The sequence below is a fragment of the Streptosporangium sp. G11 genome (genome assembly GCF_051192615.1).
In the GTDB taxonomy this organism is placed as follows: Bacteria; Actinomycetota; Actinomycetes; order Streptosporangiales; family Streptosporangiaceae; genus Streptosporangium.
The window spans coordinates 1-57671 of sequence record NZ_JBPJUQ010000054.1; the positions used below are offsets into that span (position 1 = coordinate 1).

The window sequence follows — 57671 nt, forward strand, 5'->3', positions numbered from 1 at the left end:
GGCCTGCCGTAGCGCCGTCCCGATGATTCGCCGGATCCGGTCCCGGGCCGGCGGCTCGATCCGCTCTTCCCGCAGATACGCCAGCAGCTCGGCGCGAACCCGGTCGACCTGCCGCTCCTTCTCACACACCTCCGCGGCAAGCCACGCCGCGGCCTTGTCGGAATCGGTGAGCGAGCATTCCCGGAACCCGAAGTACTTCCGGATGTCCTTACGGTGATCCTTGATCGTCCGGCCATCCCCCTCATACAGCCCCAACTCTGCAGCGGGCACGTCCACCAGCCGGGCGACGTAGGCAACGGCCTGATCAGGGAACTCCGCCCGGCCCGTCGGGAACCGGCCGTTCAGCGCGTAGAACCGCAGAAGCAGCGCGAACCCGAGCTTCGTCGCGCCCCGCCGGCCCGACAGCTGATCCAGCTCGTCCCCGACCGGCGTCCAGTTCCCAACGAGCTCGTTCTCGTCCAGCACACGCGCCACGCGGCATCCGGCTCTCTCGCGAAGCGGTCAGCCAAGCCGCCGCATACCCCACGAATCCTGGCCGCAGCCGATCATCTACGTCGGGCGATCCCAGAAAGATCCCGTAACGGTCCGTCAATGGCATCGCTGACCTGGGCGAACTTAATCGCGCGTACCTGGCTGCACGAGTGGTCTCGTCCTGGGTGAAGTGGCCCAGATGGGTGCCGGGCAGCGCCTCGTACAGATCGATCTCGGTCTGCACCGGCCAGCGCTCGACACCGCGGTCGAGCAGGTAGGTCTCCAGCGTGCCGCCGTCCGACCATGGCACGCAGCGGGCCAGTTGCCGGCTGACCGGTACCAGGAAGGTGCGGGTGTACCGTCGGAACCGGAAGCGTGGCCGGGCCGCCCTGGGCATCAGCACCCAGACACCACCCTCCCCGGCGGTCTCCCGCTCCGGAAGGTCGGGGCGCAGCAGCTGGTCGGGCAGGTAGGCTGCGGCCGCCTCCGCGAACGCCTCCTGTAGTGCGGCGTCGAGTTGCAGCTCGTCTTCGAACGCACTGGGCGGCAGCTCCAGCAGCCGCAGGACCGTGCTTTCGACCGTCGAGGCGAGCGCTTCGCCGGCGAGCGCACGTTCTTGGTCGGCCGGCACCTCGAAGCCGAGCGTGCGCAGCCCGACGTCGACGATCGGCCGTGAGATCGTCCGTGCCGCGTCCGCCCCAACGAGGCCTTTAATGAGCCTGGCGATGCGGTTGGCGATGAAGCGGACGATCTTGTCCCGGCCGATCAGTGAGATGCCGAGCTTGATCAGCGGGCGTGCGGCCAGCGCGGCGGGGATGAACTGCTCGATCTCGGTGGCAGGCGGGGTACCGGTCGGCAGGTCGGTGAGCTGCTGCACCAGGCGCGCGGGCATCGTCGAGATTGGCGAGCCGATCGGGGCCCTCGCCGTCGGTCCCAGCCTCCATCTCGGCCGCCTCGAAGACCTCATCGAGCGTGTCCGGGGCGAGCAGCAGCGTGGCCATCTCCAGATCGAACTCCGCAGACAGGCCGGAGACCGGTTCGGTGCCGACCTGTGCCTCGCCCCCTCGTCCAGGCCCAGCTTCGCGGCCAGCGTCCTGGCTATCGGGCGGGTCACGGGCGGCAGCTTGTTCAGCGCCGCTGTGAGCACGCGTCGCAGCAGCGGCCGTACCAGGGCCTTGAGCTTGTTCAGCAGGAGTCCAACCGGCAGCACCCGACCGACAGCGGCGGCGCCCTTGCGGGCCACGGCGACCGCGCCTTTGATCAGCTTCTTCGCCTTCCTGGCAAGGCCACCGAGGAACTCGTCGAACCCTTCAGAGCCGAGCAGTGGAGCCTCCCCCGCCGAGGCCAGGAACGTTTCAAGATCGGAGTTGGTCATCGCGTGGAGGTCGACAGCCGAAAGGCTCTCCGAGAGCCCGTCGATAGCCCGCTCGGACGCGGCGGCGAGGGGAGCGAGCCACTCTTCGAGGGCGGCCCGGGAGTCCGCTTCAGCCGGCGCGGCCGACCAGGCTCCCTGCTCGACGAGGTGCCGCGCGGCCACCTCGTCGACGAGGTGTTCGAGCGCGTCGGCGAAGTCCTCGTCCTGCAGTGTGTCGAGCAGCTCCGCCGCCGCCTCCTCCGCCCGGTCGAGCGGCTCGCCCGTCAATCCGGTGCCGAAGGGCGACTCGAGCAAGCCGACGCCGACCGGTGCCACCTCGGTGTGGTTCACCTCCGGCACGTACATGCCCGCGAACGGCGAGTAATGTCCCACCGCGTCGGCGCTCTCCCCGGCGTACCCGCCGAATAGCCCGGTCATCCCGCTCCCCTGATTGCCTCGGATGGGGCGAGTCTGATGGGCGCGTGTATGCCTTGGCGTCAACGGTGCATATGCGTCGCCGTTTCGGCACCCTTCTCCCGAATGTGGCCCCAGCCGTCAACTAGCGACGCGGTCCTGTCCGCAGAGGTGCCGAGCTGGGGTTTTGCCTCTCAGCCGTGCGTGTCCTCAAAAGTCGTAACCGTCTCCACTTCCGAGAACACGATCCTCTCCGAAGCCAGGTGACCTACGCAGATCGGCTTACTTTGGGGCTAGGGACACGTTCGGGAGGAGGCCGTTTCGCGGTGAAGGTCCCGGTATGATCTCGCACGATCTCCATCGTCGAGGCGCGATCGTGGCCGGGCGTATAAGGTCCGGAGCGTGGAACCCCTCGTCGCCGCGCTGGTGGTCGCCGTCCTGGTCGGCGTGCCCGCCCTGGTGCTGTGGCGGGTGCTGCGCGGGCGCAGGGAGCTGGGCAGCAGTCCCGCGGAGCGGGCCACGTTCGAGACCCTGCACACCGCCTCCCTGGCCGCGCCGCCGCTGCGGGCGGGGCTGACCGAGGCGGGGGCGCAGAAGGCGTCGCGGCACCTGCGGGAGCTGCTGGGCTCCCCGGCGCTGGCGATCACCGACGAGGAGCGGTTGCTGGTCTACGACGGCGAGGGCGACCACCACGCCCGCGAGGTGTTCGCGCACGCCGCCAAGACGCTCGCCGGGGGCCGGACCCGCGTCCTGGGCCCCGAGGTCGTCTCGTGCGACCTTCCCGAGTGCCCGATCAGGTTCGCCGTGGTGGTGCCGCTCACCACCGACGGCAGGGTGGTGGGCTCCCTCGCCGCGTACGGCGGGCACGCCTCCGCGGGTCTGGTCAGGGCGGCCCACGAGGTCGCCAACTGGGTCGACTCGCAGCTGGAGCTGGCCGAGCTCGACCGGTCGAGGACGCGCCTGATGGAGGCGGAGGTCCGGGCGCTGCGCGCGCAGATCTCCCCGCACTTCATCTACAACTCGTTGACGACCATCGCCAGCTTCGTCCGTTCCGACCCCGACCGCTCGCGCGAGCTGCTGCTGGAGTTCGCCGACTTCACCCGCTACTCCTTCCGGCGGCACGGGGAGTTCACCACCCTGGCCGAGGAGCTGCGTTCCATCGACCGCTACCTCACCCTGGAACGGGCCCGCTTCGGCGAGCAGCTCCAGGTGACGCTGCGCATCGCCCCGGAGGTGCTCGCGGTCGCGGTGCCGTTCCTGTGCCTGCAGCCCCTGGTGGAGAACGCGGTCCAGCACGGGCTGGAGAGCAAGCCCGGGGTCGGGCGCATCTCGATCATCGCCGAGGACGCCGGGGCCGAGTGCCGGATCAGCGTGGAGGACGACGGCGTCGGCATGGAGCCCGACCGCCTGCGCCGCATCCTGGCCGGTGACGCCGACGAGCGCTCGGGGGCGGGGGGAGTGGGCCTGGTCAACGTGGACGAGCGGTTGCGCCAGGTCTACGGTGACGAGTACGGCCTGGTGGCGGAGACGGCCAAGGGGGCTGGAACGAAGGTCAGCGTCCGCCTGCCCAAGTACCATCCGGGTGTTTCCGCCCGTTGAGCCCGTGCCCGGTCCGCACCTTCCCCCATACCAAAAAGTTGACAGGCGATGTCTGATTCATCACCCTCTAGAAATTCCCTCGTGAACGACCTGGAGGAGTGACCGTGACCGGCCTGCGCGTCCTTGCGGTGGACGATGAGCTTCCCGCGCTGGAGGACCTGGCCTACCTGCTCCGCGACGATCCCCGTATCGGAGAGGTCTCCCTGGCCAGGGACGGGGCCGCCGCGCTGCGCGTTCTGGACCGGGCGATCGCCGACGGGCGGCCGATCGACGCGGTCTTCCTCGACATCCGGATGCGCGGCCTGGACGGGGTGGTGCTCGGCCGCCTGCTCTCGCAGTTCGCCAACCCGCCCCGGGTGGTCTTCGTGACGGCCTACGAGGAGCACGCGGTCGACGCCTTCGAGATCAAGGCCGAGGACTACCTGCTCAAGCCGGTACGGCCGGAGCGGCTGGCCGAGGCGATCCGCAGGGTGTTCGTCTCCGCGGAGCTGCCGGAGATCGAGGGCTCCGGCCGCGCCGACCCCGACACCATCCCGGTGGAGCTCGGCGGTGTCACCCGGTTCGTGGCCAGCACCGAGGTCCGGTACGTGGAGGCGCAGGGCGACTACGCCCGCCTGCACACCGCGGGCGGCAGCCACCTCGTGCGCATCTCGCTGGCCACGCTGGAGGAGCGCTGGTCCTCCGCGGGGTTCGTCCGGGTGCATCGCAGCCACCTGGTCGCGGTCAAGCACATCGACGAGCTGCACATCGACTCGGGGCGGTGCGTGGTCCGCATCGGCGAGACCGAGATCCCGGTCAGCCGCCGCCACACCCGCGAGCTGCGCGATCTCCTGGTCCGCAGGGCGCGCAGGGGCAGGTCCGAATGAGCCGTGACCCCGGGCCGGGGGAGGGGACCGAGCCGCGCCGGTGGATCGGTGACCGGTCGCGCGGGGAATCGGAGCGGCCGCGCAAGGACGCCGACCGGCCCCGTAAAGACGAGCGGCCGCGTAAGGACGACCGGTCGCGCAAGGACGCCGAGCGGCCGCGCAGGGACGAGCGCCCGCGGCGCGAGGTGGTGACCAGTCCCCGCACCATGGCCCCCCGCCACCCCCGTTACCCGGTCACCCGCGAGATCGACGAGCAGACCCGCCTGGGCGAGGTCTACATGCGCTCGCTGGTCCGTACCCAGTTCCGCCTGGCCCTGTTCGTCTGCACGGTGCTGGGGTGCGTGGTGGTGGGACTGCCCCTGATGTTCCTGCTGATGCCGGAGCTGCGCGCGGTCCACCTGGTGGGGATCCCGCTGCCCTGGGCGGTGCTGGGCGGCCTGATCTACCCGGCGTTCGTGATCGGGGCCTGGCTCTACGTCCGGCAGGCGGAACGGAACGAGCGCCATTTCGCCGAGCTGGTGGACAGGGCCCGTTGACCAGGCGACGGATCGTCCCGGGACCGGAGCGCGAGATCCCCAGGTCTTCGCGCCGGGAGACGGCATGAGAGATGTCATGGAAGGCGTCATGGGAGGCGTCGGATGAGCACCGCGTACGGTGTGACGGCGGTCGTGCTGGTGGTGCTGGCGGCGGTGCTGATCGGCGCGTTCGGGATCAGGCTGTCGCGGACCACCTCCGACTTCTACGTCGCCTCCCGCACGGTCTCCCCGCTGTGGAACGCCTCCGCCATCGGCGGGGAGTACCTGTCGGCGGCGAGCTTCCTGGGCATCGCCGGGCTGATCCTCACCTACGGCGCCGACATGCTGTGGCTGCCGGTCGGCTGGACGGGCGGCTATCTGGTGCTGCTCGTGCTGGTCTCCGCGCCGCTGCGCCGCTCGGGCGCGTACACGCTGCCCGACTTCGCCGAGGCGCGGCTGGAGTCGATGGCCGTGCGGCGGATGGCCGGGGTGCTGGTCGTGCTGATCGGCTGGCTGTATCTGATGCCGCAGTTCCAGAGCGCGGGCCTGGTCCTGCGGGCCATCACCGGAGCCCCCGAGTGGGCGGGGGGCCTGCTGGTGGCGGCCGTGGTCGCGGTGAACGTCATGTCCGGCGGCATGCGGTCGATCACGTTCGTGCAGGCCTTCCAGTACTGGCTGAAGCTCACCGCCCTGGCCGTGCCGCTGGTGTTCCTGCTGCTGGCGTGGCGCAGCGGCGGCTCGCCGGGGCTGAGCGCGCAGGACGCGGCCACGTGGGCGCTGCCGCTGTCGACCGGCAGGGAGTACGGCCTCTACTCGACCTACTCGCTGATCCTGGCCACGTTCCTGGGCACCATGGGGTTGCCGCACGTGCTGGTCCGCTTCTACACCAACCCCGACGGCCGGGCGGCGCGCCGTACGACGCTGGTGGTCCTGTCACTGCTCGGCGCCTTCTACCTGCTTCCGGCGGTGTACGGCGCGCTGGGCCGGATCTACGTCCCGGAGCTGGAGGGCAGTGACACGGTGGTGCTGTCGCTGCCAGGACGGCTGATCGGCGGCGTGGCCGGGGACCTGCTGACGGCGCTGGTGACGGCCGGGGCGTTCGCGGCGTTCCTGTCGACCTCCTCGGGGCTGACGGTCTCGGTCGCCGGGGTCATCGGGCAGGACATCCTCAAGGGAGGGGTGCGGTCGTTCCGGGCGGCGGCGGTGCTGGCCGTGATCGTCCCGCTGGGCCTGGCGGCCTTCGCCCGCTCGCTGCCGGTGGCCGACGTCGTCGGCCTGGCGTTCGCGGTGGCGGCCTCCTCCTTCTGCCCGCTGCTGGTGCTGGGCATCTGGTGGCGGCGGCTGACCCCCGCGGGCGCGATGGCCGGGCTGCTCGCCGGTGGCGGCCTGGCCTGCGGCGCGGTCCTGATGACGATCGGCGGGGGGCCGCACACCGGCCTGGTCGGTGCCCTGCTGGCCCAGCCCGCCGCGTGGACGGTGCCGATCGCCTTTCTCGTCATGGTGGTGGTCTCGCTGCTGACGCCGGGGCGCATCCCGCCGAACGTGGCCCGCACGATGGTGCGCCTGCACACCCCCGAGATCCTCAACCTCGACCGGGGTGACTGGCGGCCCCGGTCCTCTTGACGGCTCCGGCGAGCTGTGACGGAATGACGGCTATGGGCCGATATTTCGGTTGTTCTGATTAGATTTGGTACTTGCCGGCTCCGGTGATGAGGCGGTCGCCGAGGTCGGCGACGCCACTGCCGCGCTACCCGGGAGCCGGGCGGCACACCGGCCCGCCGGTCAGTGGTGATGCCGGAGGTCCTGCGCCGGTCCCGGTTCCGGCTCGTCTACTTCGGGATGGCCGTCAGCCTGCTGGGCGACGCCTCGCTGCTCCTGGTGCCCGGCATCCTGGCCAAGAGCCTCACCGGCTCCGACGCCGCCGCCGGTCTGACCCTGTTCTTCTTCACCCTGCCGCTGTGCCTCTCGCCCTTCTTCGGTTACCTGATCGACCGGGTGGATCGCAGGAGGCTCCTGGTCGTCACCTGCGTGCTGTCGGGAATCTCGCTCGCCCCGCTGATCGCGGTCACCGGGCAGGACACGGTCTGGCTGATCTACCCGGTGTCCGCGGCCATGGGCTGCTCGTACGCGGTGATCTTCTCCGCGCTCGGCGGGCTGCTCAAGGCCATCCTGCCCGAGCACCTGCTGGCCGAGGCCAACGGCGCCCTGCACACCACCCGGCAGGGGCTGCGCCTGTTCGGGCCGCTGCTGGGCGTGGCCGTCTACACCGGCTTCGGGATCGGCGCGCTCGTGCTGTTCGACATGATCACCTTCCTGGTCGCCGCGGGGGTCTTCGCGATGCTCCCCGCGCCGGGGCCCCTTCCGCCCGTCTCGCCGGCCCCCTCGGGGCGCCGGCGCGAGGAGTTCTGGGCCGGGGCCCGCCACCTCGCCGCCGACCCGCCGCTGCGGCGCGCGGCCGTGGCGCTCTGCCTGATGTTCGCGCTGGCCGGGGCCACCGAATCGCTGATCTTCGCGGTGATCGAGCACGGTCTCGCCAGGTCGCCGGAGTTCACCGCGTTCACCTCGACCGCCATGGGCCTCGGAGCGGTGGCCGGGGGGCTGCGGAGTTCCACGGTGATCGCGCGCCGGGGCGAGCTGTTCGCGATCGGCACGGGCATCTGCCTGTACGGCGTGGCGGTCATCTGCTGGATGGTCCCCGTGGAGACGATCGTGCTGGGGGCGATGGCGGTGGCGGGCGCCGGGCTGACCCTGGAGGGGGTGGCCAGGACGACCCTGCTGCAGCGCCGCAGCCCGGGCCACCTCGTCGGCCGGGTCTCCACCGCCTTCGAGTCCCTGGCCGGGTTCGCCCAGCTGCTGTCACTGCTCGCGGGCGCCGTGCTGGTGTCGCTCGTCGACTATCGCCTTCTGCTGGCGGTGGTCGGCCTGGTGGTCTGCTGCGCCGGGGTGTACGCCCTCAGGGGCGGGCCGTGGTCGGTCCCCGCGGGGAACCGTTCGTCGTGCGAGACAGACCTTTCACCGCAAGCCCGACCCAACTGAACGCGACTCGGCGGCGCCTCGGCGAAGAGTCCGCGTATGGGTCTCCTCCGAGGGTAGCGTCCACCCCTACGTTGTCCGTGATCCAGATCACATTTTGGGAGGTCCCGTGACCGCCAGGCAACATGATTCATCGGTCTACGAAGAAATTCAGGCCAACGACCAGTTCCAGGAGTTGAAGAGGCGTTTCCGGGCCTGGGCGTTCCCGATGACCGCGGCGTTCCTCGCGTGGTACCTGCTGTACGTCGTCCTGTCGGGCTGGGCGCGCGACTTCATGGGCACGAAGGTTTTTGGCAACATCAACGTGGCGCTGATCTTCGGTCTGCTCCAGTTCGTGTCGACGTTCGGCATCGCCTGGGCCTACTCCCGTTTCGCCGAGAAGAAGCTCGATCCGCTGGCTGACGAGATCCGCCACGGAGTCGAGGGGAAGACCGAATGAGCCACCAGACCCTCTCCACGATCCTGTTCCTGCTCTTCGTCGCGGGAACGCTGGGCATCACCTTCTGGGCCAGTCGCAACACCAAGGACGCCACCGACTACTACGCCGGTGGCCGGTCCTTCAGCGGTGTGCAGAACGGCCTCGCCATCGGCGGCGACTACATGTCGGCCGCGAGCTTCCTGGGCATCGCCGGAATCATCGCCCTGTCGGGCTACGACGGCTTCCTGTACTCCATCGGCTTCCTGGTCGCCTGGCTGGTGGCGCTGCTGCTGGTCGCCGAGCTGATGCGTAACTCCGGCAAGTTCACCATGGCCGACGTGCTGGCCTTCCGGATGAGCCCCCGCCCGGTCCGTACGGCGGCGGGCGTCTCCACCATCACGGTGTCGATCTTCTATCTGCTGGCCCAGATGGTCGGCGCGGGCGCGCTGGTCGGCCTGCTGCTCGGCGTCACCTCGCCGACGGGCAAGGCCCTCACGATCGTCGGCGTCGGCATCCTGATGATCGTCTACGTGGTCGTCGGCGGCATGAAGGGCACCACCTGGGTGCAGATCGTCAAGGCCGTGCTGCTCATGAGCGGCGCGACCCTGGTCACCCTGCTGGTGCTCGGCCACTACGGCTTCAACCTGTCCGGCCTGCTCGGCGACGCCGCCACCCAGAGCGGCAAGGGCGCGGCCTTCCTGGAGCCGGGCCTGAAGTACGGCACCGAGGCGCAGGGCCTCGCGGGCAAGATCGACCTGATCAGCCTGGGCCTGGCGCTCGTCCTGGGCACCGCCGGCCTGCCGCACATCCTGATCCGCTTCTACACGGTCCCCACCGCGAGGGAGGCCCGCAAGTCGGTCCTGTGGGGCATCGGCATCATCGGCACCTTCTACCTGCTCACCCTCGTGCTCGGCTTCGGCGCGGCGGCGCTGGTCGGCGGCAAGGCGATCCTGGCGCAGGACAAGGCGGGCAACACGGCGGCGCCGATGCTCGCGGAGGCGGTCGGCAAGGCCATCTTCGGCGACGTGGGCGGCACCATCCTGCTCGCCATCATCGCGGCGGTCGCCTTCGCCACGATCCTGGCGGTCGTCGCCGGTCTGACGCTGGCGTCGAGCTCCTCCTTCGCCCACGACCTGTACGCGCACGTGTTCAAGCGCGGCAACGTCACCGACAAGGAGGAGATCCTGGTCGCCAGGATCTCGGCGTTCGTCATCGGCGCGGTCGCCATCGGGCTCGGCATCCTCGCCCAGGGCCAGAACGTGGCCTTCCTGGTCGCGCTCGCCTTCGCCGTGGCGGCCTCGGGCAACCTGCCCGCGATCCTCTACAGCCTGTTCTGGAAGAAGTTCAACACGGCGGGCGCGGTCTCGGCCATCTACGGCGGCCTGGTCTCGGCGCTGCTCCTGGTGGTCTTCTCGCCGGTCGTCTCCGGCAGCGCCACCGCGCTGTTCCCCGACGCGAACTTCGCCTGGTTCCCGCTGAGCAACCCCGGCATCGTCTCGATCCCGATCGGCTTCCTGGCCGGGTTCATCGGTGCCCGCCTCAGCAAGGAGTACAGCGCCGAGAAGTACGCGGAGATCGAGGTCCGCTCGCTCACCGGCATCGGTGCCGAGAAGTCCACCCCGCACTAAAGCCCGTACCGACCCCCCGTACACCTCGTACGGAAGTACGGGAATCCGGGGCCCGGCCGCGTCGCGGCCGGGCCCCGTCGTCATGCGCGTCCGGCGGGCCCCGGGTCACCCCTCGGCCCGCCGGACGTCCCTAGCGGGACGCCTCGTCCAGCAGGGCCAGCTCGTCCTGCGACAGCGTCAGGTCGGCGACCGCGAGCAGCGGCCGGAGCTGCTCGACGTTGCGGGCGCTGGCGATCGGCGCGGCCACCGTGGGCTGGGCGGCCAGCCAGGCGAGCGCGACGGTGGCCGGGACGGCGTCGTGGGCGGCGGCCACCTTGTCCAGGGCGTCGAGCACCCGCGGGCCGCGCTCCGAGGTCAGGTATTCCGCCGCCTTGCCCGCGCGCGGGCTGTCCACCGTGACCCCCGGCCGGTACTTGCCGGTCAGGAAACCGCGGGCGAGGCCGAAGTAGGGGGTGCTGGTCAGCCCCGCCTCGGCCACCACGTCGCGCAGCGCGCCCTCGTAGTCGCGCTCGATGAGGTTGTAGTGCTGCTGCAGCACCCCGTACCGCGCCAGACCGGCCCCTTCGGAGATCGCCAGCGCCTCCGCGAGCCGCTTGGCGCTGTAGTTCGAGGCGCCGATGTTGCGGACCTTGCCCTCGGCGACCAGCTCGTCGAACGCGCCGAGGGTCTCCTCCAGAGGGGTGGCCGCGTCGTCGATGTGGGCCCAGTACAGGTCGATGTAGTCCGTACGGAGCCGCCGGAGCGAGTCCTCGGCCGCCGCGCGGATGTTGGTCGCCGACAGCCCGGTGCGGCCGCTCAGAGCGCCCACCTTGGTCGCCACCACGATCCGGTCGCGGTTGCGGCGCGAGGCCATCCACTCGCCGATCACGGTCTCCGACTCCCCGCCGGCGTGCCCGGGAGCCCACGCGGAGTAGGAGTCCGCGGTGTCGATGAGGTTTCCGCCCGCCTCCGCGTAGGCGTCCAGGACGGCGAAGGAGTCGTCCCGATCGGCTGTCCAGCCGAATACGTTGCCGCCGAGACAGAGAGGGAACAGGTTCAGCTCAGAAAAGCTCATGGGTCAACTCTATTTCTTGACCATTGAGGCGCCTCCCGCGGCCAAGGCCGGGATTCCGGCGGACCCGAGGGGCGCCGTCGCGGCGGTCCGCGCCGCCGTCGCCCGGCGGCCGGCCTTTTCCGCGCCGGGGGGTGATCGTCGGTATCCCGTGGGCCCGGATCTCCTTATATCGCCCTGACCAGGGCGGATACCTGATGGAAGGGGGCATAAGGGGAAGAGGGGAAGGCCGTCCGGGCGCTGTGCCGTCCGGCGGCGACGTTTCCCCAGGAGGTGGCGGCGGCGATTCTCCGGGAGGACCGATGGCGATCGCGACGATCAACCCGGCCACGGGCGAGACCCTCAGGACTTTCGAACCGATCGGCGACGGCGAGGTGGATCGGCGGGTGGCCCTCGCAGCCTCGGCGTTCCGTGACTACCGGACGGTCGACTTCAAGCAGAGGGCGGCCTGGATGCACGCCGCCGCAGGCCTGCTGCGGGCCGAGCGGGACCGGGTGACGCGGCTGGTGACCACGGAGATGGGCAAGACGCTGGCGGCCGCCCGCTGCGAGGTGGACATGTGCGTGCGGGAGATGCGTTTCTTCGCCGACCACTCCGAGGAGTTCCTGGCGGACGCGTCGGTGGACGGGCCCGCCGTGGGCGCGCGGCAGGCGTACGCGCGCTACCAGCCGCTGGGCCCGGTCCTCGGGGTCATGCCGTGGAACTTCCCCCTCTGGCAGGTGATCCGGTTCGCCGCGCCCGCGTTGATGGCCGGCAACGTCTGCCTGCTCAAGCACGCGCCGAACGTGCCCCAGACGGCGCTGCACCTGGACGGCCTGTTCGCCAGGGCCGGGTTCCCCGGCGGGTGCGTGCAGGTCCTGCTGATCGAGCCCGAGCAGGTCGAGCCGCTGCTGCGCGACCGGCGCGTGGTGGCCGCCACCCTCACCGGATCCGAGGCGGCGGGCCGTTCGATCGCCGCGGTCGCGGGCTGGGAGATCAAGAAGACCGTCCTGGAACTGGGCGGCTCCGACCCCTACGTCGTCATGCCCTCCGCCGACCTGGGCGAGGCCGCCGCCGTCGGGGTCACCTCGCGGGTGCAGAACAACGGCCAGTCCTGCTTCGCGGCCAAGCGGTTCATCGTGCACGACGAGGTCTACGACGACTTCGCCGGGCTGTTCGTGGCGCTCATGGAGTCGCTGCGGCTGGGCGACCCCGCCGACGAGGCGACCGACGTGGGACCGCTCGCCACCCGGCGGGGCCGTGACCACGTCGAGTCGCAGGTCGCCAACGCCGCGGGGTGCGGCGCTCGGGTGCTCTGCGGGGGAGTGAGCCCGGACATGCCCGGCTGGTTCTACGAACCGACCGTGATCACCGGCGTCACCCCCGAGATGCGCGTGTTCCACGAGGAGGTCTTCGGGCCGGTGGCCGCGCTGTACCGGGTCGCCGACATCGACGAGGCGATCGCCCTGGCCAACGCGACCCCCTTCGGCCTCGGCGCCGCCGCCTGGACCGACGACGTGGCGGAGCGGGAACGTCTCGTCTCCGAGATCGAGGCCGGGATGGTGTACGTCAACGGGATGGTCTCCGCCTACCCGCAGCTGCCGTTCGGCGGTGTCAAGAACTCCGGGTACGGGCGGGAGCTGTCGGCGTACGGCATCCGGGAGTTCTGTAACGCCAAGACCGTCTGGATCGGCTGACCGCCGCCCCGCCGCCGCGCCCGTTTCCAGGCCTTCCGCGCCCGATCTCGGATCGGCACCGTCCCCGCGCCCCCTCGCCTCCCGCGCCGCCCTCAGGCGGACACCATCTCCCTGACCGGCAGGGGCCTCGCCACCGGGTCGAGCCGCCCGGACGGCCCGGAAGGCTCGACCTGCTCCAGCAGCTCGTCCATGGCCTCCCGCAGGTGGCCCATGAGCCGCCACACGTCTGCCACCCGGTCCGCGCAGGACAGGATGCCGAAGTCGAGCGAGCCGTCGTAGGAGAAGCAGGTGATGTTGACCCCGCCGCTCACGTCGGTCAGCACCGACATGGGGTGGTAGGCCAGCACCCTGGCCCCGCACAGGTACAGCGGGAGCTGCGGCCCCGGCACGTTCGAGACGATCAGGTTGATCGGCGGCAGCACGATCGAGGCCAGCCGGAACACCGCGGAGGTCGCCAGCGTGGTGACGGCCGAGGGCAGCATCGACGACAGCTCGCCCAGCCAGGCCGCGGGGGCGCCGGCGAAGCGCCGCTTGGCGGTGAGCATCGTCCCCGCCATGACGCGCAGGCGCTCGCGGGGGCAGGCCAGGTCGGTGGGGATCGGGGTGACCATGACGGAGATCTGGTTGCCGACCACGTCCCGCGCGCTCGCGGTGCGGACCGCGACCGGGACCGCGGCGATCAGCGGCCGGTCGGGCAGCGCGTCGCGCTCGCGCAGCCACGCGCGCAGCGCCGAGGCGCACAGCGTCATGACCACGTCGTTGACGCTGGCCCCCGCGCTCCTGGCCACCCGCTTGACGTCCGCGAGCGGGATCGACCCGTAGGAGAAGCGCCGCTCGGCGCCGATCGGGCCGTTGAACGGCGTGCGCGGCGCGGTCAGCATGGGCGGCTCGGACGGTTCCGGCGCCCTTCCCGCGATCATCCGGGTGGCGGCGGCCACCTGCCGGGCCCCGGGCAGGGCCGAGGTCAGCGGCATCGTGTCGAGCTCGGTCGCCATGCGGCCCAGTGAGTACAGGGTCCTGGCGGGCTGGAGCACCGTCCTGGCCACGGCCCCGGCGAGCATGCCGGCCAGGCCGGGGGCGGTGGTCCGCGGCTCGGACTCGGGCCGCTCGACGGAACGGGGTTCGGGCGTGAGGTCCAGCAGCGCCGCGAGCAGCTCCGCCCCCGACACCCCGTCGATGGCGCAGTGGTGGACCTTGGCGTACAGGGCGACCCTGCCGCCGGTCAGGCCGTGGATGAGGTGCATCTCCCACAGCGGGCGGGTCCGGTCGAGATGCCGCTCGTGGAGCCTGGCCACCTTCTCGGCGAGCTGGGCGTCGTCTCCGGGGCCCGCGAGGGTCACCTCGTGGATGTGGCCGGCGACGTCGAGATCGGGGACCTCCGTCCAGTACGGCCGGTCGAGGCCGAACGGCACCGTCGCCAGGCGCAGCCTCAGCGCCGGGGCCAGGTGCAGCCGCTCGCGGAGCAGCCCGACCAGGCGCTCGCGGGTGACGGCTCCGGGGCTGGAGCAGGCGGGGTCGAGGATGGCCAGCCCCGCGACATGGGCCGCCGTGGTCGCCGATTCGGCATGAAGGAACTGCGCGTCGAGCGCGGTCAGCTGGCGCATCGGTCGGGCCTCCTGGCGGAAAGTGGGAGAACACGTATTGCCATCATCACGTCGGCACGTTTCCCTCTCGTTTCCTCCGTAGGACCTCCGGCGTTTCTCGGATGTCTCCCCAGACGAGGCTACGGAGACCCGGTGATCATCGCTCTCCGTAACCTTCCCGTTTCACACGGTAGGTACGCCTTCCAGGTGGGGGCGTCCGGGTGATCCTTTCCAAAGGTGATACTCGCCCATGACGTCCGGAGCCGTCCCCTTCTGTGTATATTTCCTATCGGAAAAATAGGTAATACGCGAGAGGCGACACGCCTCCACCTCGCCCGGCCGTCATCTCAACGGCCGAGGAAGGCCAGCAGCCGCTTCAGGGGCCAGGTGTTGATCACGTCGTCGCCGGTGAGCCAGCCGCGCTGGGCGACGCCGATGCCGAACCGCTGGTTGTCGAGGTGCGGGACCGCGTGGGCGTCGCTGTCGACGGAGAACTTCACACCGTGGTGGTGGGCCAGCCGCACCAGGTCGGCGGGGAGGTCGGAGCGGTCGGGGAAGGAGTCGATCTCCATGGCGGTGCCGGTGCGGGCCGCCGCGCGGAACACCTCCTCCCAGTCGGCGTCCACCGGCGGGCGGATGCCGATCCTGCGGGTGGTCGGGTGGCCGATGATGTGCACGTTGGGGTTTTCGCACGCGGTGACGAACCGCCGGGTCATCTCCGCGCGCGACTGGTTGAAGTGCGAGTGGACGCTGGCCACGCACACGTCGAAGCCCTCCAGCACCTCGGCCGGCCAGTCGACCGAGCCGTCGGGGGCGATGTTCAGCTCGCTGCCGTGCAGCAGCCGCATCTTCGGATATTTTTTCTGCAGCTCGCGGACGCGCTCGCGCTGCTCCAGGGCCTTTTCCAGCTTCATCCGGTGCATCGCCAGGTCGGGCGCGTGGTCGGTCACCGCGTAGTAGGAGTAACCGCGGGCCGCGGCGGCGGCGACCATGTCCTCCAGGGAGGCGATCCCGTCGGTCAGGTCGGTGTGGGTGTGCAGATCACCCTTGAGGTCCTCGACGGTGACCAGTTTGGGCAGCTCGTGCTTGAGCGCGGCGGCGATCTCGCCGCCGTCCTCGCGCAGGGTCGGCGGGATCCACTCCATGCCGACCGCCTCGAAGACCTCCTCCTCGGTCGCGGCCGCGATCACCCGGTCGCCGTCGAACAGGCCGTATTCGGACAGCTTCCAGCCCTTCTTCACGATGATCTCCCGCAGGTGCACGGTGTGCTCCTTGGAACCCGTGAAATACATCATCGCGGCGCCCCACGACTCGGCGGGGACCAGGCGCAGGTCGACCTGGACGCCCTGGGCGGTGCGGATCGAGGTCTTCTTCTCACCGGAGGCGACGACCTCCGCGACGTAGGGCTGCGCCTTGAAGTCGTCCATCAGCGACTCGGGGCCGACCACGAGGACGTCGATGTCGCCGACGGTGTCCTTCATCCGGCGCAGCGACCCGGCGTAGGCGATCCGCTCGGCGCCCGGCAGCGAGGCGATGACCCGCTCCGCCAGGTCCATGGCCGTGCCGGTGTGCATCCTGGCGCTGTGCTCGGCCAGGTGCTCGACACCTTTGAGGAGGTTTTCCACCGTCTTGGCGCCGAAGCCCTTGACGCCGTCGAGGCGCCCCTCCTCGATGGCCTTCACCAGGGCCTCGGGGGAGTCGATGCCCAGCTCCTGGAACAGGAAGACGGCCTTCTTCGGCCCGAGCGAGGACACCCGGGTCAGCCGCCGCACCCCCTGGGGGACCTTCTCCCGCAGGTCGTCGAGCTGCCGGAAGCTGCCCCGCTCCAGGTATTCCTCGACCTTCTTGGCGATCGCCTCGCCCACCCCCGACACGCTCCGCACGGGCACGGCCGTGATGTCGTCGGGGAACCCCGCGATCGCCCTGGCGGCCTTCTGGTAACTGCGGACCCGGAACGCGTCGCCGCCGCTCATCGCGAACAGCTCGGCGTACTCCTCCAGAGCGGCGGCGACGTCGTCGTTAGCTCGTGCCATGCACCCAGCCTAGAAGATCGCACCGACATTTCCAGGGCCGGCCGCCGGGAGAACCGGGCGGCGCGCGCCGCCGCGCCGCCCGGCCGTCCATCTCCTCACGGACCTCGGTCCCGGTCGTGGCCGGCGAGGCCCGGGGAAGCCTCCGGGCACGGGTGTCGCCTGACGTAGGCCTCCAGCCGGGGACGGTCCCACGCGCCGGTGGCCACGACCATCCGGTAGCTCAGGCGCAGCGTCGCGCGGGGTGGCAGGACCAGCTCGCGGTGGAACGCGATGGACGGGTTGACGGCCGCGAACGGCGTCGTGCGGACGAACCAGACGGCGGGCGAGGCGCTCTGGAACAGCAGGGTGGAGGAGCGGTCCACCTCGTCGTGCCGGCCGGTGTAGGCCAGCCAGGCCAACTCCCTGCCCATCATCTCCGGCCCCTCGCCGCTTTCCGCGATCACCCGCCCGTGCTCGAAGGAGCGGGGCCCGCGCCAGAACAGGCCGCAGTACCCGGCCATCGGGCGGCCGTTGGTGGTGGGGCTGCCGAACACCAGGTCCTGCCCGCGCACGTTGGTGATCGCGGTGGACAGCTCCAGCGCCCACGACTCCTCTTGCACGTCCCGTATCCCGAAGGTCCTCACCTCGTCCACCCAGTGCTCGCCGCCCTGGGTGTGCCAGGTCAGGCGCTCCACGCCGGGGGCGAGGAACTCCTCGTGCCGCATGGTCCCGTTGTTGGGCAGGTCCACGTACCCGGCGGCCTCGCGGACGTAGCTGCCGCCCCCCCAGAAGTTCTCCCCCGACAGGTCCGAGACGGTCAGCTGCAGGCCCCGGTGCCAGCGGTGGTCGTGCGGGCGGTAGGCGCTGACCACGTCTCCGGCCAGGGTCCTGATCGGGTGGAAGTACGGCTTGGGCGACTCGAAGACCGGCGTCTCCGGCCGGTGGACGTAGCGCAGGATCTCGACGCCGCGCTCGGCGAAGGTCAGCTCCATGCGCGCCCGCCCGGCCGGATCACCGCGGTCCTCGCGCGGTGGGGGCCCCGGCGGGCGGCCCTTCGGCCTCCGGCCGCCGGGAGGGACGTGACCGGCCGCGTCACCGTACGACGACGGTCGTCAGGGAACGCGGGGCGAGGGTGAGGGTCCTGTCGGGCCGCAGCCCGGGGAGCGGGGTGGCGGCGAGCGAGTGGTCGCCGTCGGTCAGGTAGGCGGTGGCCCGGCCCGGCCGGGTGGTGATCTCGGTGGTGACGGGGACGGTGGCGGTGTTGAGGATCTCGACGACCTCCGAGCCCCCGGCGTTGCGGAAGGCGGTGACCTTCAGCGCCGGGTCGGCCGAGGCGACGGAGAACCGGACCGCGCCGGGGCGGACGAAGCGGCTGTAGGCGGCCAGCGCCCACAGGCGCTTGGAGACGCGGTAGGTCGCGGTGGCCTCGTCGATCTGGATCAGCCCCCGGGTGGCGCCGCGCGAGGCGCCGAACCAGAAGACGTAGCCGTTCGCCCCGCCCAGGGTGAGCGAGTCGTGGATCTGCTGGGCGACCGCGAAGCCGTCGTAGCCGCTGCCGTCGTCCCACGCCTCGTTCCAGGTGGTCCCGTTGGGCGACCACTCCGACATCCACACGGGCCGGTCGGTGGGCAGCGGGCCGTCCACCGGGCTGACGTACGGATGCCCGGCGTGCGTGGCGACCCACCGCCGGGCGACGGGGTCGGCCTCGATGGCGGCGGTGTACTCGCGCTGCTGGGACCAGCCGGCGGCGTCGCAGCAGATCACCCTGAGCCCGGTGCGGGCCGCGGTGGGGCCGAGGACCTTGACGAACTCGGCGGCCTCCTTGGGGGTGAACCGCATCGAGGCGTACGAGACGGTGAGGTCGGGCTCGTTGGTGAACCCGATGTCGGTGATCCTGATGCCCTCCCCGGCGTAGAACTTCGCGTACTGGACCAGGTAGTTCGCGTACGCCTGCCGCCACTCGGGGAGCAGTGTCCCGCCGTTGCTGTCGGAGCCGTTGTCCTTCATGTAGCCGGGGGCGCTCCAGGCGTCGGCGTAGAAGCGGGTCACGCCGTAGCGCCTGGCCTCCTTGGCCAGCCAGACCTGGCCGCCGTCCTCGCCGTCCCAGACGTACCTGGGGGGCGCGGTCGGCCCGCCGGGGTCCTCGGGCTGGATGGAGGCCATCAGGTCGTACGGGCTGCCGGCGGGGGAGGAGCCGATGCCCAGGCGCAGGATGCTGAGCCCGGCTCCCTTCTCGGGGCTGAGCCACAGATCGAGGATCTCCCGCTGTTTGGCGGCGGGCAGCGCGCGGACCAGCTCGTTTCGCCGGAACGCCTGCGAGAAGCCGAAACCGTCGATCCTCTGGAGAGAGGTGTGGTGGTCCACCCTGATTTGGGAAGCGTTTTCCATAGCGACCGGGCCGAATCCGAGGAGGGGGAGCGTGAGGACCGGTACCAGCAGTGCCCTGTGACGTCGAGACATGCGGAAACCCGCTTTCCGAAAGTTTCACAAGATTGCCGAGACATTTCGTGTCAAGTACCGTAAATGTTTCGAGAGCGGCCGTCAACAGCCGTAACGGCGTGGACGGACGAGGAGTTCGCCGCCGGTGCGGGAGGGCCGGCGGCCGGATCCCGGGCCCGAAAGCCGGGGGCCGGGGCACGGGAGCCGGGCGCCCGGGGAGAGGGCGCGAGGGTGCGGGGCGGCGGGTCGTCGCGGTGAGCGCCGCCGGGCACGGCCGGGGGGAGGCCGCCCGGCGGGGTCAGGCGGCCGGCGGGGCGGTGCTGTCACGGACGAGGAGGTCGGTGGCCAGCTCCACCCGCCGGGGCTCGTGCCCGCCCCGGTCGAGGCCGAGCACCATCCGGGTGGCCAGCTCCGCCATCTCCTGCAGCGGCTGGCGCACGGTGGTCAGCGGCGGCCACGCGGAACGTGCCAGCGGCAGGTCGTCGAAGCCCACCACGGACAGGTCGTCGGGGACCCGCAGGCCGCGCTGCCTGGCCGCCTCGAAGACGCCGAACGCCTGCATGTCGCTGCCGGCGAAGATCGCGGTCGGCGGCTCGTCCAGGGACAGCAGGGAGTGGCCGTGGTCGCGGCCCGAGCCGACCAGGAAGTCGCCGTACCTGATGAGCACCGGGTCCACCGCGATCCCCGCGGTCTCCAGCGCCGCCCGGTAGCCGTCGACGCGGGCCCGGCTGCACAGCATGTCGGCGGGGCCGCCGATCATCCCGATCCTGCGGTGGCCCAACTCCAGCAGGTGGCGGGTGGCGGCCAGGCCGCCGTTCCAGTTGGTGGCGCCGACCGAGGCGACCCCGGGCGGCGGCTCGCCCTCCGGGTCCACCACCACGAACGGGATGGACCTGGCGGCCAGCTGGCCGTGCTGGTCGGCGCTGATCCGGGAGCCGACCAGGATGGCCCCGTCGGTGCGCCGGGCGGCGATCCGCTCCACCCAGTCTCTGCCGGGTCCCGCGTGGGTGTGCAGGACCGAGACGACCACCCCGGCGTTGACCTCGCGGGCCGCGGTCTCCACGCCGCGCACCAGCTCCATCGCCCACGGGCTCTCGATCTCGGTGAACACCAGGTCGACCAGGCCGACGGGGGCGTCGCCCTGGCCGGTCCTGCGCCGGTAGCCGTGTTTGTGCAGCAGGCGTTCGATCCGCTGCCTGGTCTCGGACGCGACCTCGGGCCGCCCGTTGATGACTTTCGAGACCGTGGGTGCGGAGACCCCGGCCTCCTCGGCGATCAGGGCGATCGTCACGCGCGGCTTGGTTGGCATGTGGCGAATACTAACTGAAACCTTTCGGAGGCCTTCCAGGGGTGGTGGTCGTCGCTGTTCGGGATCACTACCACGGGGCTATTGACGTGTAACCGCGAGTTTACCTATTCTCCGGATCACGAAATATTCGGGGAATATGGGAAACTTTCTAGTTTAACTCCCGAAAGGGGATATCCATGCTGAGTCGGCGAGGCGTGGTGGCTCTGGCGACATCCGCGCTGCTTCTCGGAGCCTGCAGTACGAGCGGGGACGGCGGCGCCGCCCAACCCGGCGCGAGCGCCGGCTCGGAGAAGGTCACCTTCGAGTTCTGGAACCTGGCGACGGCGGACCCCCTCAAGACGTTCTGGGCCAACCTCATCAAGGACTACCAAGCGGCCCATCCGAATGTGACGATCAAAAACATCGCCATCGAGAACGACTCCTACAAGCCGAAGCTCGCCACGCTCACCCAGTCGGGCAAGGCGCCCGACCTCTACTCCACCTGGGGCGGCGGGGTCCTGAAGCAGCACATCGAGGCGGGCCTGGTGAAGGACCTGTCGTCCGAGGCCGGTGACGTCATCGGCGGCCTGACCCCGGCGGCCCTGGCCGCCTACCAGTTCGACGGCAAGACCTACGGGCTGCCCACCGACATCGGCATGGTCGGCTTCTGGTACAACAAGGCGCTGTTCAAGAAGGCCGGCATCACCACCCCGCCCGCCACCTGGACCGAGTACCTGGACGCGGTCAAGAAGCTGAAGGCGAGCGGGACCACCCCGATCGCCCTCGCGGGCAAGGCCAAGTGGCCCGGCCACTACTACTGGGCCTACCTGGCCATGCGGGTGGCCGGCCTGGACGCGCTCAAGCAGGCCGGCAGCACCAACGACTTCACCGGGCCCGACTTCGTGACCGCCGGACAGAAGCTCAAGGAGCTCGTCGACCTCCAGCCGTTCCAGAAGGGCTTCCTGGGCGCCGACTACTCCACCCCCGACGGCCAGGCCGCGAACGTGTCGAACGGCAAGGCCGCCATGGAGCTGATGGGCCAGTGGGCCCCGGCCGTGCAGAACGACTCCGGCAAGGGCCTCGGCGACGACCTCGGCTTCTTCCCCTTCCCCGCGGTGGAGGGCGGCAAGGGCGCCGCGGGCGACGCGTTCGGCGGCGGGGGCGGCCTCGCCCTGAGCGTCAACGCCCCGCCCGCCGCGCTGGACTTCCTGAAGTTCGCGCTCAAGCCGGAGAACCACAGCAAGGCCGTCAAGGCCGGAGCGGTCCTGCCCGTGCTCAAGACGGGTGAGGAGGCGGCCGTCACCGACCCCCACATCAAGACGGTCTCCGAGACCCTGTCGGCCGCGAGCGGCTTCCAGCTCTACCTCGACCAGGAGTACCCGCCGGCCGTCGGCCAGGAGGTCAACGACGTCGTGGCCGAGCTGATCGGGGGCACGAAGACGCCGGAGGAGGTCGTCCAGGCCATCACCGAGACGGCCAAGGCGGAGTCGGAGTAGCCGCCCGGATGAAGACGATGACAGGGCCGGACGCGCGTCCGGCCCCTCGGTCCGAGAGACCCGCCGCGAGGCGGGGGCGGGGCGGCCTTCGCCGAGGTCGCGGCTGGGTCACCGCGATCCTGTTCGTGCTCCCCGCGCTCATCCTGTTCGCCCTCCTGGTGTTGTTGCCGATCCTGGTGGCCGGCTACACCAGCCTCTACAAGTGGAACGGCATCGGCCCGCCGAGCAACTTCGTCGGCCTGGACAACTTCACCCGGCTGTTCCAGAGCGACATCTTCGCCGGCGACCTGCGCAACGGCGCCATCCTGATCGTGCTGGGCCTGGCGGTGCAGCTGCCGCTCTCGCTGGGCCTGGCGGTGATGCTGAACCAGCGGATCCGCGGGCGGGCCTTCTACCGGCTGCTGTTCTTCGCGCCGTACATGCTCTCCGAGGCGATCACCGGCGTGCTGTTCTCGCTGATCCTGTCGCCCGAGTCGGGCCTGGCCAACCGGCTGCTGACCTCCTGGGGGCTGGAGCCCTGGACCTGGCTGTCCGAACCGGACACCGTGATGTTCTCGCTGTTCCTGGTGATCACCTGGAAGTACTTCGGGTTCCACATGATCATCTATCTGGCCGGCCTGCAGGGCATCCCCAAGGAGCTGAGCGAGGCGGCCAGGATCGACGGCGCCGGAAGCTGGGACGTGTTCCGCCACATCACCCTGCCGCTGCTCGGCCCCACCATCCGGGTCAGCGCGTTCCTGTCCGTCATCGGCACGATCCAGCTCTTCGACCTGGTCTGGATCCTCACCGGCGGCGGCCCGTCGCACGCCTCGGAGACCATGGCCGTCAGCATGTTCGAGTACGGCTTCAAACGGTCCCAGATCGGCTACTCCAGCGCGATCAGCGTCGTCATGTTCCTGATCAGTCTCGTCTTCGCCCTCGGCTACCAGCGGTTCGTCCTGCGCCGGGACCTGGAAGGGGCCAGCACCACCATGGGAGGCCGCCGATGATCACCCGGCTCCGCACGTACCCGATCCACGTGGTCATCTGGATGGCGGCCGTCTTCATCGTCGTCCCCTTCCTGTACGGGCTGCTCGGCGGTTTCAAGACCTCCGACCAGCTCTCCGTCAACCCGCTGGGTCTGCCCTCCCCGTGGGTCACCGACAACTACACCGACGTGATCGTCTCCGGAGCGTTCTGGCGCCAGCTCCTCAACAGCCTGTTCATCGCGGTCGCGACCACCGTGCTGGTCGTGGGGCTGTCGGCGATGGCCGCCTTCGCCTTCGCCCGGTTCGCCTTCCGGGGCAGGGAGTTCCTGTTCACGCTCTTCGCCATCGGGCTGATGTTCCCGTTCGCGGTGGCGATCCTGCCGCTGTTCGTCCTGCTACGCACGTTCGGCCTGCTGGACAACCCGCTCGGGGTGATCCTGCCGCAGGCCGCGTTCGGCCTCCCGCTGACCGTGATCATCCTGCGGACGTTCTTCCGGTCCATCCCCAGGGAGATCGAGGAGGCCGCCATCATCGACGGCTGCACCCCCTTCGGCTTCTTCTGGCGGGTGCTGCTGCCGATAGCCAAACCCGCCCTGGCCACCGTCTCGGTGCTGGCGATCGTGGCCAGCTGGAACAACTTCTTCCTCCCGCTGGTGGTCTTCAACGACCCCAGCCTGTGGACCCTGCCGCTCGGCGTACAGCAGTTCCAGGGGGAGTACATGACGGACACCGCCAAGGTCCTGGCGTACGTCATCGTCGCGATGGTTCCCGCCCTGGCCTTCTACGCGGTCGCCGAGCGTCAGCTGATCAGCGGCCTCACCGCGGGAGCCACCAAGGGCTGACCGGAATTCCATCGCTGTAGAGAGATCGCTGTAGCAGATCGTCATGTAGACAGATCGTCATGTAGAGAGTGAGACACCATGACCCTGAGTGTCGCCGGATCCCGTCTCGTCGATTCGGCCGGCACCCCGGTACGGCTGCGTGGAGTGGGCCTCGGGGGCTGGCTGAACATGGAGAACTTCATCACCGGCTACCCGGCCAACGAGTCCGCGATGCGCGCGGCGGTCCGGGAGGTGCTGGGGGAGGACCGGGCCGAGCTGTTCTTCGACCGCCTGCTCACCTCGTTCTTCGGCCCCGACGACGCCGCGCTGCTGGCCGGCCTCGGCATCAACTGCGTGCGCATCCCGGTCAACTACCACCACCTGGAGTCCGACGACCGCCCCTTCGAGATCATCGAGCACGGCTTCCGTCACCTGGACCGGGTCATCGGCCTGCTCGCCGGGTACGGCATCTACAGCGTCATCGACCTGCACGCCCTGCCCGGCGCGCAGAACCAGCACTGGCACTCCGACAACCCCACCCACATCGCCGCGTTCTGGCAGCACCGGCACTTCCAGGACCGCGCCGTCCACCTGTGGGAGGTCATGGCCGACCGCTACAGGGACAACCCCTGGGTGGCCGGATACAACCCGATCAACGAGCCGGGCGATTCGAGCGGGCGGGTCGTCGGCCCCTTCTACGACCGCCTGGTCAAGGCCGTCCGCGCCGTCGACCCGAAACACGTGCTGTTCCTGGACGGCAACACCTACTCCACCGACTTCTCGATCTTCCGCGAGGTGTACGAGAACACGGTCTTCGTCTGCCACGACTACGCCCTGGCCGGATTCGCGCACGGCGGCCCCTACCCCGGCCACACCCGTGGCGAGTGGGTGGACCGGGCCCAGCTGGAGCGCTCGTTCGAGCGGCGGACCGCCTTCCAGCGCGAGACCGGCACCCCCATCTGGGTCGGCGAGTTCGGCCCCGTCTACACCGGCGTTCCGGAGGTCGACCAACAGCGCTACCGGATCCTCCGCGACCAGCTGGAGATCTTCGACTCGTACGAGGCCGGCTGGTCGCTGTGGACGTACAAGGACGTCGGGCTGCAGGGGCTGGTCAGCGCGGGCGAGCCGTACATGAGCCGGTTCGGTGACTTCATCGTCAAGAAGGGACGGCTGGGCGCCGACCGGTGGGGCTCGACGATGGAGGAGTCGGCGACCGAGCTGGCCCCCCTGCACCGCCTGATGGAGACCGAGTTCCCCTCCTGGGACCCCTACCCGTGGGGCGCCCGCTACCAGATCGACGACCTGATCCGGCACGTCCTCATCGCGCAGGCGCTGCTTCCCGAGTACGCCGAGCTGCTGCGGGGCTGCTCCGACGAGGACCTGATCGCCCTGGCCGACTCCTTCGCCCTGGCCCGCTGCGTCCGGCGCGAGCCGCTGCTCGACCTGCTCGCCGGGAACCTGCTCGCGGAGAACCCGCGCGGTGAGGACTCGCACGCTGAGGACCCGCACGGGCAGAACCCGCGCGGCGACGCCTGACACACGCCTGCTCCCACCTGCCCTCACCTGCCCTCACCTGCTCCCACCTGCCCCTCCTACCTGACCGAGGAGCCCAGGAAAGATGCGCACCCCCCGGCCACCCGTGAAAATACCGCGACCAGCGGTCCTCGCCCTGCTGTCCCTCGCGCTGTCCCTGGTAGCGGGCGCCCTGGCGGTGGTGCCGACGACCGCCGCCACGGCGGCCACGATCGCCGCCTACGACTTCGAGTCCGGGACCCAGGGCTGGGGGCCGCGAGGTTCCGGGGTGTCGGTGGCCACGACCACGGACTCCGCGCACGGCGGCACCCGGTCCCTGCTCACCACCGGCCGTACCGCCACCTGGCACGGCACGGCCCTCACCCCGCCGTTCGAGAAGGGCGTCACCCACGAGGTGACCGCGTGGGCGCGAGCCGCCGCCGGCAGCCCGTCCTCGACGATCGCGCTCACCGTGCAGCGCACCCCGGCCGGAGGCGCGACCGTCTACGAGCGGGTCGCGGCGGCCGTCGTCACCGACGCCGCGTGGGTCCCGCTGTCCGGAAGCTACGCCTACACGGCCGACTCGGAACTGTCGCTGTACGCCGAGAGCTCCGTCGAGACCGTCGAGTTCCTGCTCGACGACATCGTCGTCACCGCCGACACCGACCCCACCCGGTCCGGCCTGACCAGCGACTTCGAGACCGGCACCGCGCAGGAGTGGACCGCGCGCGGCGGCTCCGCCCTCACCCCGGGCGCCGCCTCCGCGCGCACCGGCGCGTACGGGCTGGGCGTCACGAACCGGCAGGCCTCCTGGGACGGCCCGTCGCGGACCGTCCTCGGCAGGATGGCCAAGGGGGCGAAGTACACGCTGTCGGTGTGGGTGCGCACCGCCGACGCCCAGAGCCTCGGCCTGTCGGTCGAGCGGCGGCTGGACGGCACCCCCGCCTACGAGCGGGTGGCCGCGCCCAGGGCCCTGGCCGCGGGGGAGTGGACCGAACTCGCGGGTACCTACACCCTGGCCCACGACGTGGACTTCCTGAGCGTCTACGTCGAGTCGGCCGAAGGGACGGCGCCCTTCGACGTCGACGACTTCCGGATGACCTACGTCGAGCCCAGGCCCATCCAGACGGACATCCCCCCGCTGAAGGACGAGCTGCCGTTCACGATCGGCGCGGCCTTCTACCGGGGCGCCACCCTGGGCGAGCACGCCAAACTCATCACCCGGCACTACGAGAGCGTCACCCTCGGCAACAGCCTCAAATGGGACGCCACCGAGCCGGTCGAGGGCGAGTTCACCTTCGCCGACGGCGACTACCTGGTCGACTGGGCGACCGCCAACGGCCTGGAGTTCCGCGGCCACACCCTCGTCTGGCACAGCCAGACCCCCGCCTGGGTGTTCGAGGGCGCCACCAAGGAGATCCTGCTCCGGCGGCTGGAGAACCACATCCGCGCCGTGATGGGCCGCTACAAGGGGAGGATCGGCACCTGGGACGTGGTCAACGAGGTCGTCGACGAGAACCGGCCCGACGGCCTGCGCCGCTCCCCGTGGTTCGAGATCGCCGGACTCGACTACATCAGGACCGCCTTCCGGGTGGCCCGAGAGGTGGACCCGGACGCGACGCTCGTCATCAACGACTACAACACCGAGTTCCCGCGCAAGCGGCAGGCCCTCTACGACCTGGTGCGGAAGCTGCGCGCCGAGGGCGTGCCGATCGACGCGGTCGGCCACCAGTTGCACGTCAACGTCGAGCAGCCGCCCGCCTCGTACATCGAGGACACGATCGAGGGGTTCGCCGGGCTGGGCGTCGACCAGCAGGTCACCGAGCTGGACGTGAGCGTCTACACCGACTTCACGACCTCCTACGACACGGTGCCCGCCGAGGTCCTGGCCCTGCAGGGCCACCGGTACCGGGAGATCTTCGACGTCTTCCGGCGCCAGGCCCGTCACCTGTCGTCGGTGACGATCTGGGGCGTCGCCGACGACGCGACCTGGCTGTCGTCCTTCCCGATCACCCGTCTCAACCCGCCGCTGCCGTTCGACGACGAGCTCCAGGCCAAGCCCGCGTACTGGGGCATCGCCGACCCGGACAGGCTGCCCCCGCTCATCCGGAGCCTGAACGCGCCCGCGGGCACGGTCACGGTGGACGGCAAGCGGGACGACCAGTGGAACCTGCTGCCCGACGCGCCCATCGCCCGGAGCGGCGACCTGTCGGCGACCTGGCAGGCACGCACCACCCCCGCCGGGCTGTACGTGCTGGCCGAGGTCACCGACGCCACGGACGACAGGACCGACACCGTCACGTTCACCGCGGGCGGCACCCCGTACCGGATCCAGCGGGGTGGCACGCACGCCCACGGCTTCAAGGCGCACACCAAGAGGACCGCCACCGGCTACCGGGTCGAGGCACTGCTCCCGTCCGGCGCGGCGACCGGCGTCCGGGTCGCCGTGGCGGACGCGGGCGGGCGGGAGACCACCTGGACGGGTGAGCTGGTGCCGATCCCGGCGATCAGGACGACCTCCGCGCCGAAGGGCGTCCCCGTGGTGGACGGCACCGTGGACGCCGCCTGGAGCAGGGTCCCGGAGGTCACCACCGGCACCCGGATCCAGGGCACCTCGGGGGCGACCGCCGCGGTGCGGGCCATGTGGAGGGCGGGCACCCTCTACGTCCTGGCCCGCGTCACCGACCCCACCCTCAGCGAGGAGTCGCCGAACGCCTGGGAACAGGACTCCGTCGAGATCTTCGTGGACCCGGAGAACAACAAGACCAAGGGCTACGACGATGACGACGGTCAGTACCGGATCAGCTTCACCGGCAGGAAGACCGTCGGCGGCACCTTCGACGCCTTCGCCGTCAAGGACAACCTGACGGGCGCGGCCACCCGCGTCGCCGGAGGCTACGTGGTCGAGGCGGCGATCGCGCTGCCCACCGTGACGCTGGCGCGAAACGCCCTGCTCGGCTTCGACGTCCAGGTCAACGACGCCACGGGCACCACCCGCACGGCCGCCGCGACCTGGAACGACCCGACCGGGCGGAGCTACGTCGACACGTCGAGGTGGGGGGTGCTCCGGCTCGCCAAGTAGGCGAGACCGTCAGACCGCCGGGTCCGTCCTCCCCCAGGGGGGAGGACCCGGTTGCGGGGAGTGCCGGGCCGGGCCTTCAGGGGGGTGGGCCCGGCACTTCCTCGCGGGGATCCATGTCCGGAGGGTCACCCGTCCCGGGGAACCAGGACGGATCCCTGACCCGCCCGCCCGCCCGCGCCGATCCGGCCCCGGGTCACGGGGCCTGGCACGCCCGTGCCGACCCGGTCCTCAGTCACAGGGCCTCACACGCCTGTGCCGACCCGGCCCTCAGTCACGGGGCCTGACACGCCCGCCCGCGTCGACCCGGCCCCGGGTCACAGGGACCCTCGAAGGAAGACCCGGACACACCAAGGGAGTCTCGTGTACACCAACCCCGTCATCCCCGGCTTCCACCCCGACCCCTCGGTGTGCCGGGTGGGCGCGGACTACTATCTCGTCACCTCGTCCTTCGAATGGTTCCCCGGGGTCCCGATCTTCCACAGCCGCGACCTCGTGCACTGGCGGCAGCTCGGCCACGTCCTGGACCGGCCGTCCCAGCTCGACCTGGACGGCGTACGGCCGTCCGGCGGCATCTACGCCCCCACCATCCGGTATCACGAGGGCGTCTTCTACATGATCACCACGTTGATGGACGAACCGGGAAACTTCCTGGTCACCGCCACCGACCCGGCCGGGCCGTGGAGCGACCCGGTCTGGTTGCCCGGTACGCGCGGCTTCGACCCCTCACTGTTCTTCGACGACGACGGCCGCGCCTGGATGACCGGCACCCGGCAAAGGGCCGCCGGGCGCTACGACGGCGACAGCGAGATCTGGCTGCGCGAGTTCGACCCGGCCACGCTCAAGCCGCTCGGTGAGGAGCACGTGATCTGGGAGGCGGCGCAGCGTGGCGGCGTCTGGTGCGAGGGCCCGCACATCTACCGGGTCGGCGCCCACTACTACCTGCTCACCTCGGAGGGCGGCACCGCCGAGGACCACGCCGTCATGGTCGCCAGGGCCGAGCGGATCACCGGCCCCTACCGGGGCAACCCGCGCAACCCCGTTCTCACCCACCGCCACCTCGGGCTGCTCCACCCCGTCACCAGCGTCGGCCACCCCGACCTGGTCCGGACCGCGGAGGGCGAGTGGTGGTCGGTCCTCCTCGCCACCCGCCCCTACGGAGCCTTCACCGCTCCCGCCGGCGGCCGCCCCCCTGGTGAGTCCACAGGTTCCCCTGACGGCCCCTCCCACGTGGCCTCCTCCGTCATCGACCTCCATGGCGGATCCGCGGGTCTCCTCGCCACCCGCTCCCACACCGGATCGACCGACTCCCACGGTGAGTCCGTCGGCGACCAGCCCACGACGGCCGCCGTCCGCGCCTCCAGGGGCTACAACCTGGGCCGCGAGACCTTCCTCACCCGCGTCCGCTGGGAGGACGGCTGGCCGGTCTTCGACCAGGTGGAACCGTACGCGCAGGCCCCCTCGACCCCCGCGCGCCGCTGGCCCGCCACCCCCGCCTGCGACCACTTCGACGCCCCGCGCCTCGCACCGGTCTGGAACCACCTGCGCACGCCCCGCGAACCGTACTGGAGCCTGGCCGACAGCCGGCTCACCCTGCATCTGCGACCGCAGACCCTGAGCGAGCGGGCCGCGCCCAGCCTGGTCGCCCGGCGGCAGCAGCACATCGCCTTCGCGGCCCACACGGTAATGGAGTTCCGCCCCCAGGGGAAGGAGTGCGCCGGGCTCGTCCTGTTCCAGAACGACGACTTCCACATCACGCTCGTCCTCACCGCGCACGGCCTGGAACTCACCCGCCGGTCCGGCGGCACGGACACCCTCCTGGCCCGCGCGGACGTCGTCCCGTCCGGCTCGCTGTGGCTGGGCGTGGAGGCCCACGGCCAGGACTACCAGGCCCGCTACGCGCTGCGCCCCGGCGAGTGGACCGACCTCGGGGCCCCGATGGACGGTCGCGTCCTCGGCTCCACCGTGGCCGGAGGCTTCACCGGCGCCATGATCGGCCTCTACGCCTCCTCCAACGGCCACCCGAGCACCAACACGGCCGCCTTCGACTGGTTCGAATACCTGCCGCTTTCGGTGTGACCGCGCATTGGCGGAGGGACGTGCTGCTGGTCGGCTAGCCGTTGAGGAATCCCTCGATCGCCTCGGCGAAGGTTTTCGGAGCGGTGACCCAGGGGTAGTGAGCCCCGGGCAGCACGATGCTGGTCCCGCGCGGGAAGATCGCGGCCAGCTCGGCCGCGTGCGCGGGCAATGGTCCTGGATCCTGCTCTCCCGCGATCACCAAGACCGGCGTGGTGACCTTCGCCAGGCTCGCCCGGGTCTTCTCGGCATCGGGCATGGTGGTGTGGAAGCGCTTCGCCGCCTCGACCGAGCGTTCGGCGAACCGTGTGGCGTGCGCTTCGGCGGTCTCGTTCCAAGGACTGTAGAAGAACGGCTGCGCCCTCAGGCGCCGGCTCTCATCGCCCGCGTCCCACGCCTTGAGGTCTGGCAGTCTGCTCTCGTACCAGCTCTCATCGGCTCGGCGCTCGATCTGGGCGTACCACTGCTCATCGGTTATCTCGATCCCCACCGGGTGCACGCTCGGTGTGACCAACACCAGGTGCCCTATCCGTTCGGGATACCGGGCCGCATACAGTAACGCCAGCCCTCCAGCCGCCGAATGCCCGAGCAAGTCCATCCGCTCGAACCCCAGACGCACACGCAGCGCCTCGACATCCGCGACCATGCGGTCCATCGCATACGTGTCTGGATCAAGTGGCGCCGCGGATTCGCCGGTTCCTCGATTGTCCAGCAAGAAGAGCCGACGTTGAGCCGCTAGACCACCGAGATCTCCCAAGTATCGCGAGGACCGCCCCGGCCCGCCCGGCAAGCAGACCAGCGCCGGCCCTTCTCCCCGCTCATGACAGACGAGCACGGTCCCGTCATATGAAGTAAAACTGACCATCCCTCCATCCTCGCATCGCAGCCCCAAGAGCCGTCAGGCCACGATCTCGATCTCCAGCCCGGAGCCGGCCGGACAACCGCCTGCGCGCCTCGCCACTATCGCGCACCAACTCGTAAGCATCGACAGATGCCATACCTTGATCATCTCGTGTATGTCCCGCACCTGGAGGTTATCGGGAGGGGCAGCCCTGGCTTTGTGCCGCACGCGCAGCAGCCACTCGAAACGGGATACCTTCTTCACAATGAGTGCCCAGTACGTATGGTCTGAACGCTTCCCCGCAAGGCATCCGGTGACCGAGGGTTCTGGTCACCCGGCGGTCAGTCCACTCGGCGATCTGTATCCTCCGGCTACCGAAGCAGAGGTCCGCCGACTTGAAGAGCGGCTGGGTGTGGAGCTGCCGCCGAGTTACCGGCAGTTTCTCCTGTTCGCCAAAGGGTGGGGCAGCGACGATGACTGCCGCCTGCTGCGTGTCGAGGAAATCGGCTGGCTCCGTGATGTCGACCCCTCGGTCGCCGAGAGCTGGTCAGAACCCAAGCCCGAGAACTCATGGAGCGTGCCCGACGAGCTCTACTTCGTCTACGGACACGAGCAAGTCTCCGGCGACATGAGAGGGGAGTATGTATCCGACACCCTTCTGGCCGGGTATTGGGACGATGGAGTCGTTCTCCTCAACCCCTACGTCAAAACTCCTGAAGGTGAGTGGGAAGCCTGGTATCTCGCGCCATGGCTGGCCGGTGCCAAGCGTTACAGGTCCTTCTGGGACCTCGCAATGGACGAGCTGCGAATGCGATACGCACATTGATGTCCTTTCGTCGTTGAGCTTCGCCTTCAAGGTCCACGTCGGCCCCGGCACGGCACGGCCCGGCCGAATGCGCACCTCAACGGGCTGACCGCTCCGGTGCTCGCCGATACGGTCACCGACCACGTGTACCTCTACAACCCCGACCAGATCATGGAGGACCTGTACTCCTGCATCGCCTCGTGACCCGATGACTGACGAGCGTCGGTCGATCGCGGCCATCACCGATCGACCGGCGCTGCTCGTGGGCGTCGTCGGCGATATCGCCTCTCAGCCCCGAGCGGCAGCGCAATCACCGTGACAACCGGTCTCCATTTCCGGAACAGGCGGCGCGTTCTCCAGAAAATCCCTGGTCGATGTGATGTAGGCGGAGCAGAGAAGCCTGCCGAGGCGCGCCGCTTTACCGTCGCCCAATCGCCGGGTAGGAACGCCCATCGCGTTCACGCTGCGCTCCAGGGCCACGCCCGAAACCGCTACCACCGCTTCGCCGTGCTGATCGACCCAGCGGAACGCCCCCCAGAGCAGCGCACGGGCGAGGGGGCCGAGACCCGCCGCCACGGTACGAGACCTGCCCCGGCCGGTGGCCAGGCGGCTCAGCTCCCAGACGGCCGGATCACGAGGAGCGGCGCCACCGCGCAACGTCTCGGAAAAGACCTCGGGGAGCATGTAACGGCCGTCGGTGGGCAGCAGCCGGCAGCACCCCGTGACCTCCTGGCAGTCCACCCGATAGGTGATCACGTAGACCGGATCGCAGTCATCGTAGAAATCGCGTTCCATGCCGTGAACGCTGTCGACGTCCCAGCGCAGGCGCTCGTAGAACACTTCGTGACGCAGGCGGAACATACCATCGAGTAGCCACGCCGGCAGTTCGCCCGTGCGGCCGACAACGATTCGCTGGGCGCACAATTTCGGTGGCGGATCGTCCACGAGAACCCCTGGAGAATGACCGGCTTTCCCGCCGATGGCTTTTCTCCTTGTTCGTGGCATCCCGCTGTTCGGATTGGCCGGGCTGTCGCTCGCCGGTCTCGCCCGGTGCCGTCGCACGATGGAAGCCGGAAGCGGATGGAGCCGGACGACACCGCGATCATGTCCCCGCGGGTGCCCGGCAGCGCGCCGGTACCCCGTCCTCGCGCCTCGGCGTCAGGTGTCCCGGCCCGCGATCACCGGGGGCGGTGGTGGAGATCCCGGGTGAACAGGTGGCCGAACCGGTCAGGATTCGAGAAGCGCCGGTCACCGAGCCGCGGATAACGTGACGGCCATGGACATCACCATTCACACGAGCTCCCTCCCGCATGACGACCCGGACGCCTCCCTGGCCTTCTACCGCGACACCCTCGGCTTCGAGGTGCGCAGCGACGTCGGGAACGGCAAGATGCGCTGGATCACGGTCGGCCCCGTCGGCCAGCCCGGCACGTCCATCCTCCTGGCGCCGCCGGCCGTCGACCCCGGCATCACCGAGGACGAGCGCCGCACCATCGCCGAGATGATGGCCAAGGGCACCTACGGCTGGATCCTGCTGGCCACCCGGGACCTCGACGGCGTCTTCGAGAAGCTGCAGGCCGGCGACGCCGAGGTCGTCCAGGAGCCGACGGAGCAGCCGTACGGCATCCGCGACTGCGCCTTCCGCGATCCCGCGGGCAACCTGATCCGCATTCAGGAGCTTCGCTGAGCCGTCCGGCGACCGAGGTGGCCATGATGGGCGCCACCGGGCGGTCATGGCTCACGGGGACCGGATCATCGACCTCGGTCCCGGCTTCGGCCACGACGGCGGCCGGGTCGTCTTCGAGGGCGTCCACCGGCTCCACCCTCACCGGCGAGCACCTGGTGTGGCTCAGGTGATCGCGGACATCGATGAAAGGAGTTCTCTCATGTGTCATCCCGCATGGGGGCGCGCACTTGCCGAGGCACAGCGCCTGAACGACCTGGCGCGGCTGCGCCGCGTCCGCGACCGGATCGACCGGGAGTACGAGCAGCCGCTGGACGTCGAGGCGCTCGCCCGTGGCGCGCACATGTCGGCCGGGCACCTCAGCCGTCAGTTCCGGCTCGCCTACGGCGAGTCGCCGTACTCCTACCTGATGACGCGGCGCATCGAGCGCGCGATGGCGCTGCTGCGCCGTGGCGATCTCAGCGTCACCGAGGTCTGTTTCGCGGTCGGCTGCTCGTCGCTGGGCACCTTCAGCAGTCGCTTCACCGAGCTGGTCGGTATGCCGCCCAGCGCCTACCGGCGCCAGGCGGCGCGCACGACGGCGGGGATGCCGTCGTGCGTGGCGAAGCAGGTGACGAGACCGGTCAGGAATCGAGAAGCGCCGGTCACCGAGCCGCGAATAGCGTGATGGCCATGACTTCCATCGCATCCATCACCCTCGAGGTGGCCGACACCGCGGCCGCCGACCGCTTCTACACCGCCTTCGGTCTGGGCGCTCAGGTGCGCCTGCGAGCCTCGGAGGCGCCGACGACCGGCTTCCGTGGCTTCGCGCTGTCGCTCACGGTGTCCCAGCCGGCCAACGTCGACAGCTTCATCGGCGCCGCCCTCGACGCCGGTGCCACGACGCTGAAGCCTGCCGCGAAGTCGTTCTGGGGCTACGGCGGCGTCGTACAGGCCCCGGACGGGACGATCTGGAAGGTCGCGACGTCGGCGAAGAAGGACACCGGGCCGGCCGGCCGGCGGTTCGACGAGATCGTGCTCCTGCTGGGAGCCGCGGACGTGGCCGCGAGCAAGCGGTTCTACGTTGACCGCGGCCTCGTCGTGGCGAGGAGCTTCGGCCGCAAGTACGTCGAGTTCGCCACCGCGTCGAGTCCGGTCAAGCTGGCGCTGTACGGGCGGCGTGCCCTTGCCAAGGATGTCGGCGTTCCTGTGGACGGCACCGGATCGCACCGGCTCATGCTCGGCGGCGACGCCGGGTCTTTCACCGACCCGGACGGGTTCGCGTGGGAGGCCGTATCGCCGGCGATCACGCCCTGACGTGCCACCGCAGCCTGCCCGGCGACGCGCCGGTGCCCCGGCCCCGCGCGTCGGCGTCAGGTGTCCCGGTCCTCGTTGAGGAGGCGGGTCACCCACTCCAGCGAGCCCGTGCCGAGCGCCTCGTCCGCCAGACGTTTGGCGGACGGCGTCTTCAGCGCCGCGAGCGAGCTGTCGATCCACGGCTGCATGTTCTGGTGTCCCTGCTCGCGGTACTCGAGGGCCTGGATCAGGCACTCCAGCTTGTCCGCGTCACGGGCGCAGACGGCCTCGAGGCTGGCCTTCCGCTCATACTCGCCGACCGCGCCGCTCACCATCTCCGCCACCGGCCGGGGGACTCCGCGTACCTGGTCGGCGGTGACCTCCTCGTTGGAGGCCGCGGTGAGGTAGCGCCTGGCGAGGTGGTGGATGTCGGTGATCCGGGTCTCCTGGGTGTCGTGGAACAGGCTCATGAACGCCGCCCGTTCCGGGTTTCCGCCCTCCAGCGCGGTGATCACGCTCGCGATGATCGCCGTCCGGAACGAGTGGTCGGCGACGCTCTCGGGGTCCCGTACTCCCGCGACCAGCCAGCCCGTGCGCTTGTAGCGCTTGAGCAGGCCGATCTCGTACAGCAGGCCCGTCAGCCTCGACAGCTCCTCCGCCACGGAAGTCCCCTCTCACCCTCGGTGGATCATGCGCAGAGCGTAGAGGATCGCCGCCGGCTCACGCCGGGACCGCGGTGACACGGCGGCCTCGTCCAGCGGACGAGGCCACCACGTCCGGCCCGAACCGGGCGGCCGGAACGGCTAGCCGATGACGACCACCCGTGCCCATTCGGGCGGCGCGTCCGGCACGTAATCGGGATCGTCCTCGTCCCACGATCGGGGCCCCCTCCTCCGGGGGAACAGTCCCACCACTGTCCGGCACGGTGGCCGCGTGTCCGGCCAGGGGGTTTGACCGTCGGTCAGGATCACGATGACGTCCGGCCGCGGCGTCGCCCGCAGCGCCTTGGCGAAGCCCGTACGCAGATCCGTCCCGCCACCGCCCACCAGCGGGATTCCCTCGGCGCGGCACAGCGGGTGCACGACCCGGGCCGCCACATCGCACGACAGCACGCTGACCAGGTCGCGCCGGCCGCCCACGACACGGACGATCGCGGCGAGCTCCAGAAGCGCGCTACCCAGTTCGGCGTCGCTGACCGACCCGGAGGTGTCGATGACCACGGAGATCCGAGGCGGCCTGCGTCGCAGGCTCGGCAGGACGACGCCGGGCAGGCCGGCGGACCGCCGCGACGGCCGGCCGTAGGTGTAGTCCTCACCCGCACCCGGGCCGGAGGCCGCCGAGCGGACCGCCGCGCCGAGGAGTTCCCGCCACGGCTGCGGCGGGTGAAACGCCTCCTCCGCCCACCGCCCCCACCCCTTCGGGACGTTCCCGGGGCGGGCGGTGATGCCTTCCGCGACCCGGAACCGGACCGCGTCTCGTTCCTGTGGGCTGAGCCCGTTCGCACCGTCCGGTCCGAGGTCCCACTCCCGGTCCAGCCCGTCGGCGCCACTGCCGCAGTCCAGCCAGACCAGGCTTTGCGTGTACGGCCCGAGCCGGAACCGGCGCAGGTAGTCCTCCATGAGTTCCCCCTCGGGCAGCCCGAGGGTCCCCGGTTCGACGGCGCCCTCGGGCCGGGCCAGCCCGTCCCCGAACACGTCGTCGTTGATCTCGCAGTCCGCGGCGATGTTCATCCGCAGCCGGTCCCCCGGTCCGGTCAGTCCCCGCTCCAAGGCGACCCGGTCGCTACGCCCGTGATGGTCGCGCAGCAGGTGGGAGACCTCGTGTACCCACACCCCTGCCAGCTCCTCCACAGGGGTCCGGTCAACGAACGCCGGTGAGACGTAGCATCGCCAGTCTCGGTCCACGGCCATCGTCGGCACGAGTCGCGACTCCACCGGGTGCAGCGCGAACAGCGCCGTCGCCAGGTAGGGCCGAGCCCGGGTGGCGAGCAGCCGGGCGGCGAAGAGCTTCTCGAGGTTCAGGGTCCTCTCCACGCCGGACGTCATCGGCCCGGCCCCGCGACGGCGGCGACCCGCGCCGCGGCGTCGTCCGCCTGCCTGCTCAGGGACACCACCCCGGCGAGCTTCTCGATCGACGCCGGGACATCCCAGTCCGCGCGGCGCAGCGCGGCGAGCGTGGTCGCGGGTACGACCACCAGATCCGGGGTTCCGGTCTCCAGCGCTCGGGCCAGCAGTGCCCACGCCGCGTCCCAGCGAGACTTCTCCGGCCGCTTCCGGACCGCCTCCACCACGCCGTCGAGCACGGCTTGGCGCAGGTCGCCCCGTTCTGGGAGGTCGGCCGCCGCCGGGTCGGCCAGCAGCACCTCGGGGTCAGGGAGGTCCATCCGGTCCAGGCAGGCCAGCAGTTCCAGCCCCGGGCCGTCCCCTACCGTGCCCCGGACCAGCATGGACAGTACGTCCCGGGACGTGTCCGCCGCGGTGGCGAAGGCGGTCAGACACAGTGCCATCTCCCAGCTGCGGGGTGAGGGCCATGGGCCGCCCCGGCGGGCTTCGTTGCTCGGCAGCCGATGCACGAGGGTGGGGCGGGCGGCGAGGAGCCCGCACACCGCACGCCGGGCGAACGTCACGGCCTCTGACAACCGATCCGGGTCGAGCCGTGGCAGCGATGCCCGCGGCCAGGTCCCGCCAAGGCCGCGCACCACGACCTCGTGGTCGTGAGCCCACTGCAGATGAACGAACCGGTTGGCCAGGGGCGCACTCAGCTCCCAGCCGTCGGCCGCGGAGGACCGCGGATTGGCGGCCGCCACGATCCGCACTCCGGGGGGTAGCCGCAAGGCGCCGACCCGCCGCTCCAGCACGAGGCGGAGCAGAGCGGCCTGAACGGCCGGCGGCGCCGTGGACAGCTCGTCCAGGAAGAGCAGTCCTCGGCCCGCCCTGGCCAGGTGTACGGCCCAGTCCGGCGGGGCCATCGGGACGCCCTGCACCGCGGGGTCGTCGCCGACCACGGGCAGGCCGGAGAAGTCGGACGGTTCGTGCACGCTGGCGATCACCGTGGTCAGCGGCAGGTCGAGGGCCGCGGCGAGCTGTTTCAGAGCCGCGGTCTTGCCGATCCCCGGCTCACCCCACAGCAGCACCGGCAGGTCGGCTGCCACGGCCAGGGTCAGCGCCTCCAGCTGCGTGTCGATGCGCGGCTCCGTGGCCGTGTCGTGGAGCAGGGCGAGCAGATCGGCGGCGACGTCCAGCCTGGAGGCGTGAGCCGGGCCAGAGGACGCGGCGGTGGCGGTGGACGGAGATGCGGGCAGGACGGATGCGAGCATTGGATCACCTCTGAGGTCTGGTCGAGCCGGGCGTGGTCAGAACGGGAACGCGGTGAGACGGCACAGGGAGGATGAGGCCCGCGAATCAGCGGGACATCGCGTGGCGCGGACGCGCGCGGTCGCCGCCGAGACGGCGGTCAGGTCGGGTGGCGGGCCCCTGTCCGATCCCGGCCAGTCCGGCCCGGAACAGTCCATGGGCGATTCGCCGCAGCGCCGCCATCTCCAACTCGTCCCGTAGGGCGCCCTTGGGCAGCGGTGCACCGGGCCCGAGGAGACCTTCGACGGCGGCCAGAGCACCGGCGGCGTCGCCGTGGTCCAGGCGTGCGCGAACGTCGATGAGACACTCCGGGGCGCGGTGTGCCTCGTCGATCACCCGCAGGCAGGGCAGCGGGGTGCCGGTCAGCGCGGCCAGCAACTCCTCGCGGCGAATCTCCGCCGGGTCGTGGTCCAGCGGGACGAGCACACCGTTCACGAGACCGATCCGGTGCCGGGCGCCACGGCACTCGACCAAGCGGTGATGGGCTCCGCCGTCAGAGATCCGTGGAGCGCCGGTCTGGGAACGGCCTGGCACAAGCGCCGACGCGACGAGCGGGTGCAGCCGGTCGGCCTCGAGCAGCCCGGCGCGAAGCAACGCCAGGTCGGGTAGCACCCACGTCGCCGCGTCGGGCAGCACCGGCAGCGCGGACCCGCCACCCCTCGCGGGGGCCGTCGTCATCCGCGGCGCCGGGAGTCCGGAGGTAGCCCCGTCCGTTGCCGGCTCCAGCACCAGTTGACGCCGCCGCCCGAGTCGCACGGCGACCGCGCCGCCGGCCCGCCCTTCCTCGCGGAGCAGTATCGACGCCTCGGCCGCCCAACGGTCCACGGCGCAGCCGCGCTCCAGCAGTACGTCCAGGTTCGGAGCGGGACGGCCGCCGGCGGGCGGCGGGTCCGCCCCAGAGCGGACCCGTAGCTCATCGATCCTGCGGACGTCCCACAGGTGGCGGTGCAGGTCGAGGCGGAAGCGCCGGTGAGGACGGGGATGCGGATGCGGACCGGTCTCGGACCGGGGCCCGTCCCACAGAGCCAGGCCGATCCGCTGACCGGCATCCGCCCAAGCCGGCGGAGTCCTGGCCACGAGGTGCACCGTGCCGCCACCCCCATGCGACGCCGGGTGGTATCGGACCAGGGAGATGGTCAGGCCCGGGCGCAGCAGGCCGTTCGGTGCGATCCTCGGCATGTGCCAGCGCAGCAGGTCAGGAGCCAGATGGCGGAGATCGGCCCGGACGCGGGCCGCGAACTCCTGGCCGTGTGAGCGAGCCGCGGAGCGCAGGTTCAGATCGATGTCGACGTGTGCCGCGGCACACGCTCCCGCCCAGTCCCCGGTGGCGCGGCGGGCGGTCGCAGACTCGATCATGGACGGCGGCACGGCGAACTCGCGCACGCGCAGCCAGAAGGAAAGACGGGAAATCTCGTTCGTGGTCCGGGAGCGCATCAGCACTCACCTTGCTCGAACGGGACCCCCAATCTGCTGAGGGATATATTCATCTTGATCAGCATATAACTCCCCGCACTGGATCCGCCATGCACGAACTGTCGGGTTTCGTAGCGGTGCCGGGCGCGGAGCGGACCAGCGCGAAAATCCTGCGCCCGGCGGCCTGGAAGGCGGGGGACCCGCTCCGGATCGCCATCCTCCGGCGCTCATTCCTCTCACGCTGTCACTACCGCACATTCGGGTGCTCATTCTTCTCAACGCCGTCGCTACTGGCAGGGAGATCTTTGCAGTAGCGTTCCACGCGTGACACCAACCCAGCTGCGCGCTTTCGTCGCCGTGGTGCGGCTCGGTTCGGTCAAGGAGGCGGCGGTCGAGCTCGGCGTGTCGGAGGCCGCCGTCTCGTTGCACGTCGGGCAGTTGCGCAAGGAGTTCGACGACCGGCTGTTCACGCGGACCGCGTCCGGGCTCGCCTTCACTCCCGGCGGTCTGCGGCTCGCGAGCCGTGCGGCGGAGATGCTCAGCCTGCAGGAGCGCACGATCGTCGAGGTGAGCCAGGCGAGCCGCGGCCGGCGGCTGCTGCGCGTCGCCGCGTCGAGCCTGTTCGCCGAGCACGCGGCACCCGGCCTGATCGGGCTGTTCGCCGGCAGGGCCGCCGACCTCGACGTTGAGTTGAGCGTGCACGACCCCCGGAAGTTCAGCGCCCTGCTGCATGCCCGGGCGGTGGACGTGGCGATCGGGCCCCAGATGGGAAACCTGGACGAGTCGCTGGCGTGCCGGACGTTCCTCAACTACCGGGTGATCGTCGTGTCCGGTCCGGACCACCCGCTCGCCAACCTCGATGTCGGCCCGCACCAACTGCGTGAGGAGACGTGGCTGCTCGGCCCGTCGGCGGCGGCGGACATCGGGGTGATTCCCGCGTTCCTGCGTCGCATCAGCGTCCCCGAGGAGCACCAGCAGATCTTCCAGAGCCACGCCGCGGCGTTGGAGGAGGTCAAGCGCAACAACGGCGTGGCGCCGACGGTCTCCTTCGCGGTGGCACAGGACCTGGCCAACGGCAGTCTTGTTCGCATCGCCGGGCGGACCCTCCGGCTCGACGGGGTGTGGGCCGCGCTGAGCCTGGCCGAACGCGACGCGTCGTCGGCGGCGGCCGAACTCGTCCGGTTCGTCACCAACCCGCGTGCCACGCAGGCCATGCTGCGCGGACCGGGCGTCAACGTCGGCCGGTTCCGCCCCTCCGTTCACGTCACCCTCTGGAGCTAGCCCCGTTTTCCGCACGTGAGTGATCCTCAGCGGGGAGGATCACTCACGGTGTCCTCGAACGGCCGTGGATCCGGCTGTCAGGGGCATCCCGGTACCGCTCCCCGCGAGGCGTCACCGTGCCGGCGCGGGCGGCTTCGCCTCAGGTGTGCATCCGCTTGCCCAGGGCGGTCTCGTAGGCACGCATCGTCCGCACGATCGTGGCGCGTTCGGCCGGCGTGAGGTCGGCCAGGACCTCGGCCCACGCCAGCGCGCTGCCCGCCAGCCACTCGCGGATCGGCTCGGCGTACTCCGGTGCGATCGCGACGACCCGCCGCCGCCGGTCGGCATCGTCCTCTTCCCGTATCAGGACGCCGCGGCGAGACAGGTCGCCCACCATGAGGCTGACGGTCGTCGGGGCGACCTCCAGTCGCTCCGCCAGCCGGTTCACCGTGACAGGGCCGTCGTATTGCAGGTAGGCCAGCAGCGACAGGTGGCGGGGCGCGAGATCGAGTGTCCGCAGCGGCTCCGGAACGGGCAGCCGCTTGGCCCGCCCGACGAGCCTGGGCATCAGCAGCAGCATGGACCGCACCGCCTGCTGGGTCGTCATGCCGTCCGCGTCATTGACCATCTGGCACCTCACCAATTACCTTTGACTCTAAAGCTAATTTGAGAACAAACAGGAGGACCACGATGCCACATCTGACCGTCCGGGTCCTGGAACCACAGCTCGAGGGCAACGAATCGGCCCTCATCGCCGCGCTGACCGACGCGGTGGTCGACGTGTACGGCGAGTGGGCGCGCGACGTCGCGGTCATCCACCTCGACGGCGTACCCGCCGGACGGTGGGGCCTGCGGGGCAAGCCGGTCGACGAGGCCCCACCCGTGATCATGTTCGGTATCCGCGAAGCGGCGTTCACCCGTCCCGACAGCGGCGAGCTCATCGCCAAGCTCGTGCGAACCGTCACCGGCGCCGTCGCCGACGTCCTCGGAGCGCACCTGCGCGACACCATCGCGGTCGAGCTCGTCGCGACCCCGGCCGGCCGCACCGCGCTCGGAGGTGTGATCGTCGACGGCTAGTCCCGGTTTCGCGCGTCGAGGCGGCCGGACTTCGACGGCCTGCCGTGTTGGTCATCGTCGACCCGCGAGACCTCCGCTGAAGATCACGCATATGCGGAAAGCGGGGCCGGTGGGTACGGGCTCGGTCAATGTCCCTTCCTGACAGCGGTCCAGGCCCTCCGCTCACGTCACGCTATGGAGCCGGCGGGCACGCGAGATCTCAGCGATCACACGTTGCAGGGATCGGAAGGTGTCCGCCGGTAGCAGCCGGTCGCAGTACGGGAGAGCGGCGGCCATACTGGCGACGCGCGGCTCGAAGTCCGGGGCGGATGCTCTCGGGTTCATCCAGATCACGCGATGCGCACGCCGGCGCAGGCGCGCCATCGCGGACGCCAGGGCCTCCGGCGAGTCGCTGTCCCAGCCGTCCGAGCCGATGATCACGATGGCGCCCCGGAGCGCTCCTCCGTGGTGGGAGGAGAGCAGCGCCCGCAGGTTGGTCGCTATCCGCGTTCCGCCGAACCGGTCGGTGACCTTGTCCGTGGCCTGCTCGATGGCGACGGCCGCCGACTTGTGCGTCAGGACCGTGGTCAGCCGGGTCAGCGACGTCGCGAAGGCGAACACCTCCGCGTCGGCGGCGAGGGCCAGGGCGCGCATCAGATGAAAATAGGCCGGTGCCTGCGCCTGCATGGACTGGCTGACGTCGCAGAGCATGACGACGCGTCGCGGTTTGTCGATCGCCCGCTCCCGCACCAGGTGAAGCGGCTCCCAGCCGGTCCGGCGAGATCGCTGTACGGTGGCCCGCACCGCGATGCGGTGGCCTCGGGGATTCGCCGCGAGCCGCCGGCTCCGCCTGGTGGGCCAGTCGACCACGGCGGACCGCAGCCACGTGCCGAGCAGTTCCATCTCCCGGGCGTCGAGATGTTCGAACGGCACCTCCGCCAGCCCGGAGATGTCATTGGGCAGGCGGTCGGGCACGGCCAGCGGGCTGTCCGACGCCTCCGCGTCGGCGACCACGGGGGGAAGCGTCACCCAGGGCAGCGCGTCCCCGTGCCGCCGGTCCGTGGAGTTCGCGGGCAGGGAGGCGAAGGCGTCGTCGCGGCCGGAGGCGGTGATCCGCGGCCGGCGGCGCGCGTGCGGATCGAGTGCCAGTGCCACGCCGCCGAACACCGCCGCGAACACCGCGTCGAAGACGTCGATCTCCGAGCGTTGCCGCACCAGGGTGATACGGGCGGTCCAGTACAGCCTCGGGAGCGAGTCCGGAGGGGACACCTCCAGCGCACGGATGAAGTTCTCGATGGCGGTGAAGCCGACCGGCACGCCGCGCTGCCGGAGCCGGACCGCGAGCGCGACGCCGAACGCCGCGCCGTCGACCCCCGGCAACAGCGCCGACGGGACGGAGTGGTTACCGGACATTTTCACGAGACGACGAAGTAGACGACGAGGGCGACGGCGAGGAGCAGGACGACGATGACCGGAAGCGCGCGCTTGTAGATGGATCCGCCGGCGATGCTCATCACGTCCAGCGGCTCGGCGTCGACCTCGGAGACGATGACACGCCTGCTCGGCGCACCGGCCTCGGCCGCTCCCGGGGGTGGCGCATGGACCTCGCCTTTCTCGCGGGACGTCACAACGGTTTCCTGAGGTGCCACAACGGTTCCGTTCGTTTCCAGAAGTTCGTCCGTGCCCGCGGGCGCAGTGCCGGCCCCGGCCGGTCCCGGGGGCGGCGCACCGGCCTCGCCCGTTTCCCGGGGCGCCGGGGCGGGATGCGACGGCGTCTCCCCGGCGCCGTCCGGCTGCCGGGCGATGGCGGGGGAGCCGGTGGCCACGGCCGGGATTTCAGGAACGCCGTCAGGGGGGCCATCGGTCGCGGGCAGGGCTTCGGGAGCGCCGTCAGGGGAGCCGGTGGTCGCGGCCGGCGTCCCGGGGACGTCGGCGCTGAGCTTTCCTTCGAGGCAGTCCACGAACTGGCCGAGCAGCTTCCCGGAGATCTCCTTGATCATTCCATTGCCGAACTGGGCGATCTTGCCGGAGATCTTCAAGTCCGTGTCGACGGTGACGACGGTGCGCGTGCCATCGGCCCGAAGCCGCGCGGTGATGACCGCCGAGGCATTGCCCGCCCCCCGCGAGTCACGGCCCTTGGCGTCGATGACGGCGCGATGATCCGCGTCGTCCTTCTCGACGAACCGGGCCGTGCCGGCGTACTCGGAGACGACGGGACCGACCTTGATCTTCACCTTGCCGGAGTAGACGTCGCCGTCCACGCCGGTCAGCTGCGCGCCCGGCATGCACGGGGCGATGCCCTCGAGATCGGTGAGCACCGCCCACGCCTGATCGATCGGAACGCTGACGGTGAACTCGTTGTCAATCTTCATGGGATCTCCCTGTGCTGTCGGATTCCCGCGCCGTCGATCAGGTGGTCGCGCCAGGGGCAAGGCCCACCTGGTCGAGCGCGCCGGTGATCGCGTCGCGGTCGTCCGGTGTCTTCGCGATGGTGCTCAGCGTCCGGACGACGTCGTCCCGGACCAGATCGGTCGCGCCGAGCGCGGACAGCGCGGAGACCCAGTCGATCGTCTCCGCCATGCCGGGTGCCTTGTCGAGGTCGAACCGGCGCACGCGGCCGATGAAGTCGGTGGCCGAGCGGATCAGTGTCTCGTTCGCGGCGGGAACCGAACGGCGCAGGATCTCCGCGGCTCGCTCAGCCGCGGGAAAGTCGATCCAGTGGTACAGGCAGCGCCGTCGGAGCGCGTCGTGCAGGTCCCTGCTGCGGTTGGAGGTCAGGACGACGATCGGCCGGCGTTTCGCCGTGAACGTGCCGAGCTCCGGAATCGTGATGGAGGACTCGCCGAGGAACTCGAACAGCAAAGCCTCGAACTCGTCGTCGGCACGGTCGATCTCGTCGATCAGCAGCACCGGGGGCACCGGCCCGCTGTGCCGGATGGCCCGCAGGATCGGGCGTTCCTGTAGAAACTCCTCGCTGAACAGGTCGGCGTCGGTCAGGTCGTCCCGCCGCGACTCGGCCAGCCGGATGGCGAGCAGCTGCCGCTGGTAGTTCCACTCGTAGAGCGCCTCGCTCGCCGTCAGCCCTTCGTAGCACTGCAGCCGGATCAGGGGCGTGACCAGGGCGCGGGCCAGGGCTTTGGCCGCGGTGGTCTTGCCGACGCCGGGTTCGCCCTCCAGCAGCAGGGGCTGACCGAGGGTCAGCGCGAAGAACAGTGCCGAGGCGGTGCCCTCGTCGACCAGGTAGTCCATCTCGTCCAGGCGTCGCTGGACCTTGGCGGCGTCGGTGAAGATCTGGTTCACGACGCGGCCCCGGTACGGATCTGATTCACGACGCGATCCCGGTGTGGGTCTGGTTCATGACGCGGCCTCGGTGTGGGTCTGGTTCATGACGCGGCCCCGGTGCCGGTTCGCGGCAGTGGTCCCTTCTCCGCGTAACGCCGGCGGCAACCCGGGCCGCAGAACCACACGTCGTCGCCGTCGACGGTCAGGTGAGGCGTGTCAGGAGCGACGGTCACGGTCATGCCGCAGACCGGGTCGACGGCCTGCACGCTCGCACCCGCGACGGGTCTGTCGCCCGATGGACCGTAAGCGCCGGGCACGCTGTCCAGTGGACTGGAGGCATCGGGCTCGCCGTCCGGTGAACTGGAGGCATCGGGCCCGCCGTCCGATGGGCCGGGAGCCGCGGGCCCGCCGCCGGGTGAGGTGGAAGCCGCCGGGGTCAGACCCTGGGTGCGGATCGCGGCGATGATCTCCGCCAGGATCGACAGGGCGATCTCGTGCGCGGTGCGGGCTCCGATCCGGAGCCCGACCGGCGAACGGATCCGCCGGCGTTCGGCTTCGGTCAGGTCCATCTCCGCCAGCACCGCCGTACCGCGCCGGTGGCTGGCGACCAGGCCGACGTACCCGACCCCGGCGTCCAGCGCGGCGCGGATCGCGGTGGTCTCGTCGCGTCCGTGGCTGGACACCACGACCGCGGTGGCGCCCGCCGGCCCCTGCCCGTCCGCCGCCCGCCGTACGGTGAGGTCCAGGGGCGCGGCCAGCTCGGCCAGCGCCTCGGCGATCGGCGACCGGCCGACGATCCAGAGCACCGGTGACGGGAGCAACGGCCGGAGAAAGATCTCCAGCGCGCCGCCGGACAGGCAGGGGTTCACCACGACCCGGGCGCCGGGGGACTCGGGGAAGTCCAGCTCGCCCTCCGGCAGCACGCGCAGCAGCACGGACCGGCCGTCCTGAAGCGCGCCGAGCGCCGCCGTGCGCACGGAGCTCTCCGCGCACTGACCGCCGACGAAACCCTCGATGGAGCCGTCGGGCAGGACGATCGCGTCGTCGCCGGCGCTGACCGCCGTCGGGAAATGGGCGCGAACCACGATCGCGTGGACGAACGGAACGCGGTCGGCGACCAGTTCCCTCATTCGCGTCGAGATGCCGGAAAGCATGAACGCTCCGATTCGGTCAGATCGGCGGCTGGGGTGCGCCGCGCATGGCGTCCCACACCCTCGAGGGGGTGAGCGGCATGTCGGCGTGGCGGATGCCGAACGGCTTGAGCGCGTCGACGACCGCGTTGACGATCGCCGGCGGCGAACCGACCGTCGCCGACTCGCCGACGCCCTTCGCGCCGATCGGATGATGCGGCGAGGGGGTCACGGTGAACCCCGTCTCCCAGTCGGGAACCTCCAGCGAGGTCGGGATGAGGTAGTCCATGAGCGATCCGCCCAGGCAGTTGCCGTCCTCGTCGAAGGCGATCATCTCCATCAGGGCCATGCCGACACCGTCGGTGAGACCGCCGTGCACCTGGCCTTCGATGATCATCGGGTTGATCCGGGTGCCGCAGTCGTCCACCGCGACGAACCGCCGCACCTTGACCTGGGCGGTGCCCGGGTCGATGTCGACGACGCAGATGTAGGCGCCGTGCGGGTAGGTCAGATTCTCCGGGTTGTAGCAGATCTGCGCCTCCAGCCCGCCCTCGACACCCTCGGGCAGGTCGCCCGCGCCGTGCGCCCTCATCGCGATGTCCTGGATCGTGACGGACTTCGCCGGATCGCCCTTGACGTGGAACGACCCCTTCCGCCACTCCAGATCGGCGACGGAGACCTCCAGCATTCCCGAGGCGATGAGGCGCGCCTTGTCGCGCACCTTGCGCGCCACCAGGGCCGCCGCCGCGCCGGACACCGGTGTGGACCGGCTGCCGTAGGTGCCGAGGCCGAACGGCGTCTGGTCGGTGTCTCCGTGTACGACGTCGATGTCGGCGGGCGGGATGCCGATCTCCTCGGCGACGATCTGCGCGAAGGTGGTCTCGTGCCCCTGCCCCTGGCTCTGCACCGACAGGCGCACGACGGCCTTACCGGTCGGGTGGACGCGCAGCTCGCACCCGTCGGCCATGCCCAGCCCCAGGATGTCCATGTCCTTGCGCGGGCCCGCGCCGACCGCCTCGGTGAAGAAGGAGATGCCGATCCCCATCAGCTCGCCGCGGGCACGCCTCTCGGCCTGTTCCGCGCGCAGCTCGTCGTAGCCGGCGATCTCCATGGCCTTGCGCATGGTCGGCTCGTAGTCACCCGAGTCGTAGACCCAGCCGGTCTTGGTCCGGTACGGGAACTGCTCGGGCTGAATGAAGTTCTTGATGCGCAGCTCGACCGGGTCCATCTCGAGCTCGTACGCCAGGCAGTCGACCAGGCGCTCGACGAGATACACGGCTTCGGTGATCCGGAACGAGCAGGCGTAGGCGACGCCGCCCGGTGCCTTGTTCGTGTGGACGGCCGTCATCTTGCAGTAGGCCGCCTGCAGGTCGTAGCTGCCGGTGAACACGCCGAAGAAGCCGGCCGGATACTTCACCGGCGCCGCGACACCGTTGAAGGCGCCGTGGTCGGCGAGCACGTTGGTGCGGATGGCCAGGATCTTCCCGTCCCTGGTCGCCGCGATCTCGCCGCGCATGATGTAGTCGCGGGCGAAGCCGGTGCTTATGAGGTTCTCCGAGCGGTCCTCCATCCACTTCACCGGCTTGCCGGTGACGATCGACGCCACGATGGAGCAGACGTAGCCGGGATAGATCGGAACCTTGCCGCCGAAGCCGCCGCCGATGTCCGGCGCGATGACCCGGATCTTGTGTTCGGGCAGGCCGGCGACGATCGCGTACAGCGTGCGGTGGGCGTGCGGCGCCTGGGTCGTGGACCACAGTGTCAGCCTGCCGTCGATCCGGTCGTAGTCGGCGACGGACCCGCAGGTCTCCATCGGCGCGGGGTGCACGCGGGGATACACGATGTCCTGGGTGACGGCGACGTCGGCCGCCGCGAACACCGCCTCGGTGGCCGTCTCGTCACCGGTCTCCCAGTCGAAGACGTGGTTGTTGTCCTTGCCGTCCAGGTCGTCGCGGATGAGGGGCGCGCCGGGATCGAGGGCCGTGCGGACGTCGATCACCGGTTCGAGGAGGTCGTACTCGACGTCGATCAGCTCAAGGGCGTCGCGTGCCGCGTAGCGGTCCTCCGCCACGACGAACGCGACCTCCTGTCCCTGGAAGCGGACCTTGTCCGTCGCGAGCACGGCCTGCACGTCGCCCGAGAGGGTCGGCATCCAGGCCAGCCCCTTCTCGGCCAGGGCGGCTCCGGTGACGACCGCCTTGACCTTCGGGTGCGCCTCGGCCGCGCTGGTGTCGATGCTCACGATCCGGGCGTGCGCGACGGGGGAGCGGAGGATCGCGAGGTGCAGCATGCCCGGCAGCTGCACGTCGTCGCAGAATCGGCCCTTGCCCCGGATGAACCGCGGGTCCTCCTTGCGGAGCATCCGGCCGTGGCCGACCGGCTTCTGGTCGTTGTCCTCGAACTCGGAGGCCGGTCGCCGGTCGACAGTGGTCATGACGTGGTCCCGGTGGTGACGGTCGACGGCGAGGCCGCCTCGTGAGCCTGCGAGCCCGCCTCGGGTGCCGGCGGGTCCGCCGGATGAGTCCGCGAGCCCGCCTCGTGGGCGGCGGCCCACTGCACGGAACGGACGATGGTCGCGTAGCCGGTGCACCGGCAGATCTGGCCGGAGATCGCCTCGCGGATCTCCTGCGCCGACGGGTCGGGGTTGCGGTCGAGCAGGGCCCGCGCGGTCATCATCATGCCGGGCGTGCAGAACCCGCACTGCAGGCCGTGGCACTCCATGAATCCCCGCTGCACCGGGTCGAGCTCGCCGTCCTGTTCGAGGTCCTCCACCGTGCGCACCTCGTGGCCGCCGGCCATCGCGGCGAGCACGGTGCACGACTTGACGGGCTCGCCGTCGAGCCACACCACGCAGGTGCCGCAGTTGCTCGTGTCGCAGCCCCAGTGGGTGCCCGTCAGCCCGAGGTCGTCACGCAGGAAGTGGACGAGGAGCAGGCGGCCCTCGATCTCCCTGGTGACCTCCTCGCCGTTGACGGTCATCGAAACCTGCATGTCAGACCCTCTCGCCGTTGACGGTCATCGGAACCCGCATGTCAGACCCTCTCGCCGTTGACGGTCATCGGAACCCGCACGTCAGGCCCTCTCGCCGTTGACGGTCATCGGAACCCGCACCTCAGGCCCCCTCGTTGATCCGGGCGACGGACCGGCGCAGGGCCCGCCTGGTGAGTTCCTTGGCGAGGTGGCGCTTGTAGTCGGCGCTGCCGCGCGTGTCGGTGGCCGGGCTGCAGTTCTCCGCGGCGAGGACGCCGGCCCGCTCGTAGAGGTCCTCGGACGGCCGTCTCCCGCGCAGCGCCTCGGAGACCGCGGGGAGTCCCGTCGTGTTCGGGCCCACCGCGGCGAGGCCGACCCGGGCGTCGGCGATCACCTCACCGTCCAGCCAGACGGCCGTGCCCGCGGACACGATCGCCCAGTCGCCCGCGCGGCGCTCGACCTTCTCGTAGGCGCTGGATCCGTTCGGCCGGACCGGGACGCGGATCTCGACGAGCATCTCGCCGTCCCCGACCGCCGTCTCGTAGGGGCCGCGGTGGAACTCCTCCATCGTCACGACGCGCTCGCCGGTCCGGCTGCGGATCACGCAGCTCGCCCCGAGGGTGGTGCACACAGCGGACAGGTCCTCCGACGGGTCGGCCTGGCACAGCGAGCCGCCCAGGGTGCCGCGGTTGCGGACGACGGGATCGGCGATGACCCGTTCGGCGTCACGGAAGATCGGGAACGTCTCGGCGAGCGCGTCCGACTCGAGCAGCTCGCGGTGGCGGGTCAGCGCGCCGATACGGATCCGTGCGGGCTCCATCCGGATGTAGCCCAGCTCGCCGTGCAGATCGTTGATGTCGATCAGATACTCCGGGTTGGCCAGCCGGAGCTTCATCATCGGGAGCAGGCTGTGGCCGCCGGCGAGGAGCCGGGCCGAGCTCCCCAGCCGCTCCAGCAGCCCGAGAGCGTGGTCGACACTGGTGGCACGCTCGTATTCCAGCGGGGCCGGGACCTGCATGCGAAACCCCCTTGTCCGGTGCTTGGCAGCCAAGTGGACTCCCGGCCGGTAATGCTGTCAACAGCCACCTAAGGATTAACTTAATTCGCTGGGAAGGGCTCGCCCGCATCCGGAAGCGGGAGGCACGGGCCCGGGGCCGGTCACTTCGCGTGTTCGGGGCCGGGGGTCCGGACATGGGCTCGCGGAGGCGAAAGTTACAGGTCGGACGTCACCTGTGATGAGCAGGGAATCCGCCGTAGTTACCGGATCGTGATTTGACTCCCTTGGTGGGAGCGTTAACACTCACCCCAGGTAACGGCCGGATCTTTCTTTATGTTAACGCTAACAATTGGACCGCTCAACGTCCGGGTAATCCACGAGCCGGCGATCTCGCGCCGAAATCCGGCGCGGGTCACATGTTGAGGAGACCTTCGTGCTGTCCGCGCACCTCACCCTCGATCCCGCCTTCGGGGTGGCCCCCGTTCACCGGCGCACCTTCGGGACGTTCGTCGAGCACCTCGGCCGGTGCGTCTACACCGGCCTCTACGAACCCGGCCACCCCACCGCCGACGAGGAGGGCTTCCGGCGTGACGTGCTGGAGCTCACCCGCGAGCTGGGCGTCACCACGGCCCGCTACCCCGGCGGGAACTTCGTGTCCGGATACCGCTGGGAGGACGGCGTCGGTCCCCGGGACGGGCGGCCCCGGCGGCTCGATCCGGCCTGGCACAGCACGGAGACCAACGAGTTCGGCCTGAACGAGTTCGTCGCCTGGACGCGCAGGGCCGGGGTGGAGCCGATGATGGCCGTCAACCTCGGCACCCGGGGTATCGCCGAGGCGCTGGACCTGCTGGAGTACTGCAACATCGAGTCCGGGACCCACCTGTCGGACCTGCGGGCCGCCCACGGAGCCAAGGAGCCGCACGGCGTCCGGATGTGGTGCCTGGGCAACGAGATGGACGGCCCGTGGCAGATCGGCCACAGGACCGCCCGCGAGTACGGGCGGCTGGCCGCCGGGACCGCCCGCGCAATGCGCATGATCGACCCGGGCCTGGAACTCGTGGCCTGCGGTAGCTCCAATTCGAGCATGCCGACCTTCGGCGCGTGGGAGGCCACCGTGCTGGAGGAGACCTACGACGTGGTGGACCTCATCTCCTGCCACGCCTACTACGAGGAGCACGACGGCGACCTGGCGAGCTTCCTCGCCTCGGCGGCGGACATGGACCACTTCGTCGACGCGGTGGTGGCGACGGCCGACAGCGTGGGCGCCCGCCTCAGGAGCAAGAAGAAGATCAACATCTCGTTCGACGAGTGGAACGTCTGGTACCTGTCCCGCTTCCAGGACGCCGAACCGCCGCGCGACTGGCCGGTCGCCCCGCCGTTGCTCGAAGACCACTACCACCTGGCCGACGCGGTGACCTTCGGCGGGCTGCTGATCTCACTGCTGCGCCACAGCGACAGGGTGACGTCCGCCTGCCTGGCCCAGCTGGTCAACGTCATTGCCCCCATCATGACCGAACCGGGCGGCAGGGCCTGGAGGCAGACCACCTTCCACCCCTTCGCCCAGGCCTCCCGGTACGCGGCGGGCCGGGTGCTGCGGGTCGAGCCCGACTCCCCCACGCACGAGACCGCGAGGTTCGGGCAGGTCGCCGTCCTCGACGCCGTCGCCACCCACGACGAGGAGACCGGCGCCACCACGCTGTTCGCCGTCAACCGCTCGACCGACCGGCCGCTCACCCTCACCGCCGACCTGCGTGCCCTCGGCCCGGTGGGGCTCGCCGGGGCCACGGTGCTGTCCGGCCCCGACCCCTACGCCCGCAACACCGCCGACGCCCCGGACACGGTGGCTCCCCGTACGAACACCGAGGTCCGCCTCGACGCCGGAGCCCTGGAGATCACGCTGCCCGCCGTCTCGTGGAACGTGATCCGTCTCATCCGCCCCTAGGTCCATCCGGTCGCGCTCTCCGGCGAGGCGCGGCCTCGCTCCCTGGAGACAGCAGTGGACGACACCCCATCGATCCCACCCCGGACTCCGTCGACCCCGTCCCGGATCACCCGCAGGAACCTGCTGGGCGGCGCTCTCGCCCTCGGGCTCCTCGGCTCCGGATGCTCCATCCCCGTGGACCTGGGCTCCTCCCGGACCCGCATCAGGTACTGGCACTTCCTCGGCGCGAGCGACGGGGTCATCATGAACGAGATGGTCGGCGCGTTCGCCAAGGAGAACCCCGACCTGTTCGTCGAGGAGAACGTCCTCGAGTGGGGCGAGGCCTTCTACACCAAGGTCGCGATGGCGGGAGCCGGGGGCCGTTCCCCCGATCTCGCGACCTTCCACCTCGCCCGGCTGCCCGGCATCGGCCCCGGCCTGATCCTGGACCCGATCAACCTCGACCTGCTCGCCGAGAACGGCCTGCGGCCCGAGGACTTCAGCCCTCCCATCTGGGAGCGCGCCCACATCGACGGGGTCCTGTACGCGGTGCCGTTCGACGCCCACCCCATGGTCCAGTACTACAACACCGACGTCTGCGGCCGCGCCGGGCTGCTCGGCGGCGACGGCAAGCTGCGGCCGACCAAGGGGCCCGACCAGTTGCTGGAGTCACTGCGCAAGGCCAGGGACGCCCTCGGCGGCAAGCCTCCGCTGGCCTTCGACGCGCTCGGCCTCGGGACGGTGGGGCCGTGGCGGGTGTGGTGGTCGCTGTACCCCCAGAGCGGCGGCACCCTCCTGTCGGACGACGGCGCCACGATCACGATCGACGACGCCAAGGCGCTGGAGGCGCTCTCCTTCATGCGCACGCTGGGCACGGAGGGGCTGTGCGACCCCACCACCGACTACGCCTCGTCGGTCGCCGCCTTCCAGAGCGGCGACGCGGCCTTCCTGTGGAACGGCGACTGGGAGACCACGACGTTCAAGCTGGCGAAGACGCCGTTCAACATGACACGCTTCCCCTCGGTCTTCGGCGGCGCCTCGGCCCAGGCCGACTGCCACGTCTTCGTCGTGCCCCACCAGCGCTCCCGCGATCCGCGGATCGAGCGGGAGACCTACCGGTTCATCGCCTACCTGGTCAAGAACAGCGCCGACTGGGCGGTGGCCGGTCACGTGCCCGCGTACCTTCCCGCACTGGAGGAGCCGGAGTACCTGTCGCTGAGCCCGCAGTCGGAGTACCGCTCGGTCATCACCGAGGTGGCGCTCGACCCGCAGGTGTGGTTCACCGGGTCGGCGTCGAGGCTGTGGATCGAGTTCGGTGAGGCGTTCTCCCCGGTGATCGCCGGAACACGCACGCCCGAGGAGGGTCTGGCCCTGGCCAAGGCCGCCCTGCGCGGACTCATGGAGGCCCCCAACCCCTTCCCCGAGGAGCCCCGATGACGACCACCGTCGCAGCCCCCGCCACCGCCTCGCCGGCCACGGAGACCGGGGTGGTACGCCGCTGGAGCCAGCACGGGCTGCTGTTCGTCGCGCCCTTCCTCGTGGTCTACGTGGCCTTCCTGGTCTGGCCGCTGCTGCTGGGCCTGAGGATGAGCCTGACCAGCGTCAACATCGCCGGGACCAACGCCGGGTTCGTCGGCTTCGCGAACTACGCCGAGGCGTTCGCCGACCCCAGGATGTGGCGCTCCCTGTGGAACACCGTGCTGTTCACCGCGCTGAGCACCGTGCCGCTGGTCGTCCTGGGGCTGGTGTTCGCCCTGCTGGTGCACAACCTGCGCTTCATGCGCTGGCTGTGGCGGCTGTCGTTCTTCGCGCCGTTCCTGCTGCCCTCCGCGGTGGTCTCGCTGCTCTGGCAGCAGATGATCTACCAGCCCAACTTCGGCCTGCTGAACGGGACCTTCGGGACCGACACCCTCTGGCTGGGCGATCCGAGCCTGGCGATGTGGTCGGTCGTGATGACCACCGTCTGGTGGACGGTCGGCTTCAACTTCCTGCTCTATCTGGCCGCGCTGCAGAGCATCCCCGAGCAGCTCTACGAGGCCGCCTCGATCGACGGCGCCTCGGCCTGGGACAAGCTGCGCTCGATCACGCTGCCGCTGCTCCGCCGCACCACCGGCCTCATCGTGGTGCTGCAGCTGCTGGCCTCGCTGAAGGTCTTCGACCAGATCTATCTGATGACCGGCGGAGGCCCGGAGAACTCCACCCGCCCGATCATCGAGTACGCCTACGACATCGGCTTCACGGGGTACCGCGTCGGCTACGCCTCGGCCGTCTCCTACATCCTTTTCATCCTGATCGTCGCCGTGTCCCTGGTGCAGCTACGGCTGTTCCGCAAGCGCGAGGAGTCTCTTCGATGACCAAGAGGTTCAGCCCCGGCCGGCTCATCCTGCTGGCCGTCACCGGGGCGCTCGCCGTGGTCTGGCTCGCGCCCCTCGCCTGGGCGGTCGCCACCTCGCTCAAGCCCGAGGCCGACACCAACAAGATCCCGCTGCAGTGGGTCGGCAGCGAGGTCACCCTTGACGCCTACAGCCTGGTCCTGGGCACCGGCGGCATCGTCAAGTGGGCGATCAACTCCACCGTCACCGCGGTCATCGTGACGTTCCTGACCGTGCTGTTCTCGGCGATGGCGGCGTACGGCTTCGCGCGCACCCAGTTCCGGGGGCGGCGCGTGCTGCTCGCCGCGATCCTCGCGGGGATCATGGTTCCCCCGCAGGTGCTGATCGCCCCGCTGTTCGCCGAGATGGTCGCGCTGGGACTGGTCGACACCTGGTGGGGCGTCATCCTGCCGCAGGTCGCCGCGCCCGTCATCGTGTACATCCTCTACAAGTTCTTCCAGGCCGTGCCGCCGGAGCTGGAACAGGCCGCGTTCGTCGACGGGGCCGGCCGCTGGCGGGTGTTCTTCACCATCGTGCTCCCGCTCTCGCGGCCGGTGCTCGCCGCGGTGGCGATCTTCACGTTCATCACGACCTGGAACAACTTCCTGTGGCCGTTCCTGGTCTCCACCGACCCGAACACGATGACCCTGCCGGTGGGCCTGGCCAACGTGGTGCAGGGCACCTTCGGCGTGCGCTACGCGCAGATCATGGCCTCCGTGGTCCTGGCCGGCCTGCCGCTGCTCATCATCTTCGTGCTCTTCCAGCGCCAGATCATCCGCGGCGTCGCCCACACCGGCCTGGCCGGGCAGTGATGGGAACGCGGCGCCGAACGCCCCTGGCCGTCGGGAAACGGCCGGGGGCGTTCGGCGCCGCGGGGTGATCGGCGGGGTTCGGTCACTTGCCGAAACCGGCCGTCAGGCCGCTGAGCAGCTGGCGGCGGCCGACCACGTACAGGACCAGGATGGGGAGCGTGGTCAGCACCACGGAGGCGAGCACCGCCGGCACGTTCACGCTGTACTGCCCCTGGAAGGTCCACAGCGCGAGCGGCAGCGTGCGCTTGTCGGGACTCTGGGTGAGGATCAGCGGCAGCAGGAACCCGTTCCAGATCGTCAGCGCGTTGTAGATCGTCACCGTCACCACGGCCGGCATGGTGAGCGGCAACGCCAGGCGCCAGAGTGTCGCCAGCTCGCCCGCGCCGTCCAGCCGCATCGACTCGAACAGCTCCTTGGGCACGTCACGGATGAAGTTGGTCAGGACCAGCACCGACAGCGGGATCGAGAAGGCGATCGACGGGAGGATCAGCCCCGTCAGCGAGTCGTAGAGCTGCAGCCGGATGATGATCAGGTAGATCGGGATGATGGTCGCCTGCAACGGGATGGCCAGGCCCATGAGAAAGAGCGCGTTCACCCCGCGCAGGAAGCGGAAGGAACTGCCGCGGACGATCGCGTACGCCGCCATGAACGAGATCGCGACCGCCGGGACGACCGCGCCGACGGTCACGATGAGGCTGTTGAGGAAGTACAGCGGGAAGTCGGACTCGACGACCAGCCGGTAGTTGTCGAGGGTCGGCTCGGTGGGCGGTGCCAGCGGGTTGGTGGCGTAGTAGCTGCTCTGCGCCTTGAAGCTGGTGATGACGATCCAGTAGATCGGCACGATCACGATCGCCAGCCACAGCCAGCCCGTGACCCCGCCCAGCCAGTTGGGGCGCTCGCCGAGCGCCCGGGTCCGCCCGCCCGCCTGCGGCCGGCGCCGGTGCCGGTGGGTCTCCGGTCCGGCCGCGGTGGCCCGCTTGGGCCCCGTCGTCTGGGTCGCACCCATGGTCAGGCCCCTTCCATCTGGCTGGCGTTGGCGTCGCGGCCGCCGAGCCTGCGCAGGAGCAACGCCAGGGCGAGGCCCACGAGGACGAGGATGACGGCGATGGCACTGGCCGGTCCCATGAGGTTGGCCTGGAACCCGCGCTTGTACATGTCCAGGGCGAGCACCCTGGTGGCGTCGCCGGGACCGCCCGCGGTCAGCACGAAGATCAGGTCGAAGAAGGTCAGGGACCCGACGACCATGAGGGTGGAGGACGTGATGATCGTGTACTTGAGCTGCGGCAGCGTGATGCTGAAGAACTTGCGGAGGCGGCCCGCGCCGTCTATCTCGGCGGCCTCGTACATGGAGCGCGGGATCTGCCGCACGCCGCCCTGGTAGATCAGCGAGTGGAAGGGGATGAACTGCCACGACACCACGAAGATCACGGTGCTGAAGGCGAGGACGGGCTCGCCGAGCCAGTCCTGCACGAGCAGATCGATGCCCAGCCCGGCGCCGAGCCCGAAGTTCGGGTCGAGCAGCGCCTTGTAGGCGATCGCGATGGCGGCCGAGCTGAGCAGCAGCGGGATGAAGTACAGCACCGCCAGCAGCGAGCGGTAGCGCTGCTGCCCGGCCAGGAACACCCCGATCAGGATGCTGAGCGGCGTCTGGACCGCCCAGGAGACGGCCATCACCAGCAGCGTCACCCACAGCGCGTGCAGGAGGCCGGGATCGCCGAGCACGGCCTGCCAGCTCGTGAACCCGGACATCTGGATGTCGCCGAGTCCGTCCCAGGACGTGAAGCTGAGGAACAGGACCCCGACCAGCGGAATCACCCCGAAGGCGACGAAGACCGCCAGGGCCGGCACGGCCAGCCACGGGAGGACGCCGCCTCGGGTTCCTCGCGCGGCGGCCGGCGGCGTCCTTCTCCGTGCGGGGGTGGCGAACGCGCTCAACTGCCGATGACCGCGTTCATGTTGGACACGAACTGCTCCGGCGTGATCGACAGCTGGAACAGCTTGGCGATGTTGTCCAGCAGCGCCTCGGCCGCGGTGGGGCTGAGCGCCTGGTCCCAGGACTGGGCGAACGACTTGGCGTTGCTGGCGATGCCGTAGACGAACTTCAGGAAGGCCTCGTCCTTGGTGCCGGCGAACGCGCTGTCGGCGCCGTTGACGATCGGCACCGCGCCGGTGCCCGCCCACTCCTTGACGTCCTCGTCGTT

Annotated in this window: 49 protein-coding genes (1 of these 49 running past the window's edge); 24 read left to right on the forward strand and 25 right to left on the reverse strand. The window is 70.4% G+C overall.

Annotated features, from left to right (window positions below):
- On the reverse strand, window positions 1-414 hold a 414-nt coding region (locus tag ACSDR0_RS35545; RefSeq protein WP_435293389.1), incomplete at its 3' end, for a DUF4158 domain-containing protein.
- Window positions 305-2191, reverse strand: coding sequence for a hypothetical protein (locus ACSDR0_RS35550; protein WP_435293324.1), 1887 nt, complete (start codon window positions 2189-2191; stop codon window positions 305-307). The genes ACSDR0_RS35550 and ACSDR0_RS35545, both read right to left, overlap by 110 nt.
- Before the next feature lie 450 nt (window positions 2192-2641).
- Here ACSDR0_RS35550 and ACSDR0_RS35555 point away from each other — a divergent pair, with 450 nt between their 5' ends.
- The 7 genes from ACSDR0_RS35555 to ACSDR0_RS35585 all read left to right on the forward strand — a co-directional run bounded on the left by ACSDR0_RS35555 (window position 2642) and on the right by ACSDR0_RS35585 (window position 10298).
- A complete protein-coding gene (locus ACSDR0_RS35555) occupies window positions 2642-3838 on the forward strand; it encodes a sensor histidine kinase (RefSeq protein ID WP_435293325.1) in 1197 nt (398 codons plus the stop codon).
- Between the two features lie 104 nt (window positions 3839-3942).
- On the forward strand, window positions 3943-4704 hold the full coding sequence (locus ACSDR0_RS35560) for a LytR/AlgR family response regulator transcription factor (protein WP_435293326.1): 762 nt from the start codon (window positions 3943-3945) through the stop codon (window positions 4702-4704).
- Window positions 4701-5240, forward strand: a complete 540-nt coding sequence (locus ACSDR0_RS35565) for a hypothetical protein (protein WP_435293327.1) — start codon at window positions 4701-4703, stop codon at window positions 5238-5240. Before ACSDR0_RS35560 ends, ACSDR0_RS35565 begins: the two co-directional genes overlap by 4 nt.
- A 102-nt stretch (window positions 5241-5342) precedes the next feature.
- Window positions 5343-6842, forward strand: a complete 1500-nt coding sequence (locus ACSDR0_RS35570; protein WP_435293328.1) for a cation acetate symporter — start codon at window positions 5343-5345, stop codon at window positions 6840-6842.
- A 168-nt stretch (window positions 6843-7010) separates the two neighbouring features.
- Entirely contained in the window at window positions 7011-8255 is a 1245-nt protein-coding gene (locus tag ACSDR0_RS35575; RefSeq protein ID WP_435293329.1) for an MFS transporter, read from the forward strand.
- 106 nt (window positions 8256-8361) lie between these two features.
- The gene (locus ACSDR0_RS35580; RefSeq protein WP_435293330.1) at window positions 8362-8691 is read left to right on the forward strand and encodes a DUF485 domain-containing protein; all 330 of its coding nucleotides are present in this window, start codon (window positions 8362-8364) and stop codon (window positions 8689-8691) included.
- A complete protein-coding gene (locus ACSDR0_RS35585; protein WP_435293331.1) occupies window positions 8688-10298 on the forward strand; it encodes a solute symporter family protein in 1611 nt (536 codons plus the stop codon). The genes ACSDR0_RS35580 and ACSDR0_RS35585 overlap by 4 nt, the downstream gene beginning before the upstream one ends.
- Before the next feature lie 130 nt (window positions 10299-10428).
- On the opposite strand, the gene ACSDR0_RS35590 is transcribed toward ACSDR0_RS35585, so the two are convergent.
- Complete coding sequence (locus tag ACSDR0_RS35590) at window positions 10429-11352, reverse strand: aldo/keto reductase (RefSeq protein WP_435293332.1); 924 nt, start codon at window positions 11350-11352, stop codon at window positions 10429-10431.
- Between the two features lie 299 nt (window positions 11353-11651).
- On the opposite strand from ACSDR0_RS35590, the gene ACSDR0_RS35595 reads away from it, so the two are divergent.
- Entirely contained in the window at window positions 11652-13025 is a 1374-nt protein-coding gene (locus ACSDR0_RS35595) for an NADP-dependent succinic semialdehyde dehydrogenase (protein WP_435293333.1), read from the forward strand.
- Between the two features lie 92 nt (window positions 13026-13117).
- Here the strand turns inward: ACSDR0_RS35595 and ACSDR0_RS35600 are convergent, their stop codons facing one another.
- The 5 genes from ACSDR0_RS35600 to ACSDR0_RS35620 all read right to left on the reverse strand — a co-directional run bounded on the left by ACSDR0_RS35600 (window position 13118) and on the right by ACSDR0_RS35620 (window position 20368).
- On the reverse strand, window positions 13118-14629 hold the full coding sequence (locus ACSDR0_RS35600) for a WS/DGAT/MGAT family O-acyltransferase (RefSeq protein ID WP_435293334.1): 1512 nt from the start codon (window positions 14627-14629) through the stop codon (window positions 13118-13120).
- A gap of 326 nt (window positions 14630-14955) precedes the next feature.
- Window positions 14956-16641 carry a DNA polymerase/3'-5' exonuclease PolX gene (gene polX / locus ACSDR0_RS35605; protein ID WP_435293335.1) on the reverse strand — a complete coding sequence of 562 codons (1686 nt, stop codon included), beginning with the start codon at window positions 16639-16641 and terminating at the stop codon, window positions 14956-14958.
- Window positions 16642-16736: 95 nt separating this feature from the next.
- Window positions 16737-17612: a PmoA family protein gene (locus ACSDR0_RS35610; RefSeq protein WP_435293336.1), complete on the reverse strand. Its 876-nt coding sequence runs from the start codon at window positions 17610-17612 to the stop codon at window positions 16737-16739.
- A gap of 100 nt (window positions 17613-17712) precedes the next feature.
- Window positions 17713-18984, reverse strand: a complete 1272-nt coding sequence (locus tag ACSDR0_RS35615; RefSeq protein ID WP_435293337.1) for a glycoside hydrolase family 30 protein — start codon at window positions 18982-18984, stop codon at window positions 17713-17715.
- A gap of 373 nt (window positions 18985-19357) precedes the next feature.
- The gene (locus ACSDR0_RS35620) at window positions 19358-20368 is read right to left on the reverse strand and encodes a LacI family DNA-binding transcriptional regulator (protein ID WP_435293338.1); all 1011 of its coding nucleotides are present in this window, start codon (window positions 20366-20368) and stop codon (window positions 19358-19360) included.
- Window positions 20369-20544: 176 nt separating this feature from the next.
- Here ACSDR0_RS35620 and ACSDR0_RS35625 point away from each other — a divergent pair, with 176 nt between their 5' ends.
- The 6 genes from ACSDR0_RS35625 (at window position 20545) to ACSDR0_RS35650 (ending at window position 30302) form a co-directional block, all read left to right on the forward strand.
- The gene (locus ACSDR0_RS35625) at window positions 20545-21843 is read left to right on the forward strand and encodes an extracellular solute-binding protein (RefSeq protein ID WP_435293339.1); all 1299 of its coding nucleotides are present in this window, start codon (window positions 20545-20547) and stop codon (window positions 21841-21843) included.
- 125 nt (window positions 21844-21968) lie between these two features.
- A complete protein-coding gene (locus tag ACSDR0_RS35630; protein ID WP_435293340.1) occupies window positions 21969-22832 on the forward strand; it encodes a carbohydrate ABC transporter permease in 864 nt (287 codons plus the stop codon).
- Complete coding sequence (locus tag ACSDR0_RS35635; RefSeq protein WP_435293341.1) at window positions 22829-23653, forward strand: carbohydrate ABC transporter permease; 825 nt, start codon at window positions 22829-22831, stop codon at window positions 23651-23653. The genes ACSDR0_RS35630 and ACSDR0_RS35635 overlap by 4 nt, the downstream gene beginning before the upstream one ends.
- Window positions 23654-23731: 78 nt before the next feature.
- On the forward strand, window positions 23732-25168 hold the full coding sequence (locus tag ACSDR0_RS35640) for a glycoside hydrolase family 5 protein (protein WP_435293342.1): 1437 nt from the start codon (window positions 23732-23734) through the stop codon (window positions 25166-25168).
- Between the two features lie 82 nt (window positions 25169-25250).
- Window positions 25251-28226 (forward strand): endo-1,4-beta-xylanase, encoded by a 2976-nt coding sequence (locus tag ACSDR0_RS35645; protein ID WP_435293343.1) that lies wholly within the window; start codon window positions 25251-25253, stop codon window positions 28224-28226.
- A 360-nt stretch (window positions 28227-28586) separates the two neighbouring features.
- On the forward strand, window positions 28587-30302 hold the full coding sequence (locus tag ACSDR0_RS35650) for a glycoside hydrolase family 43 protein (RefSeq protein ID WP_435293344.1): 1716 nt from the start codon (window positions 28587-28589) through the stop codon (window positions 30300-30302).
- Between the two features lie 34 nt (window positions 30303-30336).
- Here ACSDR0_RS35650 and ACSDR0_RS35655 read toward each other — a convergent pair whose 3' ends face one another.
- On the reverse strand, window positions 30337-31164 hold the full coding sequence (locus tag ACSDR0_RS35655) for an alpha/beta fold hydrolase (RefSeq protein WP_435293345.1): 828 nt from the start codon (window positions 31162-31164) through the stop codon (window positions 30337-30339).
- 241 nt (window positions 31165-31405) lie between these two features.
- On the opposite strand from ACSDR0_RS35655, the gene ACSDR0_RS35660 reads away from it, so the two are divergent.
- Entirely contained in the window at window positions 31406-31966 is a 561-nt protein-coding gene (locus ACSDR0_RS35660) for an SMI1/KNR4 family protein (RefSeq protein WP_435293346.1), read from the forward strand.
- Between the two features lie 267 nt (window positions 31967-32233).
- Here ACSDR0_RS35660 and ACSDR0_RS35665 read toward each other — a convergent pair whose 3' ends face one another.
- Window positions 32234-32890, reverse strand: a complete 657-nt coding sequence (locus tag ACSDR0_RS35665; RefSeq protein ID WP_435293347.1) for an acyl-homoserine-lactone synthase — start codon at window positions 32888-32890, stop codon at window positions 32234-32236.
- Between the two features lie 331 nt (window positions 32891-33221).
- Here ACSDR0_RS35665 and ACSDR0_RS35670 point away from each other — a divergent pair, with 331 nt between their 5' ends.
- From ACSDR0_RS35670 to ACSDR0_RS35680, 3 genes are all read left to right on the forward strand, one after another.
- Complete coding sequence (locus ACSDR0_RS35670; RefSeq protein ID WP_435293348.1) at window positions 33222-33632, forward strand: VOC family protein; 411 nt, start codon at window positions 33222-33224, stop codon at window positions 33630-33632.
- 199 nt (window positions 33633-33831) lie between these two features.
- The gene (locus tag ACSDR0_RS35675) at window positions 33832-34296 is read left to right on the forward strand and encodes a helix-turn-helix transcriptional regulator (protein ID WP_435293349.1); all 465 of its coding nucleotides are present in this window, start codon (window positions 33832-33834) and stop codon (window positions 34294-34296) included.
- Window positions 34297-34301: 5 nt separating this feature from the next.
- Window positions 34302-34925, forward strand: a complete 624-nt coding sequence (locus tag ACSDR0_RS35680; protein ID WP_435293350.1) for a glyoxalase — start codon at window positions 34302-34304, stop codon at window positions 34923-34925.
- A gap of 56 nt (window positions 34926-34981) precedes the next feature.
- On the opposite strand, the gene ACSDR0_RS35685 is transcribed toward ACSDR0_RS35680, so the two are convergent.
- The 4 genes from ACSDR0_RS35685 to ACSDR0_RS35700 form a co-directional block, all read right to left on the reverse strand.
- On the reverse strand, window positions 34982-35566 hold the full coding sequence (locus ACSDR0_RS35685; RefSeq protein WP_435293351.1) for an HD domain-containing protein: 585 nt from the start codon (window positions 35564-35566) through the stop codon (window positions 34982-34984).
- A gap of 141 nt (window positions 35567-35707) precedes the next feature.
- Entirely contained in the window at window positions 35708-36937 is a 1230-nt protein-coding gene (locus tag ACSDR0_RS35690; RefSeq protein ID WP_435293352.1) for a vWA domain-containing protein, read from the reverse strand.
- 8 nt (window positions 36938-36945) lie between these two features.
- On the reverse strand, window positions 36946-38220 hold the full coding sequence (locus tag ACSDR0_RS35695; protein ID WP_435293353.1) for an AAA family ATPase: 1275 nt from the start codon (window positions 38218-38220) through the stop codon (window positions 36946-36948).
- Between the two features lie 85 nt (window positions 38221-38305).
- Window positions 38306-39691 carry a hypothetical protein gene (locus ACSDR0_RS35700; protein WP_435293354.1) on the reverse strand — a complete coding sequence of 462 codons (1386 nt, stop codon included), beginning with the start codon at window positions 39689-39691 and terminating at the stop codon, window positions 38306-38308.
- Between the two features lie 303 nt (window positions 39692-39994).
- On the opposite strand from ACSDR0_RS35700, the gene ACSDR0_RS35705 reads away from it, so the two are divergent.
- The gene (locus ACSDR0_RS35705) at window positions 39995-40951 is read left to right on the forward strand and encodes a LysR family transcriptional regulator (RefSeq protein WP_435293355.1); all 957 of its coding nucleotides are present in this window, start codon (window positions 39995-39997) and stop codon (window positions 40949-40951) included.
- A gap of 139 nt (window positions 40952-41090) precedes the next feature.
- Here the strand turns inward: ACSDR0_RS35705 and ACSDR0_RS35710 are convergent, their stop codons facing one another.
- A complete protein-coding gene (locus tag ACSDR0_RS35710; protein WP_435293356.1) occupies window positions 41091-41558 on the reverse strand; it encodes a MarR family winged helix-turn-helix transcriptional regulator in 468 nt (155 codons plus the stop codon).
- A gap of 62 nt (window positions 41559-41620) precedes the next feature.
- On the opposite strand from ACSDR0_RS35710, the gene ACSDR0_RS35715 reads away from it, so the two are divergent.
- Window positions 41621-42007 (forward strand): tautomerase family protein, encoded by a 387-nt coding sequence (locus ACSDR0_RS35715; RefSeq protein ID WP_435293357.1) that lies wholly within the window; start codon window positions 41621-41623, stop codon window positions 42005-42007.
- A 162-nt stretch (window positions 42008-42169) separates the two neighbouring features.
- Here the strand turns inward: ACSDR0_RS35715 and ACSDR0_RS35720 are convergent, their stop codons facing one another.
- The 7 genes from ACSDR0_RS35720 to ACSDR0_RS35750 all read right to left on the reverse strand — a co-directional run bounded on the left by ACSDR0_RS35720 (window position 42170) and on the right by ACSDR0_RS35750 (window position 50386).
- The gene (locus ACSDR0_RS35720) at window positions 42170-43399 is read right to left on the reverse strand and encodes a vWA domain-containing protein (protein WP_435293358.1); all 1230 of its coding nucleotides are present in this window, start codon (window positions 43397-43399) and stop codon (window positions 42170-42172) included.
- A gap of 2 nt (window positions 43400-43401) precedes the next feature.
- Window positions 43402-44358: an SRPBCC domain-containing protein gene (locus ACSDR0_RS35725; protein ID WP_435293359.1), complete on the reverse strand. Its 957-nt coding sequence runs from the start codon at window positions 44356-44358 to the stop codon at window positions 43402-43404.
- 37 nt (window positions 44359-44395) lie between these two features.
- Window positions 44396-45286, reverse strand: a complete 891-nt coding sequence (locus ACSDR0_RS35730; protein WP_435293360.1) for an AAA family ATPase — start codon at window positions 45284-45286, stop codon at window positions 44396-44398.
- 83 nt (window positions 45287-45369) lie between these two features.
- The gene (locus ACSDR0_RS35735; RefSeq protein ID WP_435293361.1) at window positions 45370-46422 is read right to left on the reverse strand and encodes an XdhC family protein; all 1053 of its coding nucleotides are present in this window, start codon (window positions 46420-46422) and stop codon (window positions 45370-45372) included.
- Window positions 46423-46438: 16 nt separating this feature from the next.
- Entirely contained in the window at window positions 46439-48832 is a 2394-nt protein-coding gene (locus ACSDR0_RS35740; RefSeq protein WP_435293362.1) for an aerobic carbon-monoxide dehydrogenase large subunit, read from the reverse strand.
- Window positions 48829-49389 carry a (2Fe-2S)-binding protein gene (locus tag ACSDR0_RS35745; protein ID WP_435293363.1) on the reverse strand — a complete coding sequence of 187 codons (561 nt, stop codon included), beginning with the start codon at window positions 49387-49389 and terminating at the stop codon, window positions 48829-48831. Before ACSDR0_RS35745 ends, ACSDR0_RS35740 begins: the two co-directional genes overlap by 4 nt.
- A gap of 121 nt (window positions 49390-49510) precedes the next feature.
- On the reverse strand, window positions 49511-50386 hold the full coding sequence (locus tag ACSDR0_RS35750) for an FAD binding domain-containing protein (protein ID WP_435293364.1): 876 nt from the start codon (window positions 50384-50386) through the stop codon (window positions 49511-49513).
- A gap of 412 nt (window positions 50387-50798) precedes the next feature.
- On the opposite strand from ACSDR0_RS35750, the gene ACSDR0_RS35755 reads away from it, so the two are divergent.
- The 4 genes from ACSDR0_RS35755 to ACSDR0_RS35770 are packed head-to-tail and all read left to right on the forward strand — an operon-like array spanning window position 50799 to window position 55470.
- Window positions 50799-52307 (forward strand): alpha-N-arabinofuranosidase, encoded by a 1509-nt coding sequence (locus ACSDR0_RS35755; RefSeq protein ID WP_435293365.1) that lies wholly within the window; start codon window positions 50799-50801, stop codon window positions 52305-52307.
- A 54-nt stretch (window positions 52308-52361) separates the two neighbouring features.
- Window positions 52362-53723, forward strand: a complete 1362-nt coding sequence (locus tag ACSDR0_RS35760) for an extracellular solute-binding protein (RefSeq protein ID WP_435293366.1) — start codon at window positions 52362-52364, stop codon at window positions 53721-53723.
- The gene (locus ACSDR0_RS35765; protein WP_435293367.1) at window positions 53720-54640 is read left to right on the forward strand and encodes a carbohydrate ABC transporter permease; all 921 of its coding nucleotides are present in this window, start codon (window positions 53720-53722) and stop codon (window positions 54638-54640) included. The genes ACSDR0_RS35760 and ACSDR0_RS35765 overlap by 4 nt, the downstream gene beginning before the upstream one ends.
- Window positions 54637-55470 (forward strand): carbohydrate ABC transporter permease, encoded by an 834-nt coding sequence (locus ACSDR0_RS35770; protein ID WP_435293368.1) that lies wholly within the window; start codon window positions 54637-54639, stop codon window positions 55468-55470. Before ACSDR0_RS35765 ends, ACSDR0_RS35770 begins: the two co-directional genes overlap by 4 nt.
- Window positions 55471-55552: 82 nt before the next feature.
- On the opposite strand, the gene ACSDR0_RS35775 is transcribed toward ACSDR0_RS35770, so the two are convergent.
- The 3 genes from ACSDR0_RS35775 to ACSDR0_RS35785 form a co-directional block, all read right to left on the reverse strand.
- Window positions 55553-56476: a carbohydrate ABC transporter permease gene (locus ACSDR0_RS35775; protein ID WP_435293369.1), complete on the reverse strand. Its 924-nt coding sequence runs from the start codon at window positions 56474-56476 to the stop codon at window positions 55553-55555.
- Between the two features lie 2 nt (window positions 56477-56478).
- Window positions 56479-57324 (reverse strand): carbohydrate ABC transporter permease, encoded by an 846-nt coding sequence (locus tag ACSDR0_RS35780; protein WP_435293390.1) that lies wholly within the window; start codon window positions 57322-57324, stop codon window positions 56479-56481.
- A gap of 77 nt (window positions 57325-57401) precedes the next feature.
- Window positions 57402-57671 carry the final stretch of an extracellular solute-binding protein gene (locus ACSDR0_RS35785; protein WP_435293370.1) on the reverse strand. It continues 1086 nt past the right edge of the window, so only the last 270 of its 1356 coding nucleotides appear in the window; its start codon lies beyond the right edge, outside the window; the stop codon is at window positions 57402-57404.

Bases quoted from the DNA above. Each gene is read 5' to 3' on its own strand.
- ACSDR0_RS35720 (WP_435293358.1), bottom strand. From the start codon at position 43,399: ATGTCCGGTAACCACTCCGTCCCGTCGGCGCTGTTGCCGGGGGTCGAC.
- ACSDR0_RS35700 (WP_435293354.1), bottom strand. From the start codon at position 39,691: ATGCGCTCCCGGACCACGAACGAGATTTCCCGTCTTTCCTTCTGGCTG.
- ACSDR0_RS35680 (WP_435293350.1), top strand. From the start codon at position 34,302: ATGACTTCCATCGCATCCATCACCCTCGAGGTGGCCGACACCGCGGCC.
- ACSDR0_RS35595 (WP_435293333.1), top strand. From the start codon at position 11,652: ATGGCGATCGCGACGATCAACCCGGCCACGGGCGAGACCCTCAGGACT.
- ACSDR0_RS35570 (WP_435293328.1), top strand. From the start codon at position 5,343: ATGAGCACCGCGTACGGTGTGACGGCGGTCGTGCTGGTGGTGCTGGCG.
- ACSDR0_RS35695 (WP_435293353.1), bottom strand. From the start codon at position 38,220: ATGCTCGCATCCGTCCTGCCCGCATCTCCGTCCACCGCCACCGCCGCG.
- ACSDR0_RS35735 (WP_435293361.1), bottom strand. From the start codon at position 46,422: ATGCTTTCCGGCATCTCGACGCGAATGAGGGAACTGGTCGCCGACCGC.
- ACSDR0_RS35550 (WP_435293324.1), bottom strand. From the start codon at position 2,191: ATGTACGTGCCGGAGGTGAACCACACCGAGGTGGCACCGGTCGGCGTC.
- ACSDR0_RS35635 (WP_435293341.1), top strand. From the start codon at position 22,829: ATGATCACCCGGCTCCGCACGTACCCGATCCACGTGGTCATCTGGATG.
- ACSDR0_RS35625 (WP_435293339.1), top strand. From the start codon at position 20,545: ATGCTGAGTCGGCGAGGCGTGGTGGCTCTGGCGACATCCGCGCTGCTT.
- ACSDR0_RS35715 (WP_435293357.1), top strand. From the start codon at position 41,621: ATGCCACATCTGACCGTCCGGGTCCTGGAACCACAGCTCGAGGGCAAC.
- ACSDR0_RS35750 (WP_435293364.1), bottom strand. From the start codon at position 50,386: ATGCAGGTCCCGGCCCCGCTGGAATACGAGCGTGCCACCAGTGTCGAC.
- ACSDR0_RS35740 (WP_435293362.1), bottom strand. From the start codon at position 48,832: ATGACCACTGTCGACCGGCGACCGGCCTCCGAGTTCGAGGACAACGAC.
- ACSDR0_RS35770 (WP_435293368.1), top strand. From the start codon at position 54,637: ATGACCAAGAGGTTCAGCCCCGGCCGGCTCATCCTGCTGGCCGTCACC.
- ACSDR0_RS35660 (WP_435293346.1), top strand. From the start codon at position 31,406: ATGAGTGCCCAGTACGTATGGTCTGAACGCTTCCCCGCAAGGCATCCG.
- ACSDR0_RS35610 (WP_435293336.1), bottom strand. From the start codon at position 17,612: ATGGAGCTGACCTTCGCCGAGCGCGGCGTCGAGATCCTGCGCTACGTC.
- ACSDR0_RS35710 (WP_435293356.1), bottom strand. From the start codon at position 41,558: ATGGTCAATGACGCGGACGGCATGACGACCCAGCAGGCGGTGCGGTCC.
- ACSDR0_RS35655 (WP_435293345.1), bottom strand. From the start codon at position 31,164: ATGGTCAGTTTTACTTCATATGACGGGACCGTGCTCGTCTGTCATGAG.
- ACSDR0_RS35600 (WP_435293334.1), bottom strand. From the start codon at position 14,629: ATGCGCCAGCTGACCGCGCTCGACGCGCAGTTCCTTCATGCCGAATCG.
- ACSDR0_RS35645 (WP_435293343.1), top strand. From the start codon at position 25,251: ATGCGCACCCCCCGGCCACCCGTGAAAATACCGCGACCAGCGGTCCTC.
- ACSDR0_RS35765 (WP_435293367.1), top strand. From the start codon at position 53,720: ATGACGACCACCGTCGCAGCCCCCGCCACCGCCTCGCCGGCCACGGAG.
- ACSDR0_RS35745 (WP_435293363.1), bottom strand. From the start codon at position 49,389: ATGCAGGTTTCGATGACCGTCAACGGCGAGGAGGTCACCAGGGAGATC.
- polX (WP_435293335.1), bottom strand. From the start codon at position 16,641: ATGGCACGAGCTAACGACGACGTCGCCGCCGCTCTGGAGGAGTACGCC.
- ACSDR0_RS35675 (WP_435293349.1), top strand. From the start codon at position 33,832: ATGTGTCATCCCGCATGGGGGCGCGCACTTGCCGAGGCACAGCGCCTG.
- ACSDR0_RS35670 (WP_435293348.1), top strand. From the start codon at position 33,222: ATGGACATCACCATTCACACGAGCTCCCTCCCGCATGACGACCCGGAC.
- ACSDR0_RS35775 (WP_435293369.1), bottom strand. From the start codon at position 56,476: ATGGGTGCGACCCAGACGACGGGGCCCAAGCGGGCCACCGCGGCCGGA.
- ACSDR0_RS35575 (WP_435293329.1), top strand. From the start codon at position 7,011: ATGCCGGAGGTCCTGCGCCGGTCCCGGTTCCGGCTCGTCTACTTCGGG.
- ACSDR0_RS35590 (WP_435293332.1), bottom strand. From the start codon at position 11,352: ATGAGCTTTTCTGAGCTGAACCTGTTCCCTCTCTGTCTCGGCGGCAAC.
- ACSDR0_RS35620 (WP_435293338.1), bottom strand. From the start codon at position 20,368: ATGCCAACCAAGCCGCGCGTGACGATCGCCCTGATCGCCGAGGAGGCC.
- ACSDR0_RS35565 (WP_435293327.1), top strand. From the start codon at position 4,701: ATGAGCCGTGACCCCGGGCCGGGGGAGGGGACCGAGCCGCGCCGGTGG.
- ACSDR0_RS35725 (WP_435293359.1), bottom strand. From the start codon at position 44,358: ATGAAGATTGACAACGAGTTCACCGTCAGCGTTCCGATCGATCAGGCG.
- ACSDR0_RS35585 (WP_435293331.1), top strand. From the start codon at position 8,688: ATGAGCCACCAGACCCTCTCCACGATCCTGTTCCTGCTCTTCGTCGCG.
- ACSDR0_RS35640 (WP_435293342.1), top strand. From the start codon at position 23,732: ATGACCCTGAGTGTCGCCGGATCCCGTCTCGTCGATTCGGCCGGCACC.